Source organism: Ralstonia sp. R-29, assembly GCF_049913345.1.
In the GTDB taxonomy this organism is placed as follows: Bacteria; Pseudomonadota; Gammaproteobacteria; order Burkholderiales; family Burkholderiaceae; genus Ralstonia.
In genome coordinates this window covers 2788251-2843228 of record NZ_CP184377.1, presented here as the reverse complement: position 1 = coordinate 2843228, position 54978 = coordinate 2788251, and the positions used below count along the sequence as shown (strand labels likewise).

54 protein-coding genes and 1 pseudogene (2 of these 55 running past the window's edge) are annotated in these 54978 nt (G+C 64.9%); 26 read left to right on the top strand and 29 right to left on the bottom strand.

From position 1 onward, the window contains the following. Together ACN9M1_RS13390 and ACN9M1_RS13385 are read right to left on the bottom strand one after the other, a co-directional pair. Nucleotides 1-503, bottom strand: the 5' portion of a protein-coding gene (locus tag ACN9M1_RS13390; protein WP_426395089.1) for a CNP1-like family protein. The gene continues 130 nt to the left of window position 1, outside the view; the window shows 503 of its 633 coding nt (coding positions 1-503); the start codon lies at nt 501-503; its stop codon lies off the left edge, out of view. A 5-nt stretch (nt 504-508) separates the two neighbouring features. Then, nucleotides 509-1228, bottom strand: a complete 720-nt coding sequence (locus ACN9M1_RS13385) for an RNA pyrophosphohydrolase (RefSeq protein ID WP_426395087.1) — start codon at nt 1226-1228, stop codon at nt 509-511. A 220-nt stretch (nt 1229-1448) separates the two neighbouring features. Between ACN9M1_RS13385 and ACN9M1_RS13380 the strand changes: the two genes are divergently transcribed. The 3 genes from ACN9M1_RS13380 to ACN9M1_RS13370 all read left to right on the top strand — a co-directional run bounded on the left by ACN9M1_RS13380 (nt 1449) and on the right by ACN9M1_RS13370 (nt 4889). Then, a complete protein-coding gene (locus ACN9M1_RS13380; protein ID WP_426395086.1) occupies nt 1449-3173 on the top strand; it encodes a proline--tRNA ligase in 1725 nt (574 codons plus the stop codon). Between the two features lie 14 nt (nt 3174-3187). Next, nucleotides 3188-3949: a lytic transglycosylase domain-containing protein gene (locus ACN9M1_RS13375; RefSeq protein WP_426395084.1), complete on the top strand. Its 762-nt coding sequence runs from the start codon at nt 3188-3190 to the stop codon at nt 3947-3949. A 70-nt stretch (nt 3950-4019) separates the two neighbouring features. Further along, nucleotides 4020-4889 (top strand): 2OG-Fe(II) oxygenase, encoded by an 870-nt coding sequence (locus ACN9M1_RS13370; protein WP_426395082.1) that lies wholly within the window; start codon nt 4020-4022, stop codon nt 4887-4889. Nucleotides 4890-4942: 53 nt separating this feature from the next. Here ACN9M1_RS13370 and ACN9M1_RS13365 read toward each other — a convergent pair whose 3' ends face one another. Together ACN9M1_RS13365 and ffh are read right to left on the bottom strand one after the other, a co-directional pair. Continuing rightward, entirely contained in the window at nt 4943-5494 is a 552-nt protein-coding gene (locus ACN9M1_RS13365) for a hypoxanthine-guanine phosphoribosyltransferase (protein ID WP_426395081.1), read from the bottom strand. A 45-nt stretch (nt 5495-5539) separates the two neighbouring features. Then, on the bottom strand, nt 5540-6952 hold the full coding sequence (ffh, locus tag ACN9M1_RS13360; RefSeq protein ID WP_426395079.1) for a signal recognition particle protein: 1413 nt from the start codon (nt 6950-6952) through the stop codon (nt 5540-5542). Nucleotides 6953-7114: 162 nt separating this feature from the next. Between ffh and ACN9M1_RS13355 the strand changes: the two genes are divergently transcribed. The 7 genes from ACN9M1_RS13355 (at nt 7115) to ACN9M1_RS13325 (ending at nt 17426) form a co-directional block, all read left to right on the top strand. After that, a complete protein-coding gene (locus tag ACN9M1_RS13355) occupies nt 7115-8023 on the top strand; it encodes a cytochrome C assembly family protein (RefSeq protein ID WP_426395078.1) in 909 nt (302 codons plus the stop codon). Between the two features lie 51 nt (nt 8024-8074). Next, nucleotides 8075-8329, top strand: coding sequence for a hypothetical protein (locus tag ACN9M1_RS13350; protein WP_426395076.1), 255 nt, complete (start codon nt 8075-8077; stop codon nt 8327-8329). Further along, nucleotides 8326-10368: an ATP-binding protein gene (locus ACN9M1_RS13345; protein ID WP_426395075.1), complete on the top strand. Its 2043-nt coding sequence runs from the start codon at nt 8326-8328 to the stop codon at nt 10366-10368. Before ACN9M1_RS13350 ends, ACN9M1_RS13345 begins: the two co-directional genes overlap by 4 nt. A gap of 34 nt (nt 10369-10402) precedes the next feature. After that, nucleotides 10403-12043, top strand: a complete 1641-nt coding sequence (locus tag ACN9M1_RS13340) for a sigma 54-interacting transcriptional regulator (protein WP_426395073.1) — start codon at nt 10403-10405, stop codon at nt 12041-12043. Then, a complete protein-coding gene (gene ampD, locus ACN9M1_RS13335; RefSeq protein WP_426398863.1) occupies nt 12036-12641 on the top strand; it encodes a 1,6-anhydro-N-acetylmuramyl-L-alanine amidase AmpD in 606 nt (201 codons plus the stop codon). Before ACN9M1_RS13340 ends, ampD begins: the two co-directional genes overlap by 8 nt. A gap of 468 nt (nt 12642-13109) precedes the next feature. Continuing rightward, nucleotides 13110-16085 carry a ribonucleoside-diphosphate reductase subunit alpha gene (locus ACN9M1_RS13330; protein ID WP_426395071.1) on the top strand — a complete coding sequence of 992 codons (2976 nt, stop codon included), beginning with the start codon at nt 13110-13112 and terminating at the stop codon, nt 16083-16085. Nucleotides 16086-16220: 135 nt separating this feature from the next. Continuing rightward, the gene (locus ACN9M1_RS13325) at nt 16221-17426 is read left to right on the top strand and encodes a ribonucleotide-diphosphate reductase subunit beta (protein WP_426395069.1); all 1206 of its coding nucleotides are present in this window, start codon (nt 16221-16223) and stop codon (nt 17424-17426) included. Nucleotides 17427-17529: 103 nt separating this feature from the next. Here the strand turns inward: ACN9M1_RS13325 and ACN9M1_RS13320 are convergent, their stop codons facing one another. Continuing rightward, nucleotides 17530-18573 (bottom strand): alpha/beta fold hydrolase, encoded by a 1044-nt coding sequence (locus tag ACN9M1_RS13320; RefSeq protein WP_426395067.1) that lies wholly within the window; start codon nt 18571-18573, stop codon nt 17530-17532. 33 nt (nt 18574-18606) lie between these two features. Next, nucleotides 18607-19005, bottom strand: a complete 399-nt coding sequence (locus ACN9M1_RS13315; protein ID WP_426395066.1) for a cupin domain-containing protein — start codon at nt 19003-19005, stop codon at nt 18607-18609. Between the two features lie 323 nt (nt 19006-19328). Between ACN9M1_RS13315 and ACN9M1_RS13310 the strand changes: the two genes are divergently transcribed. From ACN9M1_RS13310 to ACN9M1_RS13300, 3 genes are all read left to right on the top strand, one after another. Next, nucleotides 19329-19550: a hypothetical protein gene (locus tag ACN9M1_RS13310; RefSeq protein ID WP_426395065.1), complete on the top strand. Its 222-nt coding sequence runs from the start codon at nt 19329-19331 to the stop codon at nt 19548-19550. 45 nt (nt 19551-19595) lie between these two features. Continuing rightward, the gene (locus ACN9M1_RS13305; protein ID WP_426395063.1) at nt 19596-20378 is read left to right on the top strand and encodes an alpha/beta fold hydrolase; all 783 of its coding nucleotides are present in this window, start codon (nt 19596-19598) and stop codon (nt 20376-20378) included. A 254-nt stretch (nt 20379-20632) separates the two neighbouring features. Then, nucleotides 20633-21439: an enoyl-CoA hydratase gene (locus tag ACN9M1_RS13300; protein ID WP_426395062.1), complete on the top strand. Its 807-nt coding sequence runs from the start codon at nt 20633-20635 to the stop codon at nt 21437-21439. Between the two features lie 30 nt (nt 21440-21469). Here ACN9M1_RS13300 and ACN9M1_RS13295 read toward each other — a convergent pair whose 3' ends face one another. The 3 genes and pseudogenes from ACN9M1_RS13295 to ACN9M1_RS13285 all read right to left on the bottom strand — a co-directional run. Continuing rightward, nucleotides 21470-22015 carry a thioredoxin family protein gene (locus ACN9M1_RS13295; protein WP_426395060.1) on the bottom strand — a complete coding sequence of 182 codons (546 nt, stop codon included), beginning with the start codon at nt 22013-22015 and terminating at the stop codon, nt 21470-21472. Between the two features lie 76 nt (nt 22016-22091). Then, nucleotides 22092-22508 carry an organic hydroperoxide resistance protein gene (locus ACN9M1_RS13290; RefSeq protein WP_426395058.1) on the bottom strand — a complete coding sequence of 139 codons (417 nt, stop codon included), beginning with the start codon at nt 22506-22508 and terminating at the stop codon, nt 22092-22094. Nucleotides 22509-22690: 182 nt separating this feature from the next. After that, nucleotides 22691-23434, bottom strand: a pseudogene (locus tag ACN9M1_RS13285) (cytochrome c biogenesis CcdA family protein); the annotation flags it as partial. Nucleotides 23435-23639: 205 nt separating this feature from the next. On the opposite strand from ACN9M1_RS13285, the gene ACN9M1_RS13280 reads away from it, so the two are divergent. From ACN9M1_RS13280 to ACN9M1_RS13265, 4 genes are all read left to right on the top strand, one after another. Then, a complete protein-coding gene (locus tag ACN9M1_RS13280; protein ID WP_426395056.1) occupies nt 23640-24383 on the top strand; it encodes a response regulator in 744 nt (247 codons plus the stop codon). Further along, on the top strand, nt 24380-25693 hold the full coding sequence (locus ACN9M1_RS13275) for a sensor histidine kinase (protein ID WP_426395054.1): 1314 nt from the start codon (nt 24380-24382) through the stop codon (nt 25691-25693). The genes ACN9M1_RS13280 and ACN9M1_RS13275 overlap by 4 nt, the downstream gene beginning before the upstream one ends. 213 nt (nt 25694-25906) lie before the next feature. Further along, entirely contained in the window at nt 25907-26338 is a 432-nt protein-coding gene (locus tag ACN9M1_RS13270) for a DUF1090 domain-containing protein (protein WP_426395053.1), read from the top strand. Between the two features lie 147 nt (nt 26339-26485). Then, nucleotides 26486-27568 carry a M14 family metallopeptidase gene (locus ACN9M1_RS13265; RefSeq protein ID WP_426395049.1) on the top strand — a complete coding sequence of 361 codons (1083 nt, stop codon included), beginning with the start codon at nt 26486-26488 and terminating at the stop codon, nt 27566-27568. 2 nt (nt 27569-27570) lie between these two features. On the opposite strand, the gene ACN9M1_RS13260 is transcribed toward ACN9M1_RS13265, so the two are convergent. From ACN9M1_RS13260 to ACN9M1_RS13240, 5 genes are all read right to left on the bottom strand, one after another. Then, complete coding sequence (locus tag ACN9M1_RS13260; RefSeq protein ID WP_426395047.1) at nt 27571-28407, bottom strand: EamA family transporter; 837 nt, start codon at nt 28405-28407, stop codon at nt 27571-27573. Between the two features lie 161 nt (nt 28408-28568). Then, on the bottom strand, nt 28569-29933 hold the full coding sequence (locus tag ACN9M1_RS13255) for a peroxidase (RefSeq protein WP_426395046.1): 1365 nt from the start codon (nt 29931-29933) through the stop codon (nt 28569-28571). 312 nt (nt 29934-30245) lie between these two features. After that, nucleotides 30246-30701 carry a DUF2147 domain-containing protein gene (locus ACN9M1_RS13250; RefSeq protein ID WP_426395044.1) on the bottom strand — a complete coding sequence of 152 codons (456 nt, stop codon included), beginning with the start codon at nt 30699-30701 and terminating at the stop codon, nt 30246-30248. Between the two features lie 68 nt (nt 30702-30769). Further along, entirely contained in the window at nt 30770-31810 is a 1041-nt protein-coding gene (locus ACN9M1_RS13245) for a collagen-like triple helix repeat-containing protein (RefSeq protein ID WP_426395042.1), read from the bottom strand. A gap of 138 nt (nt 31811-31948) precedes the next feature. Continuing rightward, nucleotides 31949-32722 carry a collagen-like triple helix repeat-containing protein gene (locus ACN9M1_RS13240; RefSeq protein ID WP_426395040.1) on the bottom strand — a complete coding sequence of 258 codons (774 nt, stop codon included), beginning with the start codon at nt 32720-32722 and terminating at the stop codon, nt 31949-31951. A gap of 1727 nt (nt 32723-34449) precedes the next feature. Between ACN9M1_RS13240 and ACN9M1_RS13235 the strand changes: the two genes are divergently transcribed. Beyond that, a complete protein-coding gene (locus ACN9M1_RS13235) occupies nt 34450-35052 on the top strand; it encodes a histone H1-like DNA-binding protein (RefSeq protein WP_426395038.1) in 603 nt (200 codons plus the stop codon). Between the two features lie 259 nt (nt 35053-35311). Here the strand turns inward: ACN9M1_RS13235 and ACN9M1_RS13230 are convergent, their stop codons facing one another. The 10 genes from ACN9M1_RS13230 to ACN9M1_RS13185 form a co-directional block, all read right to left on the bottom strand. Further along, complete coding sequence (locus ACN9M1_RS13230) at nt 35312-35779, bottom strand: hypothetical protein (protein WP_366172653.1); 468 nt, start codon at nt 35777-35779, stop codon at nt 35312-35314. Nucleotides 35780-35788: 9 nt separating this feature from the next. Further along, nucleotides 35789-36724 (bottom strand): carbohydrate kinase family protein, encoded by a 936-nt coding sequence (locus tag ACN9M1_RS13225; protein ID WP_426395037.1) that lies wholly within the window; start codon nt 36722-36724, stop codon nt 35789-35791. A 95-nt stretch (nt 36725-36819) separates the two neighbouring features. Then, nucleotides 36820-37320 carry a thiol peroxidase gene (gene tpx, locus ACN9M1_RS13220; RefSeq protein ID WP_426395035.1) on the bottom strand — a complete coding sequence of 167 codons (501 nt, stop codon included), beginning with the start codon at nt 37318-37320 and terminating at the stop codon, nt 36820-36822. Nucleotides 37321-37371: 51 nt separating this feature from the next. Then, nucleotides 37372-38814 (bottom strand): DUF3426 domain-containing protein, encoded by a 1443-nt coding sequence (locus ACN9M1_RS13215; protein ID WP_426395033.1) that lies wholly within the window; start codon nt 38812-38814, stop codon nt 37372-37374. A gap of 96 nt (nt 38815-38910) precedes the next feature. Continuing rightward, complete coding sequence (gene prmA / locus ACN9M1_RS13210; protein WP_426395031.1) at nt 38911-39807, bottom strand: 50S ribosomal protein L11 methyltransferase; 897 nt, start codon at nt 39805-39807, stop codon at nt 38911-38913. 1 nt (nt 39808) lies between these two features. After that, nucleotides 39809-41176 carry an acetyl-CoA carboxylase biotin carboxylase subunit gene (accC, locus tag ACN9M1_RS13205; RefSeq protein ID WP_366172645.1) on the bottom strand — a complete coding sequence of 456 codons (1368 nt, stop codon included), beginning with the start codon at nt 41174-41176 and terminating at the stop codon, nt 39809-39811. Between the two features lie 138 nt (nt 41177-41314). Beyond that, on the bottom strand, nt 41315-41782 hold the full coding sequence (accB, locus tag ACN9M1_RS13200) for an acetyl-CoA carboxylase biotin carboxyl carrier protein (protein ID WP_426395030.1): 468 nt from the start codon (nt 41780-41782) through the stop codon (nt 41315-41317). Nucleotides 41783-41948: 166 nt separating this feature from the next. After that, nucleotides 41949-42407, bottom strand: coding sequence for a type II 3-dehydroquinate dehydratase (gene aroQ, locus ACN9M1_RS13195; protein WP_426395028.1), 459 nt, complete (start codon nt 42405-42407; stop codon nt 41949-41951). A 182-nt stretch (nt 42408-42589) separates the two neighbouring features. Beyond that, entirely contained in the window at nt 42590-43114 is a 525-nt protein-coding gene (locus tag ACN9M1_RS13190; protein WP_426395027.1) for a TlpA family protein disulfide reductase, read from the bottom strand. 62 nt (nt 43115-43176) lie between these two features. After that, nucleotides 43177-43860: a UDP-N-acetylmuramate--alanine ligase gene (locus ACN9M1_RS13185; protein ID WP_426395025.1), complete on the bottom strand. Its 684-nt coding sequence runs from the start codon at nt 43858-43860 to the stop codon at nt 43177-43179. A gap of 78 nt (nt 43861-43938) precedes the next feature. Between ACN9M1_RS13185 and mpl the strand changes: the two genes are divergently transcribed. The 7 genes from mpl to mtgA all read left to right on the top strand — a co-directional run bounded on the left by mpl (nt 43939) and on the right by mtgA (nt 51419). Beyond that, nucleotides 43939-45312, top strand: a complete 1374-nt coding sequence (gene mpl / locus ACN9M1_RS13180) for a UDP-N-acetylmuramate:L-alanyl-gamma-D-glutamyl-meso-diaminopimelate ligase (RefSeq protein WP_426395024.1) — start codon at nt 43939-43941, stop codon at nt 45310-45312. A 7-nt stretch (nt 45313-45319) separates the two neighbouring features. After that, on the top strand, nt 45320-45946 hold the full coding sequence (locus ACN9M1_RS13175; RefSeq protein WP_426395022.1) for a YqiA/YcfP family alpha/beta fold hydrolase: 627 nt from the start codon (nt 45320-45322) through the stop codon (nt 45944-45946). Then, the gene (locus tag ACN9M1_RS13170) at nt 45943-46521 is read left to right on the top strand and encodes a chorismate--pyruvate lyase family protein (RefSeq protein ID WP_426395020.1); all 579 of its coding nucleotides are present in this window, start codon (nt 45943-45945) and stop codon (nt 46519-46521) included. The genes ACN9M1_RS13175 and ACN9M1_RS13170 overlap by 4 nt, the downstream gene beginning before the upstream one ends. Before the next feature lie 153 nt (nt 46522-46674). Next, complete coding sequence (locus ACN9M1_RS13165) at nt 46675-48798, top strand: ribonuclease catalytic domain-containing protein (RefSeq protein ID WP_426395019.1); 2124 nt, start codon at nt 46675-46677, stop codon at nt 48796-48798. A gap of 53 nt (nt 48799-48851) precedes the next feature. Further along, nucleotides 48852-49766, top strand: coding sequence for an energy transducer TonB family protein (locus ACN9M1_RS13160; RefSeq protein WP_426395017.1), 915 nt, complete (start codon nt 48852-48854; stop codon nt 49764-49766). Nucleotides 49767-49777: 11 nt separating this feature from the next. Then, nucleotides 49778-50695, top strand: a complete 918-nt coding sequence (aroE, locus tag ACN9M1_RS13155; protein ID WP_426395015.1) for a shikimate dehydrogenase — start codon at nt 49778-49780, stop codon at nt 50693-50695. Between the two features lie 19 nt (nt 50696-50714). Further along, nucleotides 50715-51419, top strand: a complete 705-nt coding sequence (gene mtgA, locus ACN9M1_RS13150) for a monofunctional biosynthetic peptidoglycan transglycosylase (protein ID WP_426395013.1) — start codon at nt 50715-50717, stop codon at nt 51417-51419. Between the two features lie 27 nt (nt 51420-51446). Here the strand turns inward: mtgA and corA are convergent, their stop codons facing one another. Continuing rightward, nucleotides 51447-52409: a magnesium/cobalt transporter CorA gene (corA, locus tag ACN9M1_RS13145; protein ID WP_426395011.1), complete on the bottom strand. Its 963-nt coding sequence runs from the start codon at nt 52407-52409 to the stop codon at nt 51447-51449. Between the two features lie 208 nt (nt 52410-52617). On the opposite strand from corA, the gene pyrF reads away from it, so the two are divergent. Then, a complete protein-coding gene (gene pyrF, locus ACN9M1_RS13140) occupies nt 52618-53433 on the top strand; it encodes an orotidine-5'-phosphate decarboxylase (RefSeq protein WP_426395010.1) in 816 nt (271 codons plus the stop codon). On the opposite strand, the gene ACN9M1_RS13135 is transcribed toward pyrF, so the two are convergent. The 4 genes in view from ACN9M1_RS13135 to thiL are tightly spaced (at most 32 nt apart) and all read right to left on the bottom strand, a layout consistent with a single transcriptional unit that may run on beyond the window. Beyond that, a complete protein-coding gene (locus ACN9M1_RS13135; RefSeq protein WP_426395008.1) occupies nt 53414-53677 on the bottom strand; it encodes a hypothetical protein in 264 nt (87 codons plus the stop codon). The genes pyrF and ACN9M1_RS13135 overlap by 20 nt on opposite strands. Nucleotides 53678-53693: 16 nt before the next feature. Next, entirely contained in the window at nt 53694-54194 is a 501-nt protein-coding gene (locus tag ACN9M1_RS13130; RefSeq protein ID WP_426395007.1) for a CinA family protein, read from the bottom strand. A 32-nt stretch (nt 54195-54226) separates the two neighbouring features. Further along, nucleotides 54227-54817 (bottom strand): phosphatidylglycerophosphatase A family protein, encoded by a 591-nt coding sequence (locus tag ACN9M1_RS13125; protein WP_426395005.1) that lies wholly within the window; start codon nt 54815-54817, stop codon nt 54227-54229. After that, nucleotides 54814-54978, bottom strand: partial view of a thiamine-phosphate kinase gene (gene thiL / locus ACN9M1_RS13120; protein WP_426395003.1) — the 3' portion only. It continues 843 nt past the right edge of the window; only the last 165 of its 1008 coding nucleotides appear in the window; its start codon lies off the right edge, out of view; its stop codon occupies nt 54814-54816. The genes ACN9M1_RS13125 and thiL overlap by 4 nt, the downstream gene beginning before the upstream one ends.

Below are 54978 nucleotides of genomic sequence, written 5' to 3'. Positions count from 1 at the left end.
CCACCGTTGCCAACACGCTGCCAGTCGCCTGCCGCCTTATAGGCGTTCATGCTGGCGGATTCCGCATTCGCGCTTTCGTTCATGTCGACGGCGCGGTTGCCGATCCACTGGTTGGTATCGTTGCGCAGGGTTGCATAGATGCGGCGCTCGGCGGTGTCGCAACGCAGGCCTTCGTAGTTGACGTTGCGCGCGCCGGTTTTGCTGGTGATCAGCACGGTGTAGCGCACCACGTTGTCCGTGCCGATCGACACCGATTTCGGATCGATGGCGAAGCGCAGCGGCGAATCATTGCGGCCGCCCACGTCGAACGGCACGGCATCACGATCGACCGGCGGGGCCGGGAAGGTGACGGCATCTTCCTTGAAGGGCTTGTCGTTGAACGGGTCCATCAACAGCTTGTCTTCGAGGTCGCCGGTGCGGTTGTGGCCACATGCCGTCAACGCCAGCGCAGCCGCCAGCGCGAGCGGCACGAGAGCGCGGCGCGCTCCACGTGTCGTCGTCATCAGAGTCACGAATTGTCCTTGGGACTTGTGTCGTCAGGGTTGGAAGAGGGGGCCGGCGCGGATACGCTCACCGTTTCGACGATGACCGTCGTAGTGGTGACGGTCAGGGCCGACTGAGCGTGCGGTTCGCGCGCATGCTGCTCGCTCCGACCGCCTTGGCCGCCGGAACGTTCACGGCCGTCGCGATTGTCGCGCCCATCGCGCTCGCGGTGTTGCCCGCCGCGACCATACGGCGAGAGCGGCGCGCGGGTCTGCCGCTGCACGAAGCGCGAAAGCTCCGACAGCGCCAGTTGATATACCTCGCGCTTGAACTCGATCACGGCCTCGAGCGGCACCCAGTACTGGCTCCACCGCCACGCATCGAACTCCGGATGCTCGGTGGCGCGCAGCTGGATGTCGCAATCGCGACCGACCATGCGCAGCAGGAACCAGATCTGTTTCTGGCCCCGGTAGTGACCGCGTATCTCACGGCGGATGAACTTGTCCGGCACCTCATACCGCAGCCAGTCGCGCGTGCGACCGACGATCCGGACGTGTTCTGGCAACAGGCCGACTTCTTCGTGCAGTTCGCGGAACATCGCTTGTTCGGGTGTCTCACCGTACTTGATGCCGCCTTGTGGAAACTGCCAGGAGTGCTCGCCAATGCGCTTGCCCCAGAACACCTCGTTTCTTGCGTTGATGAGGATGATGCCGACGTTCGGGCGGAAGCCTTCACGATCGAGCATGACTGCACCTCGAATACTTTAGAATTACGCCGATTATAGAGCGGCCCGTCGTCTGGCTGTCACAGAAGCCGAAATGTTGCCGCTCACTCGCGCCTCCTGGGGGAGGGGTGCCGACCGCGCGAATGTGCGTCTGGCGCCTCGTTCCATCTCCTGATTCCGGTGGCTTTTGCCCTTGTTCTCGCGGCTTTGCTAGGCCGCGCCATCCCTTATTGTCAGTCGCATGAAAGCGTCCCAGTTCTTCATTTCCACGCTCAAGGAAGCGCCCGCCGACGCGGAAATCGTGTCGCACAAGTTGATGATGCGTGCCGGCATGATCAAGAAACTTGGCGCGGGCCTCTATACGTACATGCCCGTGGGGCTGCGCGTGATCCGCAAGGTCGAACAGATCGTGCGTGAGGAAATGAACGCCAGCGGCGCAGTGGAGGTGCTGATGCCGGTGGTGCAGCCGGCTGAGCTGTGGCAGGAGACCGGCCGCTGGGACAAGATGGGCGACGAGATGATGCGCGTGAAAGACCGCCATGACCGCGACCTCGTCATCCAGCCGACCTCCGAAGAGGTGGTGACCGACATCGCCCGCACCGAGATCCGCTCGTACAAGCAGATGCCGGTGAATTTCTATCAGATTCAAACCAAGTTCCGTGACGAGCGCCGTCCGCGCTTCGGCATCATGCGCGGCCGCGAATTCACCATGAAGGACGCGTACTCCTTCGACCGTGACGCCGAAGGCCTGAAGGTCTCGTACCAGAAGATGTACGACGCCTACACGCGCATCTTCCAGCGCTTTGGCTTGGAGTTCCGCGCCGTGGCCGCTGATAACGGCGCCATCGGCGGATCGGGCTCGCACGAGTTCCACGTGATTGCCGAGACGGGCGAAGACGCCATCGTGTACTGCCCGGATTCGGACTACGCCGCCAACATGGAGGCCGCCGAGGCGCTGGCTCCGGCCACGCCGCGCGCTGCCCCAACGGAGGCATTCGCCAAGACGCACACGCCGGGCCGCACCAAATGCGAGGCGGTGGCCGAGCAGCTGGGCATTCCGCTCGAACGCAACGTCAAGTCGATCGTACTGGCAACGGACGTCGACGGTGGTGAGCCGCAAATCTGGATGTTGCTGATCCGTGCTGATCACGAGCTCAACGAGGTCAAGGCATCGAAGGTGCCGGGCCTGGCCGAATTCCGTTTCGCCACGGAGGGCGAAATCCTGCGCGCGTTCGGCACGCCGCCGGGCTATCTGGGCCCGATCGGTACGAAGCAGCCGATCAAGGTGGTGGCCGATCGCACCGTGGCGGCCATGAGCGATTTCGTCGTCGGCGCCAATGAAGAGGACTACCACTTCACCGGCGTGAACTGGGGCCGCGACCTGCCCGAGCCTGAGGTCTACGACCTGCGCAACGTGGTAGAGGGCGATCCGTCGCCGGACGGCAAGGGCACGCTGGCGATCTGCCGTGGCATCGAAGTCGGCCACGTCTTCATGCTCGGCACGCGCTATTCCGATGCGATGAACGCCACGTTCCTCGATGAAAACGGCAAGACCCAGCCGATGGTGATGGGCTGCTACGGCATCGGTATTACGCGGATTCTGGGCGCGGCCATCGAGCAGAACTACGATGCGCGCGGGATCATCTGGCCGGCGTCGATCGCGCCGTTCCAAGTGGTGATCTGCCCGGTGGGCTACGACCGCTCCGACGCCGTGCGCGCCGAAGCCGACCGCCTGCACGCTGAGCTGGTGGCCGCCGGCATCGACGTGATGCTGGACGACCGCGGCGAGCGCCCCGGCGCGATGTTCGCTGACTGGGAACTGATCGGCGTGCCGTTCCGTGTGGTGGTGGGCGACCGCGGCTTGAAGGAAGGCAAGCTGGAATTCCAGGGCCGCCGCGACGAGGCTGCCACTGCCGTGGCGCCGGCCGATGTGCTGGCGACGCTGAAGGCGCGTCTCGCGCAGTAATGGAGCCGAACTGCATGCGCCGCTTGCGCTTCCCCCGCCTGATCGCCACTGCGCTGTGCGCGGGGGCCTTGCTTGTGGGCATCGCGGGGGTACGGCCGGCGTGGGCGGGCGCGCAGAAAGAGGAGTACCTGGCGGACTCCGTGCGCAGTGCGTTGTCCGCCGCTGTGGCCGACAGCCGCCCGCTGCGTCCGGTGTTCGCCAGCAACGATGAGCAACTCGGCTATCTGCGCTGGTTGGCTGAGATGTCGGTGCGCATGTCGAGCAAGATCCCGGTGGCGTCGGTCCGCGTGGAGTTGATCGAAACCGCGTACTACGAAGCCAAGCGCGCCGGCCTCGATCCGGCCCTGGTGCTGGGTCTCATTCAGGTAGAAAGCGGCTTCCGCAAGTACGCCATGAGCAGCGCGGGCGCCATGGGTCTCATGCAGGTGATGCCCTTCTGGACGCGCAGCATCGGCGATAAGGACCCCCGCAAGCTGTTCCACCTGCAGAGCAACCTGCGCTATGGCTGCACGATCCTGCGTCACTACCTCGACATGGAAGGCGGCAATCTGTACCTGGCGCTCGGCCGCTACAACGGCAGCCGAGGTCAGCCGCAATATCCGAACGCGGTGCTGGCGGCGTGGAAGCGCTGGCAGTACCAGGAGTCGAGCACGATGACGGTGTCCGCCCCGGTGCCGGCGGAAAGCGCGCCGCGTGCCAAGGCGCTGCCCGAGGTGCCGGCACGCAATCCGTTTTCGCCGCTGCGTATTGCCGGCGGCCCGGCTGGCGGTTCCTGATCGTCGGCATCAGAGCGCTCGGCCTACAATAGGGCCATCCCTTTCGCTCGCCTGCATCTCCTCATTGCGCATGTCCACGACCCAACCGTACGCGACCATGTCCGAAGCGCTGCGCGACTGGCTGCAGCGTCACGTGACCGAAGGTTTCGAGGCTGACCCGCTGGTGGCTTCGATGGTGCAGTCCGGCTACGACCGTGCCTTCGCCCGCCGCGTTGTCGATGAGGCGCTCGCTGCCCGCGCGCCGGCGCCCGTTCCGGCTGCAGTGCAGACTCCCATGCCGGCCGCTCAGGAAGCCGTGGAGAACAGCAACGCCGTCCATACCGCGGACGGCGACATTCCCATTCTGTTTGCGCTGGAAACGCCGCGCATCGTGCTGTTCCAGCACTTCCTCTCCGACGAGGAGTGTGATCAGTTGATCGCGCTCGGGCGCAATCGCCTCAAGCGTTCGCCGGTCGTGAACCCGGAGACGGGTGAAGAGAACCTGATCTCGGCGCGCACGAGCCAAGGTGGGATGTTCCAGGTGGGCGAGCATCCGCTCATCGCCAAGATCGAGGCACGTATCGCGCAGGCGGTGGGTGTGCCGGTCGAGCACGGCGAGGGCTTTCAGGTGCTGCACTATCAGCCCGGCGGCGAATACCAGCCGCATTTCGATTTCTTCAACCCGGGCCGCACCGGTGAAGCGCGCCAATTGGAAGTCGGCGGCCAGCGTGTGGCCACCATGGTCATCTACCTGAACAGCGTGCAGGCCGGCGGCGCGACGGGCTTTCCCAAGCTCGGGCTGGAGGTGGCGCCGGTCAAGGGCAACGCTGTTTTCTTCGTCTACAAGCGGCCGGATGGCTCGCTCGATGAAGATACGCTGCACGCCGGCCTGCCGGTGGAGCGCGGCGAGAAGTGGATCGCCACCAAGTGGCTGCGTGAGCGGCCGTATCGGCGTCAATAAAAAAGGGCGACTTGGTGGTCGCCCTTTTCCTTTTTGTTTGCGCCTGCGCCGCGTCAGGTGTTCTTCAGTGCGCGGATGGTCGGCAGGTTGCGCCAGTAGCCCTTGGCATCCATGCCGCAGCCGAAGACGTAGCGGTCCGGCACGTTGAAGCCGCAGAAATCGGGGTACAGCGGCTTGTCCTTGGCGAGCGTTTTTTCGCACAGCACGGCGGAGTAGAACTCGGCGGCGCCCATGTCGATGATGCGCGAGCGGATGGCGGCCATCGTTTCGCCTTCGTCGAGGATGTCGTCGAGCACCAGCACCGTGCGGCCCTTGACCGACTCGCGCGGCGCCACGCGCCACTGCATCTCTTTGCTACCCACGGTCTGGTTGTTGTAGCGCGAGAGGTGGATGTAGTCGAACTCCAGCGGGAAGGCCAGCTTCGGCAGCAGCATGCCGGTGAACACGCACGCGCCGCCCATCACGGACAGCACCATCGGGAAGGTGTCGCCGATCTTCTCGGTGATCTCGGCGGCCATGCGATCCAGCGAGCCGCGTACAGCGTCTTCGCTGACGATTTCTTCGGAGTTGGCCCAGAGTTCGCGGGCCTGTTCTGCATTCAGCATCGTGTTGGTCTGGTGAAAACGGTTTGAGGGAAGGGCGTGGGTTGGTTATCCACCAAACAAACCTTTCATGCCACCTTTCATACCGCCCATGGCACGCATCATCTTCATCATGCCGCCGCCCTTGAGCTTCTTCATCATGGTCTGCATTTGCTCGAACTGATTGAGCAAGCGGTTGACCTCCTGCACCTGCACGCCGGCACCGGCGGCAATGCGGCGCTTGCGGCTGGCTTTGATCAGCTCAGGCTTGGCGCGCTCGGCGGCCGTCATGGAATTGATGATGCCTTCCATGCGGCGGACCTGCTTTTCGGCCTGGTCCATGTTGGCACCTTGCGCCTGCTGGGCCATCTGCGCGGGGAGCTTGTCGATCAGGCTACCCAGGCCACCCATCTTCTTCATCTGGCCGATCTGCGCCTTGAAGTCTTCCAGGTCGAAGCCGCCGGTCTTCTTGATCTTGGCGGCCAGCTTCTGCGCCTCTTCCATGTCGACACCGCGCTGGGCTTCTTCCACCAGCGCGAGGATGTCGCCCATGCCCAGAATGCGCTGGGCCATGCGGTCGGGGTAGAACGGCTCCAGCCCGTCGAGCTTTTCGGCCACACCGACAAACTTGATCGGCTTGCCCGTGATGTGACGCACCGACAGCGCCGCACCACCGCGCGCATCACCGTCGAGCTTAGTCAGCACCACGCCGGTCAGCGGCAGGGTGTCGTTGAAGGCCTTGGCGGTGTTGACGGCATCTTGGCCGAGCATCGCGTCGACCACGAACAGCGTTTCGGCTGGCTTGAGCGTGGCGTGCAGCGCGGCGATCTCCTGCATCATCGCCTCGTCGATACCGAGGCGGCCGGCTGTGTCGACGATCAGCACGTCGTGGTAATGCTTCTTGGCCCAGTCGACCGCCGCGACGGCGATATCCACCGGCTTCTGGTCAGGCTGTGATGGGAAGAAGTCTGCGCCGACCTGTTCGGAAACGGTCTTCAGCTGCGCGATAGCGGCGGGGCGATACACGTCGCACGACACCGTCAGCACTTTCTTCTTCTTGTTCTCTTTGAGCCACTTGGCCAGCTTGCCGACGGTGGTGGTCTTACCTGCGCCTTGCAGGCCGGCCATCAGGATGATCGCGGGCGGCGTGACGTTCAGGTTCAGCTCCGCCGCGCGGCCGCCCATGATGTTGTTGCCGACGCCTTCCAGCGCTTCCTGGCCGCCGATGATGGCGGTCAGCTCGCGCTGCACGATGCCGACCAGCGCTTGCCCGGGCGAGAGGCTGGTGATGACGTCTTCGCCGAGCGCCTTTTCCTTGACGCGGGCAATGAACTCGCGCACGACCGGCAACGCCACGTCGGCTTCGAGCAGTGCCAGGCGGACTTCGCGCAGCATCTCGGCGGTATTGGCTTCGGTCAGGCGCGCTTCGCCGCGCATGGTCTTGACCACGCGCGCGAGCCGTTGGGTCAGGTTATCCAGCATGACAGTGACAGGGATCCGGAATTGGGGACGGGATGAAGATGAGGCCGGTGCTCGCTTGGCGTGCGCCGGCTAGGAATGTGCGTTCCGCTTGGCCGCCCGCTGAGGCTTTCGGCGGGGACGGGCCCCAGCCAAAACCGGGGTGCGCTGCGGTAAACTGTGCAAATGGTCATTGTACTGTATGCGCTGACGGCGCTTCTCTATGGCACCCTCGCCTGGACGGCGTGGGTACGACGCGGTGGGCTCGAGGCCTCGGCCGCGGCTGGTGCCATGCTGGGCGGCCAGCCTTCCGGCGCAGCGGTGCTGGTGCCGCCGCCCCCGGCTTCTGCGGATTCCGCCCCTGGCTGGTGGCGGTGGGGCTTGCTGGCGGCGCTGGCCGCGCACGGCTTTCTGCTGCACGAGACTATTTTCCCAGCCAGTTCCATGGTGTTCGGCTTTGCCTATGCGCTGTCGGCCATGCTGTGGCTGGGTGTGGGCATCTTCTGGATCGAGAGCCTGTTCTTCTCGCTGGCGGGTCTGGGCCTGCTGGTGATGCCGGTGGCGCTGCTCGGCAGTCTGCTGCCGCTGGTGTTTCCGGGCGCGCAGATCCTCGGTTATGCGGCCAGCCCGCTGTTCAAGCTCCACTTCGCCATCGCTAACGTTGCGTATGGGCTGTTCACGCTGGCGGCTTTCCACGCCATCCTCATGCTCGCCGCCGAGCGCCGGCTGCACACCATCAATCGCCCGAATGAGTCCGGCTGGCTTGGCCGCTGGCTCGATTTGCTGCCGCCGTTGCTGACGCTGGAAAAACTGCTGTTTCGCCTGATCGGCGCGGGCTTCGTGCTGCTCACGCTGACCATCGCTTCGGGCGTGCTGTTCTCCGAGCACCTGTTCCACCGTGCCTTCCACTTTGATCACAAGAATGTGTTTGCGGTGCTGTCGTGGGCGATGTTCGGCGGCATCCTGCTGGGGCGCCGTTTCCGTGGCTGGCGTGGGCGCGTGGCGCTGCGCTGGGTGATGGCGGCGTTTGCGATTCTGCTGCTGGCCTATGTGGGCAGCCGCTTCGTGCTGGAAGTCATCCTTCACCGCGTGTAACGCGTTCTTGGCGTTTCTTTTGGCGATCACCGCCCCTCTGTCGGTTTTTTCATGACCCGTCCTGTTTTGCTGATCCTGATGCTGCTCGCCGGTTGGTGGTGGCTGAGCCGCCTGGGGTCGCGTTCGTCGCGCACCTCAGGGCCGTCCGCATCGCAGGGCGCGGCGCGGCGCGCGCCTGAGCCCGGGGCATCCCAGCCGATCGAGCAATGCGCCGTGTGCGGGGTGCACGCACCGCGCTCCGGCATGGTGGCACTGCCTGGCGGGCGCTATCGCTGCCCCGAGCACGCCGACCGGGGCGGCGCGTGATGCCGGATGCGTCCGGCACGTCGTCGACTGGGGCGCCCAAGAGGGCTGATGCCGGCCCGCGCCGACTGCTCTCCCGCCTGAATGCGTGGCACGCGCTGCGCTCGGTCTGGCAGGAACCCGATCCTCCCGAATTCCAATGGCGTCTGCTGCGCTATTTCGCTTTCAGCCGCGCGGCTGTGGCGCTGGTGCTGCTGCTGTTCGTGATGGTGCCGCGTGGCCACGATGAAGCCGGCGGCCTGCCCAATAGCGAGACGCTGCTGAGTCTGACGCTGCCGTACTTGGCGGTGGCGCTGCTGATCCTGGCGGCTGCCGGGTGGTGGCGCACGCGGTTCCAATTCCGCGTGCGGCTCGATGTCGTGCTTGATCTGCTCTTCCTTGGGATGGCGTATGCCGCCCTGTCGCGCTTGTCAGCCAGCGTGGCGATGGTGTTGTTGATGCCGGTGCTGGCGGCTGGCGCGCTCACCAGTCTGCTGTTTGCGCTGTTCACGGCGGCGGTGGCGTCGATGGTGGTGCTGGCCGATCCGTTCCTCCAGATGCTCGGCGACGGCGTGATTGCGCCGGGGCTGGCGTCGGCGGGGCTGTATGGGCTCGTCTACATGACGGCCGCGTCGATGATGTACGGCCTGTCGCACCGCCAGATTGCGCAAGAGCGCCTGACGATGGCGCGCGAGCGCGAGTTGCGCCTGCAGCAGCTCGTGAACCGCCTGATGGTCTACGACATGCAGGACGGCGTGATGCTGGTGCGCGCTGACGGCCGCGTCGTGGCGGCCAACCCGGCCGCAGCCATGCTGCTGGGCGTGCCGCAAAACGCCTTCGTGGGCAGCGGCGCGATGCTGTTCGACCTAAAGGACGTGCCGCACCTGCGCCCGCTGCTGGAGACGCTGCGCCAGTGGCTGCGCCGCAAGAGCCGGCCCGCAGACGGCACGGGCGACGACGATGCGCCGCGCATTCTCGACTTGCTTCCGATCGCGCAGGGCGGCAGGCGTGCGCCGCCAGCCCGCTTGCGTCTGCGCTTCATCCTGCCGAGTCTGGCGAACTTGCGCAGCGTCTATCTGGACAGCCTCGTCAGTTCGATCGGCCTGGGGTTGCCGGGGGAGGGCGGCGCAGTGTCACGCCCACGCCAGCTTTCGGCCGACATCACCGCGCAAGGCTGGTCGAGCGATGACGAAGCCTTTTTGCGCCACGAGCTGCACGACACGGTGCTGATCCACGTGGAAAGCTGGGAGCGTGTGGCGGAGCAGGCCCAGCAGGAAAAGCTCGCATCGATGGGCCGGCTGGTGGCGAGCATTGCGCACCAGATCCGCAACCCGCTGGCCGCGATCAGCCAAGCCGCCGAACTGCTGGATGATCCGGGCGATGGCACAGAGGGCAACGGACCCGCGCGCCCGGAAGGCTCCGGCGTGGAGACGCGCCTGCTCCGGATCATTCGCGACAACGTTCGCCGGCTGGACCAGGTGGTCGCCGATGTGCTGATGCTTTCGCGCCGCCCGCGTGGCGAGCGTGTGCGTGTGGAGCTCGCCCACGTGCTGCCCGAGGTGATCGACCGCTGGCGCGCCGAGGCCCTCCGCCGTGCCGGCACCGAGATCAATGCCAACCTCGTCCGCGTGGCGGTGGACCTCGACAAGCCCGTGCTATTCGACCCGGCGCAGTTGCAGCAGGTGGTGGGCAATATGCTCGACAACGCGCTGCGCTATTGCCGCCGCGTGCCGGGTTCGATCCTGTTGGCTGCCTATGCATTGGATGAGACCCACGCCGAACTCGTCATCTGGAACGACGGCCCCGAGGTCAGCGCCGAACAACAGCGCAGCCTGTTCGAGCCGTTCTTCACGAATGACGCCCAAGGCACTGGCCTGGGCCTCTACATGGCGCGCGAGTTGTGCGGCGCCAACGATGCGCAGATCCGCTATGGCGCCATCGCGCTGGAATCCTTGCTCGATCGCACCGGAGCGTTGACCATGGAGGCGCGCGACACCTTGCCGCGCCGCGCCTTCGTCATCACCCTGATGTTTGATCAACACGCCGTGCCGATTGCGGAATAAACCGCCGGCTGATCTTCTGCTGACCTGCTGATCCATGTCCAAAACCGCCATCGTTCGCGAACCCATTCTCGTTGTCGATGACGAAGCCGACCTGCGCGAGCTGCTGGAAATTTCCCTGCGCCGCATGGGCCACGACGTGGTGCTCGCCAGTGGGCTGGCCGAAGCGCGCGAGGCATTGTCCCGCCAGCGCTTTGCACTTGTGCTGACCGACATGCGCCTGGGGGATGGCCTCGGCATCGAACTCGTGCGCCAGCTCTCGGCCACGGCCGACCGCACGCCGGTGGCCGTCATCACCGCTTACGGCAGCGCCGAGAACGCGGTGGAAGCGCTCAAGGCGGGCGCGTTCGATTACATCGCCAAGCCGCTCTCGCTCGACCAGCTGCGCAGCCTCGTGCTCAATGCGCTGGGCCGCCAGCAGCGCGGTCTGGACGCTGGGGACCCCGGTAACTCTGACCTGGCCGAGCGCACCAATGAACTGCTGCCGGGCCACTCCGCCGCCATGCAGGAAGTGCGCCGCTCGCTGATGCGGCTGGCGCGCAGCATGGCGCCGGTGGTCATCAGCGGGGAATCCGGTAGCGGCAAGGAGCGTGCGGCGCGGGCCATCCATGCGTTGTCGGCGCGTGCATCGCGGCCGTTCGTGGCCGTGAACTGCGGCGCGATCCCCGAGAATTTGATGGAAGCCGAGTTCTTCGGCTACGTGAAGGGCTCCTTTACCGGTGCGGACAGCGATCGCCAGGGCTTCTTCCAGGCTGCCAACGGCGGCACGCTCATGCTCGACGAGGTGGCCGACCTGCCGCTGACGATGCAGGTGAAATTGCTGCGCGCACTGCAGGAGCGCCGCGTACGCAAGATCGGCGAAAGCCGTGAAGAGCCGGTCGACGTCCGCGTGGTGTGCGCGAGCCACCAGAATCTCGCGCGTCTGGTCGCCGCCGGCCGCTTCCGCGAAGACTTGTTCTACCGCCTGAACGTGCTGGAGCTGCGCATGCCCACGCTGCGCGAGCGTGCTGAAGACGTGCCCGTGCTGGCCGGCGTGCTGCTGGAGCAACTTGCCAACCGCTATGGCGATCCGCGGCCCAAGCGCCTGACGCGTCCGGCGCTGCAGCAACTGTGCGCCTACCCGTTCCCGGGCAACGTGCGCGAGCTGGAGAACCTGCTCGAGCGCGCCTACGCGTTTGCCGAGGGCGAATCGATCGACGTGGATGACCTGGGCGCCCTCGGCGCCGAGATCGAGCGTTCACCGCTGTTCCATCGCACGCGCGAGGCGCAGGCTGCGGCGGCCCATCACTCGACTGCGCCATCGCCGATGGCAGGCTGGGCCGACGCTGCTTACATGCCGGCCTCCGTGCCGAGCCCGATGGGCGCGTTGCAGCCGCTGCAGCCAATGCAGCCGCCGGTGGCACTGTCGGCCGAGCCAGCCCCGGCTGCGCAGCCCTCGGAGCCGCCGCTGCCAAGCGTCGCATTGCCGATCGATCTGCCCGCCTATCTGGAGTCCGTGGAGCGCAGTGTGATCCTTGTGGCGCTGGATCAGACCGGCTTCAACCGTACGGCGGCGGCCAAGCTGCTCGGCTTGTCGTTCCGGCAGTTGCGCTATCGCATGCAGCAGCTTGGCATCCGTGATCCGCGTGATATTGAGCCCGCCAACAACGGCCTGGACGGCCTGAATGGCGATGCCTAAGCCGGGCGCCTTGCACGTCGGTGCCGATGGCTGGGTGGACGGCATGCGGCGCCATCCGTCACCCAACATCGACGCGCGGCCCGACGGCATGCCGATCGACCTGATCGTGCTGCACAACATCAGCCTGCCGCCTGCGCAGTCCGCAGCCGACTTCGGCTCAGACGCTGTGCTCGATTTCTTCACCAACACGCTCGACTGCGACGCGCATCCGTACTTCGATCAGTTGCGGGGTGTGCGCGTGTCGGCGCATTTCTTCGTTCGTCGCACCGGTGAGTGCGTGCAGTTCGCGCCCTGCGATGCGCGCGCTTGGCATGCCGGCGCATCAGATTTCTTTGGCCGACCGCGCTGCAACGATTTTTCCGTCGGCATCGAGATCGAAGGCACGGACGACCTGTCCTTTACCCCCGAGCAATACGCCGCCACCGCATCTCTTGTGCGGGCCATCTGCGCGGCGTATCCGATTGCCGCGATTGCCGGGCACTCGGACATCGCCCCTGGGCGCAAGACCGATCCGGGGCCGTGCTTCGACTGGGCGCATCTGCGCAAGCTCGGCGGCTTCGACGCGGCACTGTTCCCCTATCTGCGCACTCTGAAATAACAGCGGCTGCACCAGTGCAGTGCGGGCCGCGAGGCCTTGTACTGCAGACGAGGTGACGTCTATCGATCTTGCGCCGTCGATTGAAAGAATTATTCTGAAAGGCACAGCGTTGCGACGCCGCAAGCCGGCCCCGCCGACCCGTTGTGCCGCTTGGGATGGCGGGCTTGCGGCGCTGCATTCCGATTGCAAAAGGACCAGTCGCCCGCATCTGTCAAGACTAGGCAAATGCGATCGATCCACTATACTTAGCGCCAATCCCGGGATGAAACACTAGATGTAGTGGTCGCTTTCCGGGATTCTTATTTCGGCGCCACGCGGGGGCGGGCGGTCGGCGGGTCAAGCCGACGCTTGGGGAGCTGAGAAAAGGCAAGGGTCTTTTCCGTCTCATTTCTCCGCGTAGCGCGCGGGTTCGCCAAGGGTATCCACCCGTCGGCGCGCCGATAAACGAACGGTTCAACAGGAGTCCACATGCAGACGGCCCAACCAGAAATCCACTCCGGCACCGCCAACCCCACTCAATTTGCGCAAGGCGCTGGCGGTACGGCCGTGGCCCCCAGCACCGCGTTCGGCGTCAACCTGGCGGACTACAAGATCATCCGTCGCAATGGCGCCGTGGTCGGTTTCGAGCCCTCCAAGATCGCCGTGGCCGTGACCAAGGCCTTCCTCGCCGTGAATGGCGGGCAGGGCGCCGCTTCTGCGCGTGTGCGCGAACTGGTCGAGGGCCTGACCCAGAACGTGGTGCGCGCACTGACGCGCAGCCGCCCCAACGGCGGCACGTTCCATATCGAAGACATTCAAGACCAGGTGGAACTGGCCCTGATGCGTTCGGGCGAGCACGACGTGGCCCGCGCCTACGTGCTGTACCGCGAGCGCCGCGCGCAAGAGCGCGCCCAAGCTGGTGAAACCCTGCAGCAACCGGCCGCCGGCGGCCTGAACGTGACCGACGGCGGCATCACCCGCCCGCTGGACATGGCCGCGCTGCGCAACCTCATCGTCTCGGCCTGCGAAGGCCTGGGCGAAGCGGTGGACCCGGAGCCGATCCTCAAGGAAACGGTCAAGAACCTGTATGACGGCGTGCCGATGACGCAGGTGTACGACTCGGCCATCCTGGCCGCCCGTACCCTGATCGAAAAGGACCCGGCCTACAGCCAAGCGACCGCACGCATTCTGCTGCACACGATCCGCCGCGAAATCCTCGGTCAAGAAGTCACGCAGGCCGAAATGAGCACGCGCTATGCGGAGTACTTCCCGAAGTTCATCCAGCGCGGTATCGAAGCCGAACTGCTGGACGAAAAGCTGGCCCAGTTCGACCTGGTCCGCCTGGGCGCCGCGCTGAATGCCGCGAACGACTTCCAGTTCAACTACCTCGGCCTGCAAACGCTGTACGACCGCTACTTCCTGCACGTGGACGAAGTCCGCATCGAGATGCCGCAGGCGTTCTTCATGCGCGTGGCCATGGGCCTGGCGCTGAACGAGGCCGACCGCGAAGCGCGCGCCATCGAGTTCTACAACCTGCTGTCGTCGTTCGACTTCATGTCGTCCACACCGACGCTGTTCAACTCGGGCACGCGCCGCTCGCAGCTGTCGTCGTGCTACCTGACCACCGTGTCGGATGACCTGGACGGCATTTATGAAGCGCTGAAGGAAAACGCGCTGCTCTCCAAGTTTGCCGGCGGCCTGGGTAACGACTGGACCAACGTGCGTGCACTCGGCTCGCACATCAAGGGCACGAACGGCAAGTCGCAAGGCGTGGTGCCGTTCCTGAAGGTCGTCAACGACACGGCTGTGGCCGTGAACCAGGGCGGCAAGCGCAAGGGCGCAGTGTGCGCGTACCTGGAAACGTGGCACCTGGATATCGAAGAATTCCTGGAGCTGCGCAAGAACACCGGCGACGACCGCCGCCGCACGCACGACATGAACACGGCCAACTGGATTCCGGACCTGTTCATGAAGCGCGTGATGGAAGGCGGCGAGTGGACGCTGTTCTCGCCGTCCACCTGCCCGGACCTGCACGACAAGGTTGGCAAGGCATTCGAGCAAGCCTATCTGGCCTACGAAGACAAGGTCGCGCGCGGCGAGATCAAGCTCTTCAAGAAGATGCCGGCGCTGCAACTGTGGCGCAAGATGCTGGGCATGCTGTTCGAAACCGGCCACCCGTGGATCACGTTCAAGGATCCGTGCAACATCCGCAGCCCGCAGCAGCACGTGGGCGTGGTGCACAGCTCCAACCTGTGCACGGAAATCACGCTGAACACCAACGACAGCGAAATCGCCGTGTGCAACCTGGGTTCGGTCAACCTGGTCGCCCACCTGGTCAAGCAAGCCGATGGCAGCGTCGTGCTGGATCACGAGAAGCTGAAGAAGACCGTGCGCACGGCCATGCGCATGCTCGACAACGTGATCGACATCAACTACTACGCCGTCCAGAAGGCGCGTGAATCGAACCTGCGCCACCGTCCGGTCGGCATGGGCATCATGGGTTTCCAGGACGCGCTGCACGTGCTGCGCATTCCGTACGCTAGCGAAGGCGCGGTGCAGTTTGCCGACACCTCGATGGAAGCCGTGTGCTACTACGCCTATTGGGCGTCGACCGAGCTGGCCGAAGAGCGTGGCCGCTACAGCACCTACGAGGGCTCGCTGTGGGATCGCGGCATCCTGCCGCAAGACTCGCTCAAGCTGCTGGCCGAAGAGCGCGGCGGTTATCTGGAAACGGATATGTCGTCGACGATGGACTGGGACAGCCTGCGCGGCCGCATCAAGCAGTACGGCATGCGCAACTCGAACTGCGTGGCAATCGCTCCGACGGCAACGATCTCCAACATCATCGGCGTGTCGGCCTGTATCGAGCCGACGTACCAGAACCTGTACGTCAAGTCGAACCTGTCGGGCGAGTTCACGGTGGTCAACGACTACCTGGTGCGCGACCTGAAGGCACGCGGCCTGTGGGACGAAGTGATGGTCGCCGACCTGAAGTACTTCGATGGCTCGCTGGCCCGCATCGACCGCATTCCGCAAGACCTGCGCGACCTGTACGCAACGGCCTTCGAAGTGGAGCCGACGTGGCTGGTGGAAGCTGCCTCGCGTCGCCAGAAGTGGATCGACCAGGCGCAGTCGCTGAACATCTACATGGCCGGTGCCTCGGGCAAGAAGCTGGACGACACCTACAAGCTGGCCTGGCTGCGTGGCCTGAAGACCACGTACTACCTGCGCACGATCGGCGCCACGCACGTCGAGAAGTCGACCGTGTCGCGCGGCACGCTGAATGCGGTGTCGTCGGGTAGCGATGTGGGTGGTGTGTCGGCTGCAGGTGCATCGCAAGCTGCACCGGCCAGCGCGCTGGATGCCGCTGCCGCCACCGCGCAGGCCATGCCGGAAGCTGAAGGCGCCGTGTGCACGATGCGCCCCGGCGACCCCGGTTTCGAGGAATGCGAAGCCTGCCAATAAGTCTAAACAGTGTCTGAGGTTGCTCCCGCGCAAGCGGGGGCAACGTGGTTTGAACGACACTAAGCAATACCAACCTCGCGCTCTCGTGTTTTCCGACAGCGGGAGCGACGAGCAAAGAATTCTGGAGAAACACACATGCTGAGCTGGGACGACGACGTCAAACCTGCCGCACATCCGCAAGCTGCACCGCAGCCCGCGTATCAACCGCAGCCGCAACTGCAAACCGCCACGGCTGACCAAGGTGGCGTGCTGCCCCCGTCGGCCACCGCCATCGGCACGGGCATCCTCGGCAACAACCCGAACGCTGTCGCCGCACAGAGCAACCGCCGCGTGAACGCCGCCGACAAGCGCGTCATCAACGGTGCGACCGACGTCAACCAGTTGGTGCCGTTCAAGTACAAGTGGGCCTGGGAAAAGTACCTGGCCGGCTGCGCGAACCACTGGATGCCGCAAGAAATCAACATGTCGCGCGACATCGCCCTGTGGAAAGACCCGAACGGTCTGACCGAAGACGAGCGCCGCATCATCAAGCGCAACCTGGGCTTCTTTGTGACGGCCGATTCGCTGGCCGCCAACAACATCGTGCTGGGCACGTACCGCCAGATCACCGCGCCGGAATGCCGCCAGTACCTGCTGCGCCAGGCGTTTGAAGAGGCGATCCACACGCACGCCTACCAGTACATCGTGGAATCGCTGGGCCTGAACGAGGCCGAAATCTTCAACGCGTACCACGAAGTGCAGTCGATCCGCGACAAGGACGAGTTCCTGATCCCGTTCATCGACACGCTGACCGATCCGTCCTTCAAGACCGGCACGCCGGAGAACGACCAGAAGCTGCTGAAGAGCCTGATCGTCTTCGCCTGCATCATGGAAGGCTTGTTCTTCTACGTCGGCTTCACGCAGATCCTGGCGATGGGCCGTCAGAACAAGATGACCGGTGCCGCCGAGCAGTACCAGTACATCCTGCGCGACGAGTCGCTGCACTGCAATTTCGGCATCGACCTGATCAACCAGATCAAGCTGGAGAACCCGCACCTGTGGACGGCCGAGTTCAAGGCCGAGATCACGGAGCTGTTCAAGAAGGCCGTCGACCTGGAATATCGCTACGCAGAAGACACCATGCCGCGAGGCGTGCTGGGCCTGAACGCACCGATGTTCAAGGGCTACCTGCGCTTCATCTGCAACCGTCGCTGCCAGCAGATCGGCCTCGATGCGCTGTTCCCGAACGAAGAAAACCCGTTCCCGTGGATGAGCGAGATGATCGACCTGAAGAAGGAACGCAACTTCTTCGAGACGCGCGTGATCGAGTATCAGACCGGTGGTGCGCTGTCGTGGGAATGATCTGAACGATCAGTCCGACCCGGCATCCACGCAAACAGGCGACGCATCATGCGTCGCCTGTTTGCATTTGGGGCCAGCCAATTCATGCCGCGTGGCGCGTGGTTCAGAGATGCGCCACATCCAGCATGGCCTGCACAAACGCCTGCGGCGCTTCCTGCGGCAGGTTGTGTCCGATGCCTCCGCCGATGTTCCGGTGCTGGTACTTGCCCACAAATTTCTTCGCATACGCAGACGGCTCCGGATGCGGCGCACCGTTGGCATCGCCTTCCATGGTGATGGTGGGCACGGTGATCGCGGGGCCGGCCGCCAAGCGCTGCTCCAGTGCGTCGTACTTCGATTCGCCCTGGGCCAGCCCCAGACGCCACCGGTAGTTGTGGATGACGATGGCCACGTGGTCCGGGTTGTCGAACGCGGTGGCGCTGCGGTCGTAGGTGGCGTCGTCAAACTTCCATGTCGGCGAGGCGAGCTTCCAGATCAGGCGGTTGAACGCCTTGCAATTGGCGGCATAGCCTTGTGCGCCGCGCTCGGTGGTGAAGTAGAACTGGTACCACCACGCTAACTCCGCCGCGGGCGGCAGCGGCTTGCGGTTGGCCTCCTGGCTGCCGATCAGGTAGCCGCTGACCGACACCAGCGCCTTGCAGCGCTCCGGCCACAGCGCCGCGATGATGTCTGCCGTGCGCGCCCCCCAGTCGTAGCCGCCGAAGGTGGCCTGCTTGATCTTGAGCGCGTCCATGAACGCGATGATGTCGGCGGCCAGGGCAGCTTGCTGCCCGTTGCGTGGTGTATCGGCTGAGCGGATGCGCGTCGTGCCATAGCCGCGCAGGTAAGGGACGAGCACGCGATAGCCCGCCGCCGCCAGCATCGGTGCCACCTCCGCATAGCTGTAGATGTCATACGGCCAGCCATGCAGCAGGATCATCACGGGGCCATTCTTCGGGCCCAGGTCGGCATAGCCGATGTTGAGCACGCCGGCATCGATCTGCTGCAGCGTGCCGAACGGATTGGCCAGGCTGGCTGGCGACGCACTAGCACTCGACGGCCCCGGCTGCGCATGCACGAGTTGAGCCAGCCCGAGATCGAGCACGCCAATGCTGGCGATGGTGGTTCCAAGCAGACGGCGACGGCGGAGGTTGATAGCGTTCGACATGACGGTTCTCTCTTCTTTGGGTGGGGGAGGTGGTTAGTGCACGAGCGTGACCAGCGGCTCGCCGGTCCGTACGACATACGTCGCCAGTTCCGACGCCTTGCCGCGGCCGACGTTTCTGGCCGAGTGCGCGACGCCCGCCGGAATGAACAACGACTGACCGGTTTGCAGGGTCACGGGTGCTTGTCCGTCCAGCCGGTACTCGATCGTGCCGCTCAGCACGTGGGCGATTTCCTCGCCGGGGTGCATATGCGCCGGGGCGAACGCGTGCGCCTCAAAATTCACGCGGACTTGCTGCGTTTCGTAGCCGTTCACGCTCAGGCTGTGATGGACGAGATCGGTCCGGGATACGCCGCCGTTCTGCGCAAATACGCTGTGTGTACCCAGGACGCCCGCGATTGCGAGCAAGGCTGTGGCCATTCGGTTCGGTTGCATGAGCACTCCTGTGAGCAAGGATGGATGACGAGGAACGGTGTTGCGCGCCTCGTTTCCAGCATTGAGCGCCTGCGATGTATCCCGACGGTTTCACGATGCGGCCGATTTGTATTGCTCTGTAGCAATGGGTCTCTGTGGACGGCGTTTTGTATGCACGTGTATCCGGCCGCCGCCCCGGTACATACCCAGACAAAACGGGCCGATCGCCGCTACGTGCGCGATACGTCAGACGTCTTCAATGCATTCCGTGGCAGCGGCGCCGCGTCAACACACAGTTCCGGCCCGCCGCGCACTCCCAACCCACTGTTCAAAGGAAGACGATCATGACCCACAATCTCGCCAAGACCCTTGCTGTTGTTGCACTTGCTGTGGCCGCTGCCGGCGCGCAAGCCGCCTCGTCCGTCGGTGCACGTGACCCGTACACGGAGGGCGCTCGCGCCGTGCAAAGCGCTGTCGATGCTTATACGGAAGGCGCTCGCGCTACTGACATCTACACCGATGGCGCCCGCAGTGCCGACCCGTACTACGACAGTGCTCACGCCTGAACCCACTCCGCACGACCCCAACCCGCCTGATCAGAAGGAGCCGACATGTTCCCCCGCAAATCCGTTTCCACCGCAGTGCTCGCACTTGGCATGGCTGCCAGTGCGCCGCTCTTTGCCACCACTACGGCTGACGCCGAGCCGCCTTCCGTGGTGATCGTGCACGGCGCGTTTGCCGATGGGTCCGACTGGGCCAAGGTCATTCCACTGCTGCAGGCCAAGGGCGTGAAGGTGCAGGCCGTGCAGAACGGGCTGAACTCACTGGCCGACGATGTGGCCGCGACACGCCGCGCCATCGGCAATCAGGCCGGCAAGGTGGTGCTGGTCGGGCACTCGTGGGGCGGCACCGTCATCACCGAGGCGGGCGCGGACAGCAAGGTTGCGGGGTTGGTCTACGTGGCCGCGTTTGCGCCGGATGCCGGGCAGTCGACGGAAGAGGTCGGCAAGGGCTATGCGCCGGCACCCGGCATCGGCAAGCTGGTGGCCGATGCCAACGGCTATCTCTCGCTACCCGCCGCCGCGCTGGCAAGCGACTTTGCGCAGGATGTGCCGGCAGCCCAGGCCCGCGTGATGGCCGCTACGCAAGGACCCATCAAAGCGACGGCTTTTGGTGAGCGGACCACGGTAGCGGCGTGGCAGAGCAAGCCTTCGTGGTTCATCGTCAGCGAGCACGACCGGATGATCCAGCCGGACCTGGAGCGCGCCATGGCGAAAAAGATCGGCGCCAAGGTGACGAGCCTGCCGACCAGCCATGTCCCGCAGCAGTCGCGGCCGCAGGATGTGGCAAAGGTGATCCTCGACGCGGTGCATGCGGTCGAGACGCGCCACTAAGGTTGTACAGATTGCCTGCGCGCCGGTCTGGGCCTTCGCCCATGGCGCGCAGGACCGTCGATCATCGAACAAAATGGCGCTCGCGAGCGCCTACTTCCTGCAAGACCCCAACCCTCTATTGCCCCACCGCCAAGGAAAGCGCCACGTTGCCAACCCTTGGCGGTCCCGGCCACCATCCACATGATGGCGTGTCGCGATGGGCCGCCATAGACTGGTGCTCCCCCGGTAGCTGCTGGACGATACAAGGAGCGCCCATGGATTCCAACCCCACCCACTTCGACACCACCATCGAGACCCCCGTGCTGCGCGATGACCGCGACGGTGTCGTCACACTGCGGCTGAACCGGCCGCTGCAGTTCAACGCGTTGTCTGAGGCGATGCTGGATGCGTTGCATCGTGCACTGAGCGACATTGCGGGCGATGCCGGTGTGCGCTGTGTGGTGCTCGGTGCAGAGGGCAGGGCCTTCTGCGCCGGGCATGATCTGCGTGAAATGCGCGGCACGCCGGAGCTGGCGTACTACCAGGCGCTGTTTGCGCGTTGCAGTGTGGTGATGCAGGCGATACAGGCGCTGCCGGTGCCGGTCATCGCGCGGGTGCATGGCGCGGCGACTGCGGCGGGGTGCCAACTGGTCGGGAGCTGCGATCTGGCCATCGCATCAGACGCAGCGCGGTTTGCGGTATCGGGCATCAATGTCGGACTGTTCTGCTCGACGCCGGCAGTAGCGCTGTCGCGCAACGTGTTACCGAAGCGCGCGTTCGACATGCTGGTGACGGGGCGTTTCATTGATGCAGCCACGGCGGCCGACTGGGGCCTCATCAACGAGGCCGTGCCCGAGGCCGAGCTGGATGATGCCGTGGCCCGCAAGGTGGCGGAGATTGTCTCGAAAAGCCCCACCGCTATCCGTTACGGCAAAGCGATGTTCTATCAGCAGCGGCAGATGCCACTCAGTGAGGCCTACGCCTATGCGGGCGATGTGATGGCCCGCAACATGATGGAAGAAGACGCCGGCGAGGGCATCGACGCCTTCCTGGAAAAGCGGCCCGCCCGCTGGCGGTCGTAAGGGCAGCGGGGGGCACGTCGATCCCGTGGGTTACTGCGGCTTGCGCGCTGCCAGCAGTTTCTGGATGGCGGCTTCCGTCTCGGCATAGCGGCCTTCGCCAAAGTGCTGGTAGACGATGCGGCCATCCGCGTCGATCAAATACAGCGCGGGCCAGAACTGGTTGTGGAAGGCCGACCACGTGGCATAGCTGTTGTCTTGCGCCACCGGGTAGCGCATGTCCAGGCGCTTGAGCGCGGCCTGCACGTTGGCGGTCGACTTCTCGAACGCGTATTCCGGCGTGTGCACGCCCACGACGACCAGGCCCTGGTCCTTGTACTTGTCGTACCACTGCTTCACGTGGGGCAGCGTGTTGAGGCAGTTGATGCAGGAGTACGTCCAGAAATCGACCAGCACGACCTTGCCGCGCAGGTTCTGCATGGACAGCGGCGGCGAGTTCAGCCATTGGTTGATGCCCGTGAATTCTGGGGCGGTGGCACCGGTGGCGGCGGTCTGGCTGAAGGCGGGCGCGCCCGTCCCGACAAAATAGACGGCGCCGATGGCAAGGGCCGCAAGCGCGGCGCGGAAGGTCGTGCGCATGATGAGAAATCCCTGAAAGGTTGGAAACGGCGGCCCACCAACTGCTGATGGCATGGTTGGCGGGCCGTGCGGTGCGTCAGACCAGGTTCAGCTCGACGTGGATGTTGCCGCGCGTGGCCTTGGAATACGGACAGAGTTGGTGTGCGGCTTCCACTACGGCTTGCGCCACTTCGCGGTCCAGGCCGGGCAGGCTCACGTTCAGGCGGGCTTGCAGGAAGAACGCGTCGTTGGTGGTGCCCAGGTCGACTTCGGTGTTCAGTGAAAGGTCCGCCGGCAGCTTGATCTTCATTTGGCTGGCCGCACGGCCCATGGCGCCGATGAAGCAGGCCGACCAGCCGGCAGCAAACAGCTGCTCCGGGTTGGTGCCGCGGCCGCTGCTGCCCGGCGGCGAGAGCTTCAGGTTCAGGCGGTCGTCATCGCTGTGGGCGTGGCCGTCGCGGCCGCCGGTGACGTTGACCTTGGCGGTGTACAGCACGTTCTCAATGCGGGTCATGGTGATGCTCCTGTTGATCGATTGAAGGGCGTTGGATTTGCGTCCCGAATACCGGGGCCACGAGACGCATTAAAGAAGGCCGACGTATCCCTGACGTAGCGCGGAAGGGCGTTTCTGTCAGGGCATGTATCTCTGTGGCGGCTGGATACAAACGCGTACAAGAAGGCCGCGCTGCCGGCTTACGGCGCAGGCCGATTCATGCCGAGCCCGTGGACCAGCGCTTGCTCAAGCTGCGTGGTGTTGCTGGAAGACAGCCGCGCCAGCAGGCCGGTATCTGCCCCGAACCCGATGAGCGCCACGCCGCTCAGCACGCTCGCGCCCATGACGCGACGCGCCCATTCGCCCAGGCCCATGGAGCGCTTCATGGCGGTGAACACGCGACCACCCAGCCCCAACGCGGCTGCCAGCGATGTGGCGGCTCCCGCCGCATAGGCTGTCAGCGCCAGCGCACTCGAAATGCTGGCCCCCTTCAGCACCACACCCGTCAATACCAAGCCGAGGATTGGGCCCGCGCATGGCGCCCACAGCATGCCCGTAGCCACGCCCAGCAGCAGGGAGCCCGCCACCGATGGCTCGGTCGAGGCGTCTCCCGTGGAGGCGTGGCCCGCCAGCCGGTTGCCCAGCGCCACCGCCGGCCGCGCCATCAGATCGGCCAGCCTGGGCCACAGCAGCGACAGCCCGAAGGCCGCCAGCAGCGCGAGCGCCGCCAACCGGCCAACTTCATTGGCACGCACCGCCCATGCGCCACCGGCCGAGAGCAGCGTGGCAAAACCGGCGAAGGTCAACGCCATGCCGGCGAGCATCGGCAGCTTGCCGTGCAGGAAGGGCTGCCCCGTGCGGCTCAGCACAAAGGGCAGGACAGGCAGGATGCACGGGCTCAGGATGGTCAGCGCGCCGCCCAGGTAGGCGAGTATCAGCAAGCTCATGATGGACTGTCCTCCGAAGGGATTGGGATGCCGTCCATCAAACGCCGCGCGTGTCGCTGGCATGTATCGCCATGAGGCCGATTTGTATCGGACTGTACAAACGCGCTGGCCAGACGCATTCCGATACAAGGTGGGCGCCCTGCGTCACACGCAGCGGTGCAAAATGGCGCCTACCTTTCATCTCTCATCGCGCCGAGGACACCCCATGGACGCCCACGTCGACCACATTCTGATCGTCGATGATGACCGCGAGATTCGCGAACTCGTTTCGACCTATCTCACCAAGAACGGCCTGCGTGTGACGGCATCGCCTGATGGGCGGCATATGCGCGCGTTCCTGGAGGCCAACGCCGTCGACCTGATCGTGCTCGACCTGATGTTGCCCGGCGACGACGGCCTCGTGCTGTGCCGCGAACTGCGCGCCGGCAAGCACAAGGCCACGCCGGTGCTGATGCTCACCGCGCGTGACGACGAGACCGACCGCATCATCGGCCTGGAAATGGGCGCCGACGATTACCTGGCCAAGCCGTTTGCCGCACGCGAGCTGCTCGCGCGCATCAAGGCCGTGCTGCGCCGTACGCGCATGCTGCCGCCCAATCTGCAGATCTCCGAAGCGGGCCAGATGCTGGCCTTTGGCGATTGGCAACTCGATACCACCGCGCGCCACCTGGTCGATACCGAGGGCACCATCGTTGCGCTGAGCGGTGCCGAATACCGGCTGCTACGTGTGTTTGTCGACCACCCGATGCGCGTGTTCAATCGGGACCAACTGCTCAACCTCACCCAGGGCCGCGAGGCGGAGATGTTCGAGCGCTCGGTGGATTTGCTGGTCAGCCGTTTGCGCCAGCGCCTGAATGACGATGCGCGCGACCCGGCCTACATCAAGACCGTGCGCAGCGAGGGCTACGTCTTCTCCAAGCCGGTGGAGATCAAGGAGTCACGCCAATGAGCGCACCAATGCCCGCACGTGCCTGTGCCTGGCCGCGCACGCTGGGCTCGCGGCTGTTCGTGATCTTGCTGGCGGGGCTGGTGGTGGCGTATGCGCTGTCGTTTGCCGTGCTGTTTTCCGAGCGCTACATGAGTGCGCGCGAAGTGATGCTCGGCACGCTGGAAACGGATGTGTCCACGGCCATTGCCATCCTCGACCGCCTGCCCGCAGCCGAGCGCCCCCAGTGGCTGCCGCGCCTGAACCGCGGCAACTATCAGTACATCCTGGGCCCTGGTTCGCCCGGCGTGCCGGAGATGACGCAGCGCGGCAAGGACATCGCTGCGCGCATCAGCGAGGCCAGTGGCGGGCGCTTTCCTGTGACGGTGGAATCGATTCCCGGCGATGGCAAGCAACTGCAGGCGCACCTGACGCTGAGCGACGGCAGCACGCTCACCATCGACGTGCACCCGCGCATGACCCCCATCGCGCAGTGGCTGCCGTATGTGCTGGTGGTGCAGTTGCTGCTGCTGATCGCGTGCTGCTGGTTTGCGGTGCGACTGTCGATCCGCCCGCTGGTGGCCTTGGCGGATGCCGCTGATGCACTCAACCCCAACGCGCAGACCCCGCCGCTGGACGAGACCGGCCCCACCGAACTGGCACGCGCGGCGCGCGCGTTCAATGCCATGCGCCAGCGCATTGCCCGCTTTGTGGAAGAGCGTGTGCAGATTCTGGCGGCCATCTCGCACGATCTGCAGACGCCTATCACGCGCATGAAGTTGCGCGCCGAGATGGCCGAAGACTCGGAAGAGAAGCGCAAGCTGGTGAGCGATCTAGCCGAGATCGAAACGCTGGTGCGCGAGGGCCTGGCCTATGCGCGCACCGCCCACGGCGACGGCGAAAAGCCGTCACGCATCGACGTCGGATCGTTTGTCGAAAGCCTGGCGTACGACTACCAAGACACCGGCAAGCCGGTCATGCTGGAGCAGAACGCCACCGGCGCCATCGTCACGCGCCCGCACGCGCTGCGTCGCGTGCTGACCAACCTGACCGACAACGCCATCAAGTTTGGTGGCGCGGCCGAACTGTGCGTGCGCCGCGATGGCGATGCCGTGGTGATCGAAGTGCGCGATCGCGGGCCCGGCATTCCGGAAGACAAACTCGAGGCGGTGTTGCAGCCGTTTGTGCGGCTGGAGAATTCACGCAGCCGGGAGACGGGCGGCACCGGGCTTGGGCTGGCGATTGCGCAGCAACTGGCGGTAGCGGCAGGTGGCGTGCTTACCTTGCGCAACCGTGAGGGCGGCGGCCTGGTGGCGGAGGTTCGGCTCGGATAACCCCGCTGTGCGGGCCGCCCATGTACGCCGGCGCAATGGTGTGATGTGTGGCTGACATGGCACGACACACGACACCACAGAAACCTGAAAACGGGTCCGTAAGGGCTTTTCTTATTGTTGCGACTGTTGAGAATGTGTTGAGCTTGGTGGATCGGCGCGGACGGTCGTCTTATGGTTGCGCTTCTCGCAAACTTGAAGACAAGGACATTCCTGATGAAAAAGACGCTGCTTGCCGCCATCGTCCCGGTTGCCCTGCTGGGTGCGTCGTCGGCGTTTGCCGGCAACGTAGACTGCGCTACCAAGATCCGCGCCATCGAAACGCAGATCGACCACGCCAAGCAACATGGCAACACCAGCCGCATCGCGGGCCTGCAGGATGCGCTGGCCAATACCAAAGCCAATTGCAGCAACGCCGGCCTGGCCCAGCGCGCCGATCGCAAAATGCGCGACGCCCAGCAAGATGTCGACAAGGCGCAAGCCGAAGTCCGCGAAGCCGAAGGCAAGCTGCGTGAAGCGCGCGATACCGGCAACGCCAAGAAGATCCGCAAGGCAGAGCGCCACCTCGCGGACAAGCAGCGCAAGCTGCGCGAGAAGACCGAAGACCTGCGCAGCGCACAAGCCGACCGTGCCGCAGTGAAGGGCTAAGTTCGGCCGGATTGGGTTGTGGATCGATCAGGGGCTTCGGCCCCTGTTTTCGTTTCCGCTTGCAAACATCTCGCTCGGATACACTGGCGGCCGCCCTCAGCAACCGAGCGGCGACGGTTTCCTGCTGCTCCCCACCGAGGTCGAGACATGGCGGTCGAACAGTGCTTCGCACACACCTACGAAGACGCGCGCGACAAGTTTCTGGCGGCAGCCGAGGCACGCGGGCTGCGCATCGAACGCCATGTTCATCCGCACGCCGTTGGCCCGGCTGGCGAGTCGCTCTCGATCGACACCGCCCTGTTTGCGCCGCAACGCGCGCAGACACTGCTGATCGTGACCTCCGGCGTGCACGGTGTGGAGGGCTTTTGCGGTTCCGGCTGCCAGGTCGGCTTGCTGCATGACGACGCACTCTTCACGCGCTTGGTGGCCGCCAACATGGCGCTGCTGTTCGTGCATGCCGTCAACCCGCACGGGTTTGCGCACCTGCGCCGCGTGAATGAAGACAACGTCGACCTGAACCGCAATAGCGTCGATTTTGCCGAGGTGGCATCGGCCAATCCGGCGTATCTCGAGGTCGATCCGCTCTTGCTGCCGCCCGACTGGCCGCCGACTGCCGCCAATCAGCTTGCGCTACAGCACTACATCGCCACGCACGGTGAAAAGGCGCTGCAAGACGCCGCAACCACCGGCCAGTACCGCGTGCCCGACGGCATGTTCTATGGTGGCGCCGAACCCTGCTGGAGCACACTGCAGATGCGCGAGATCGTGTCGCGCCATGCCGCTGACGTGTCCCGCTTGGTGTGGATCGATTTGCATACCGGGCTGGGCGCCTACGGCCACGGCGAGAAGCTCTTCGCCAGCCCAGATCCGGCTGAACTGGAGCGCGCCATCCGGACCTGGGGCGCGGACGTTCGCCCCATTTCGGCGCCGGGCTCCGTATCGTCGGTGGTGAAGGGGGACCTGATCGGGATTGCGTATGCGTTGCCGCCCGACATTGAGAAGACCTGCGTCACGCTGGAGTTCGGCACGCTCGCGCCCATGGCGGTGCTGCAGGCGCTGCGCGCTGACCACTGGCGATATCGACACCCCGAACGCGGCGCCACGCAAGCGTCGGCCATCCGGCAGGCGCTGCGCGATGCGTTTTACTGCGATGTACCCGAGTGGAAGGGCATGGTCTATGCGCAGACGCGCATGGCGGTGCTGCAGGTGGCGGCGAGTTTCTCCGCCTAGTCCTACGCGCGCTTGGGCGCCCGCACCGTCAGCGCACAGCCCGCCGAAGCGGCGATGATGGCCAGGATCGCCCCCCATTGCCGGCCCGTCAGTTGCTCGTGCAGCACGATCGCCCCAGCCAGCGCACCGATGGCGGGCTCCAGGCTCAGCAGCACGGAAAATGTCTTACCCGGCAGGTGCTTGAGCGCCACCATTTCCAGCGAGTACGGAATGGCGCTCGACAGCACACCAATGCCCAGCCCCGCCAGCATCAGCGACGGCGACAGCAGTGCCGAGCCGGCCTGCGCCACGCCAAACGGCAGCGCAAACAGCGCCCCCACCGTCATCCCGAGCGACGTGGCTTGGCCCGCGTGCAGGCCACCGAGGTTCTTGCCCGTCAGGATATACAGCGCCCAGCACACGCCGGCCGCCAACGCGTAAGCCGCGCCCAGCTGGTCGACCTGGCCGACGGACTTGTCGGCCACCGTCAGCATCAGCAAGCCCACCACCGCCAGTCCGATCCACACAAAGTCGAGCGCGCGGCGCGACAGCACCACCGCCAACACCAGCGGCCCGGTGAACTCAATGGCGATGGCAATGCCGATCGGCAGCCGCTGGATCGACAGATAGAACAGCAGGTTCATGGTCGCCAGCGTGACGCCGTACAGCGCGATACGGCCTGCATCTGCGCGGCGCAGATGCAAGCGCCACGGCCGCCAGAACGCCAACAGGATCACCGCGCCGATGGTGACGCGGTACGTCACGGTGCCCGCCGCGCCCAGCGCGGGAAACAGCGTTTTTGCAAACGAATTGCCGAGGCACACGGAAGCCATCGAGCCCATCAGCGCAAGAATGGGCATCCAAGGTGACGACGAAGACGAAGCAGGGGAGGAGGAAGCAGCGGAAGGCATGGGTGATGGCGAGGGGCGCCCGGGCGGCAGCGCAACGCCACAGCATAGCTGAGCACCGCCGGACGCGCCTTGCGGTCCGTTGTTTGGCGGTGCGGGCTATTTCGGGGGAACTACAGGGCGGCGGCGCTGGGGCGGATTACGTCGATCAGCAGCACGCGCTGACCTTCGCGTTCGCCATCCGGGCGGGGCGTCACACCGCGCTGCGGGCGTGGGGCGGCCAGTGGTGCCGGGTCTTCGGCGCTCATGCCGAACACCGCCAGCTTGGAGGCCGCAATGCGCTGCAGCGTGCCGCGCACACCGGGCACGTCCAGGTCTTCGGGGTCGAAGCCGGTGGTGGCCGTCCAGTCGTCGCGGGCAATGTCCTGCAGGCCGTTGGCCATTTCGAACTGCAGCGAGGCGCCAAAGCCCTTCTGCAGCGAATGCGTGCCGAGCAGGTATTCCGCCGTCAGAAAGCCGCGCAGCCGTGTCCAGAACGCCAGCGAGCTGATGTTGCCGCTCTTGAGCGCATGGCTTGGCGCCACTTCCCAGCTATGGTCGAGCAGCTTGTTGATGAGGCGGCCCCAGGTCGGCACGTCGGTGCCGGCGGAGCAGTCCTCACCGGGGCCTTCCGGGCGAGCGAGCTGGCGCAGCAAGCCCGTGAACGAGCCCGAACTCGGGCGCACGCCACCGGCTTGCGGGCCCGAGGGCCAGCGCCATTGCAGCGGCGAGGGTGGCCGGGCACCGGGCCATTGCGCGTACTGCTGCAGACCCATGCACGGCGTCAGGTAGCGCCACTGGCGCTGGTCCGGGCCGATGCGGCGTAGCGGCTCCAGATCGGTCGACAGTTCAAACTTGCCAAGGAAGGCGGCATTGCGCGACTTGATCGGCGAGCGGGCGTAGACGTTGAAGTCAGGCCAACCCTCGTAGAGATTCACCTGCGGCAGCGCGTGATGCTTGTCCAGCGCATCGTCCGGCTGATCGATGCGGCGGGCGGTGAGGAACAGCGCGCGGCAATCCAGCGTCGGGACTGCGCCGCGCAGGCGCAGCAGCACGAGCAGGTCGCCGAACTCCGCTGGGCGCGCTTCGGCGCGGGCGGGGTAGGCGTGCGGCTGCTCGTCGGGCCAGAAGGTCGTCAAGCGCAGGGCCGAGCCGGGAAATGCGCTGCGCAGTCCTTGCCGGAGCAAGCGCAGTCCGTCGGCGTGGCGCAGGATGCGCAGGACGGACAGATCGTCGTGCAGCGCGGCGTCGGGATGCGGGGCGCGGCCACCGTGTTCAGCAGCCAGCGCAAAGCGCCACAGCGCGGTGTCGCTCGCCACATCTTGGGCGGCCAGTTGCGCCGCGCTGGGGGCGGTTGCGGAGCGGGCACCGGACATCGGCTCACGGGCGTTGCCGCGGGGGGCTCCGGGGTGGTCTTCCGTCGCGGCCTCGGCGCGGATGGTCGACCCGGCAATCGCGCCCAAAAGGCCCTTGTATGGCGGCCGGTTGCGCTCGGGCATGGTTATTCCAACGTTTGTTTGTATTGATTCCTCTGGCGCGCAGCATAGCACCATGCCGCATGCCCGAGAATGCGCCGGCGCCCCTACCCTCGTTGGGATGCGGCGGCACACCCAGGCCATGCGGAATGCGGTTTCCCCCACAAAATCGGGGGCTTCCCCAGAAGTAACGGCGGCGAGGCACGTGTTCTTGAGTTGCGCAGGGGCGTGGGCAAAAAAAGAAGGCGCCGGCTTGCACCGGCGCCCTAAGAGACGGCACCCGCTCACAGGGAAGGGGTGCCGCCGCGCGTTGGAAGCTGCCTTATCGGCGGGCGGTCATTGCTCGCGGATCCACGTCTGCGTGCGACCCAGCAGGCTGATCCCCAGGAAGCCGCGTACGTTGAGCTTCTGGCCGTCATCCGACAGCGACATCTTGGCGCTGTAGACCTTGCCATTCTCCGGGTCCAGGATCTGGCCGCCATCCCAGTTGTTGTTGCCGTTCGGCTTCAGGCCCGTGAGGATGGTCAGCCCTTTGATGGGCTGGTCCTTGCGATCGTCCGTGCACTTGGTGCACGTCTTGTTCTCGTCGCCGGGCACCAGGATCTTGCTGACCTTGCCCGTGAATACGCCACCGTTATCGACGATGGTGACTTCGCCCTTTTGCTTGCCGGTGTTGTCGTCGATCGTCTTCCAGGTGCCGGCCGGGGTGGCCTGCGCGAAAGCGCTGCCAGCGGCCAGTGCAAAGGCTACGGCGCCGGCCACGCGCGCGAGAGAGAGGTGAGTCGGTTTCATTGTGTGGTCTCCTTGTCAGAGTAGAAATAGAAAACGGGGGTAGGGCAGGCCGGCGCAGGCCTCGCGGGTCAATGGGTGCCGAGCGCGCCGGTCACGGTGGACAGCGGATTGCTGCCCGAGCCGCCCGCGGTGTTCGTGACACCGCCGAGCGCATTCGTAATAGGAGCGAGCGGGTTGCCGCTGCCGGCGCCGCCACTCAACGCACCGGTGACGGGTGCGAGCGGATTGGCCGAGCCGCCGCTGCCACCGTTCACCAGGCCACCGGCGCTGGCGACCGTGGCGCCCACGGCGCCGACCACGCCACCCACGTCACGCGTGAGTGGGTTGCCACCCGCGGCACCCACCTGGGCGCCACCTGACTGAAGTCCGCCGCCCACGGTGTTCAATGCTCCGGCCAGCGGGCCGCCGAGCATGGTCGCGCCGCCCACCTGTTGCGTACCTTGGGCCACCTGCGACGACAGCGGCACGATCGCGTTGCTGGTCTGTTGCGTGATCTGCTGCACCGGTCCGCTGGACGTGCCGATGGTGACGAGCCCACCTGCACCCTGCATCACCTGGCCGAGTGCCGAGACACCGCTGCCCACCGGCGACGTCACCGGGTTCAACGGTGCGAGCGGGCTACCGGCCGCGCCGAGGTCCGACACCGTCTGCCCGGCGCTGCCGACCGTCACACCGGCCGAGCGCACCACATCACCCGAGCTCTGCACCGTGGTGCCGACCGGATCCGGCGTCGAGCCGATCTTGCCGAGCCCGCTGCTGATGCCATTGCCCAGCACCTGCACGGTGTTGCCCGCCGACGTCACGGTCGTGCCCAGATCCTTCTGCGCCGCCGTACCGCCGATGACGGGCACCGATGCCGTGCCGATCGTCGTGCCAAGGTCGCTGACTGTCTTGCCGGTCTGCGTGACGACGTTGCCGCCGTTGCTCGCCACGTTGCCGACCGGCACCGCGCCCGGGTCGTTGTTGGCGGTCGACGCGGGTGTGTCACCGTTTGGATTGCCACCCGACGCGCAACCGGCCAGCGTCAGCACGGCGAGTGCAGTTGCGGCCAGCAGCGCGCGCGGCGAAACAGAAACGGAAGAAGCATGGAGCGGGGTTCGAGTCTTCATAGTGTGTCTCCTTGTTAGCGCGGCCCGTACCGCGTAAAACCGCCGGGCTCAGAAGAACGCGCATCTGGCGTCCAGCGGGTAGCATCCGCCTGCGTTTGCCGTCGAATGCAAAGAAAGTTCTCTGGTGCGTCCGTGGTATCAGTGATGCGTCGTCGCTGTCACACCCGACAGCACGCCGCCCACCAACCCACTCACGGTGGAGCCGATGCTGCCCAGCCCACCCGATGACGCGCTCGCACCACCGGTGCTGCCCAGCGTGCCGACGCCGGGAATCCCCGCCGTCAACGTGCCCACCGCCGATGTCACAGGAGCCAGCGCGCCGCCAAGGGCGCCAGTCAACACCCCTCCCGGTGTGGTTCCCGCCGACGGCGCCGTGGGGGACACGAGCGTCGACAGCCCACTCGTCAGCGTGCCGACAGTGCTGACCGTGTTGCCCAACGTCGACACCAGTGCGTTGCCACCACCCGCCGACGTGATCGTGCGGCCCTCACTGCCGAGTGCACTGCCCAGCGTCGTCAATGCCGTGCTGACTGGTGCGCCGAGACCTGTCGCTGTGGCCAGCGTCTGCGTCGCGGAAGTCAGCGTGGAAGTGAGCGGCACGATGGCCGTGATGGTGGTGGTCGTCACCTGCTCGACCGGGCCCGTCAACGTTGCAACCGGCGTGCTGTCAGTCGAACCGCTGCTGCCCGACGATGTGTCGCTGCCGGTGCTCGACCACGTCGGTGAACTCGACGCCGTGATCGACGGCTTGGATTGCGAATCGCTGCCGCCGCCAAGCGATGTCCCCATGTCGCCGCTGCCGGAATTCGCGCACCCTGCCAGTACGGCAAGCGATGCCGCCGACAGTGCGCACTGCAAAAACATCCGTCGCCTCGGCGGGTTTGATTTCAACAAGAACGCCAGATCGCGCATCTTGTGCCTCCACTGCTCAGAACGCTTGTGTTGGACCCCTTCTGTCTTGCGCTCTTTGTTCGTCGGGTGGGTCATCGCAGTGCCGCTGGCGTAGCGAAGACCGCCCCTGTCTTGTCACGGACCACGCGCAGGCCCGTGCCACACCGCCCGATCAATGCCGTGCTGATGTGGTGAGCGGATCGTGAAGTGAAACCGAATGACGTGGCAATCAGCGGCAACCTGACACGCCGATATGCGTGTGCAGCATTTCGTTAGAGAGGATTGCGGTAAAACGCCATGGGGAGCCATTCTTTGCTGTTTTCGCATGCAGCAAAAACGGCCTCCGGAGTGCCGTAGAACAATCCTTCTATCGTCGCAAAACCGCCTCGTTTCAAACGCGGTGGTACGAACTTTTCAGTCGTTGCTGAACAGGGTTTTCCCGCAATGTGTGAGGTCGCATCGCACATTCGCATCACCGGGACGACGCAGCTGCATGCGCACGATTTCGATCCGCGTCAGCGACGCGTTCGCCCACACGCATCGCGATGGCGGCGTGACAGATCGGATCGCTATCGGCATGCAGGCACACTCGATCGATCCATCTCGATGAGCCTCCGCATTTTGTCGTTCACGCATCCGACGCGGCACGCGACTTGCGGCTCGTCTTGCGTATGTCGTCGGCCATGTCGAGCATCGCACGCGAGTGAGGCGCGCATCGGAAGCGTGCAACGCGCGTCGATCGACACGCGCGACCCGTCGATGCACACGCGTGCAACGCGTCGACTGCGCGCGAGCGCGTGAAAAATTCGCGCGCGTTGTCGCATCCACGCATCGTTTTTTTCGACGCGCATCATGTTGCTCACGCGTCAGCGCGCACGACGATGTGTTGCTCGCGCGTCGTTCACGCATGCGCGCACGATCTGCACGCGCATCACAACGCGTGCTGCTGTAAACCGGCATGAACACTGGGTTTGCGGGAGGTGTGTGTCTGCGCAGAGCAACGCGTTCACGTGATGTTACGACGCAAGAAAATGCGCATTCACGAAGGTGATCACCGTGCATGCGCGATCCAAATCGTGTCGATGCACAGAGGCAACGCAATCCTTCACCAAAACTCACCGCGCTTTTTGCATAAATCTCTTAACATCACCGCGCAAACGAATTATGATTCGCCTTGACAAGACGTTGACTTCGATGCAAGGGCGCTTCGCGCGATCAACGACGATGCAGTTCCAAGCGACAAGTGAAAGGTAGTCGAGGAGCGTAACCACTTTGATGCACGCCACGCCGACAGGGCTGTTTGAACTCGGTGCCGTCTCTACGATCCCCCCGTCGGGATGGGCGTACTACCCCCAAAAGAAAACGCGCGCTCTCCAGATTTCCGCTGTCCGCAAAGTCACGCTGCAAGCTGCTTTGCAGCCTACACAGCGCTTCGCGCAAGATCAGATTTCGACCGGTGTGGCCATGATGCCCCGGTCCTCTCAATTGATGAAGACTCGCCGGATGCGGTTCGTTCGGCCGGCTGCGGTTACGCACGTGTGTGCGGCCGAGGCGTGCAACTTGCTGCGTGTGTCTGCCGCGCACGTTGCAGGTCTTCCTACCGAATTCATTAGCGTGCGACTGCCGTTGGGTGGCGCGCCGATGAATCGCTCGCTCGGTTGGTCTGGCGATGCCAATGCATCGTGGGATCGGGCCGGTCGGGTTGCTCAATCTCGATAGTTCGATACCCAATCTCGAAGGAGTTTCCCATGGCAACTGCTGCTAAGAAGAAACCGGCCGCCAAGGCCCCGGCCAAGAAGGCCGCTGCAAAGAAGGCTCCGGCCGCTAAGAAGGCTGCTGCAAAGAAGGCTGCTCCGGCCGCCAAGAAGGCACCGGCCAAGAAGGTTGCTGCGAAGAAGGTTGCAGCTAAGAAGGTCGTTGCCAAGAAGGCACCGGCAGCCAAGAAGGCCGCAGTGAAGAAGGTTGCTGCCAAGAAGGCACCGGCCAAGAAGGCTGCAGTGAAGAAGGTTGCCGCCAAGAAGGCACCGGCCGCCAAGAAGGCCGCAGTGAAGAAGGTTGCTGCCAAGAAGGCACCGGCCAAGAAGGCCGCAGTGAAGAAGGTTGCCGCCAAGAAGGCACCGGCCGCCAAGAAGGCTGCTGCTAAGCCAGCTGCGAAGAAGGCTCCTGCTGCGAAGAAGGCACCGGCCGCCAAGAAGGCTGCTGCCAAGCCTGCTGCGAAGAAGGCTCCGGCGAAGAAGGCTGTCGCCAAGCCCGCCGCTGCTCCGGCCGCTGCACCTGCTGCTGCACCCGCTGCCAAGACCGCGCTGAACCCGGCTGCGGCATGGCCGTTCCCGACCGGCAACCGTCCGTAAGTCATTCTGACGACGGTGATCCTCCGGGACCACAGCGGCGCACGCGTTGCGCCCACCTGATCGGATACTGCGTATCCGATCCGCAAGACCTCAGCGTCTTGCACCGCCCGCCGATCGGCTCACGCCCCGGCGGGCTTTTTCTTGGCTGCGCGATTGCTCGTGTGCTTGTTCGTGCGACTCGTGCGGACAAAAAAAACCGCACCGGCGCGATGCCGATGCGGTGTTTCCAATACGGTCCGACCCGTTGGCCGGGCGCCGATCAGTGCGTCACGCGCGTCACGCCGCCGGACGACAACAGGCGCACACGTTCGCCCGGGCGGAAAGCCTCGTCGGCGTCTTGCGTGATGGCGCGGTACTCGCCGTTGTCGAGCCTGACGGTGATTTCGAGGCCGGGGCGCTTGTTCGCCTGACCTTCGATCGCGCTACCGGCGATGCCGCCGACGATGGCGCCCAGCACGCCCGCTGCCACCGAGCCGTTGCCGCGCCCGATGGCCGCTGCCGAACCGATGCCGCCGATGGCGCCACCGGCGATGGTGCCGACGCCGGTCTGCTCACGGTCGATCACGACGTTGCGCACGGAGTCGACCGTGCCGAAGCGTACCGTCTGCTCGCGCTGGGCCTGGCCCGACGTGTAGGCGCTGTTGGAGTTGGTGCCCATGGCGCAGCCTTGCAGGCCGAGCGCGGCGACCAGCAGGGTCGCGGCACCGATGCGATAGATGGGTTTCATGTGCGTTCCTTATTGATACCGGTACCCGAAAGCGGACTCAAAGCGCCGGGCAATCTCGTCGACGGGCAGGCCGTAATTCTGCGGGCCCTGGCAAGCGATTTTAAGCGAGCCCATCAGGCTGGCAAGCCGGCCGGTGGTTTCCCAGTCCAGACCGTTTTCGATGCCGTAGAGCAGACCGCCGCGGAAGGCGTCGCCGCAACCGGTCGGGTCGACCACACGCTCGGCGGGCACGACAGGAATCTTATATTGCTGGCCGCCGGCGTGAATCTCCGCCCCTTCTTCCCCGCGCGTGACGATGAAAGCTTCGACGCGCTGCGCAAGTTCTGTCGCACTGTAGCCCGTGCGTGACAGCATGACCTGCGCTTCGTAGTCATTGACCACCACGTAGCTGGCGAGTTCAACGAAGCGGCGCAGGTCGGCACCGTCAAACAGCGGCATCGCCTGGCCCAGGTCGAAGATGAACGGCACGCCCGATTCGGCAAATTGCGTGGCGTGATGCAGCATGCCGTCGCGGCTGTCGGGGCCGACCAGGCCCAGCTTTGCAGGCAGTGCATTCTTGACCGAATTCACGCTCGACTGGCTCATCGCGCCTGGGTGGAACGCCGTGATCTGGTTGTTGTCGCGGTCGGTCGTGATCATGGCTTGCGCCGTGAACGTGTCCGGAATCTCGGTGATGTGCTGGGTCGAAATGCCCAGGCCCTTCAGGTAGTCCAGATATGGCCCGGCGTCTTGCCCGACGGTGCCCATGATGATGGGCTCGCCGCCCAGCAGCTTGAGCGAGTACGCAATGTTGCCTGCGCAGCCGCCGAACTCCCGGCGCATGCTCGGCACCAGGAAGGAGACGTTCAGGATATGAATCTTGTCGGGCAGGATGTGTTCGCGGAAGTGTCCGTCGAACGTCATGATGGTGTCGTAGGCAACCGAGCCGCAGATCACGCTGGCCATATTGAGGGCACTCCAGATATGACGCGGCCGCCCCTATGGACGGCCATGTGGTGAATGAGAGACCCGACTATCTCACGGGCGGGTCTCGGTGCAGCTTACTTCAGCGCGGCCAGGGCGGCGTCGTAGTTCGGCTCTTCCTTGATCTCGGGCACGAGCTGGGAATACAGCACGTTGTCGTTGCCGTCGAGCACGACCACGGCACGCGCGGTCACGCCGGCCAGCGGGCCGCTGGTGATGTCCACACCGTAGGCTTGCTTGAAGCCCTTGTCACGGAAGGTCGACAGCGGCACGACGTTCTCGATGCCTTCGGTGGTGCAGAAGCGGCCGGCAGCGAACGGCAGGTCGGCGGAGATGGAGAACACGACCGTGTTTTCCAGCTTGGCGGCGGCTTCGTTGAACTTGCGCGTGGAGGTGGCGCACACCGGGGTGTCCAGGCTCGGCACGATGTTCAGGACCTTGCGCTTGCCGGCAAAGTCAGCCAGCGAGACGTCTTTCAAGTCCTTACCGACCAGCGTGAATGCCGGGGCCTTTGCGCCGGCGCTCGGGAATTGGCCGCCGACTTCGATTGGGTTGCCGCCAAGGGTCACGTTTGCCATGGTGTGCTGCTCCTTCGTTTTGATACGTGTTGGGGTGAGTTGGGGGTCCACTCAGGGGTAGAAAATCAGGACCCGATAGTTGGCTGTCGGGCGCTGGGACTGGAATCGTACCCGAATCGGCAACTCGCCGCGGGCGGGTAGGCCGGACTTGCTGTAGGCACGGTCGTTCGGGCTCAGGTAGTCGGCAGGCAGCAGGGCTCTGCGCGAAAGCAGTTGGTCCTGCAGGTCGGTGGTGATCAGTTCGATGGCGGGCAGCGCGACGGGGCTGGCGGCGCGGCTGCGCAGCGTGGCGGTCAGCACGTACTGGTCGGACGCATCACCTTCCTGACGTTGCAGTTGCGACGACTCGATCTGCAGCGCATCCAGGTCACGCGGCGGCGGGAGCTGGCAATGCAGCGGTTGGCAGAGCGACTCCCACAGCGGGCGGGTGGCCGGGACGCGGCGGGCGATTTCCGCACGGCCGAGAAACGCCACCTGTGCGACCGCCGTGATGATTAGCAAGCCGATCGCGATGCGTGCCAGCGCGCGACGTCCGCTGGACTTGCGGACTTGCTCGCGTGCCTGCGCAGCACGCAGGAAATCCAGCGTGGCAGCAGAGACACCGTGATTCGGCCCGCGCGCCTTGCGTGGACGCGGTGCGCCGGTCAGCGTGCGCTGCGGGGTCGGGCCGGCGTGTTCAGTAGGCTCGTCGTGCGTGCGGCGGACCTGGTTGCCGTGGCGGCGCGGCACCGGCGCAAACTGCGTGTGCGGATCGGGCTCGTAGCGCATCCACACCGAGTCATGTCTCTCGGTCTCGGGCTTGCGTGTTGTCGCGGGTGCTGGTGCCGGCACGATCGCGGGTTCGGCCGGCAAATCCGCCGACGGCTGCTTGGGGACGGCCCCCGCGAACGTCTCTTCGTCGTCTTCGAGATCGCGGATGGGCGGCAAGCCGTGGAACGGGTCGGCGGGCGGCGCGGGCGGCTCGGCTGCGGCAGGTGCGACCGGCTCGAGCGCAGGTGCGGGCGCCTCGGGTTCCTCTGGCGCGGCCTCGGGCAGCGGGCGTGTATCGGGCGCGGTCGAGTGCGTGTCAGGGATGGGCGTCGCGCCTTCCACCTCGCCCAGGTGAACCTCGGCGACACCATCTTCGGCGATGTTCTCTTCCCAGATCAGCGTCATGCCGAAGCCGTGGTCGTCTTCAGCGGAGGGTTCTGCTGCGGGCGGTTCCGCTTGCGGGGCGGGGGATTCGGCCTGCTGTGGCGGGGACGACTCGGGCGCGGATGCGGGTGCACTCGGTGCAGGCGTGTGCGGTGCCGGCACAGCGTGTGCGGTTTCGGTGGGCGCGGATGTGGCACCAAGTTCGATCAGATGCGCGCGGCCGTCGAAGACGTGGTTGCAGCGCCCGCAACGGACGAGCCCGCCGCGCAGCCGAAGCTGGTCGGCAACAACGCGAAATGCGGTTTGACAGTTGGGACAGCGGGCGGCCAAACGTGGCGCAGCTTGTGGCGCAGTTGCCATGCGGGACGAGGAGAAAAAAGCCGACCGCGCGAGTATTGCAGACAGTCACGCCAGCGTCGACCTTTGCAGGCAACGCTGGCGGGCAATACCGTGAAATTACGCGGGCTTCACACCATGCAGGCAGACCCAGCCGTCACGTGCACGCCACACCGTGAGCGGAATGGCCGATGCATATGCCGCAGCCACTTCTTTCGCCTGGCGTTCGAGCACGCCCGACAGGATCAGCCGACCGCCCGGACGCACGCGTGCGCACAGCATGGCCGCCATCAACTTGAGCGGGTTCGACAGGATGTTGGCGACAACGAGGTCGAACGTGCCTTCCGGCGCATCGTCGGGCAACGCGAACGTGGCTTCGACATGGTTGCGCTCGGCGTTGTAGCGCGAGGCTTCCACGGCGTTCGGGTCGATGTCGACGCCAACGGTTTCACCGGCGCCGAGCTTCTTGGCGACGATGGCCAGGATGCCCGAGCCGCAGCCGTAGTCGAGCGTCCGTTCACCGGGCTGGACGTGCTGCTCCAGCCATTCCATGCACAGGCGCGTGGTCGGGTGGCTGCCGGTGCCGAAGGCGAGGCCGGGGTCCAGCTCCAGCACCACGGCGTCGGGTTCCGGTGCGTCATGCCACGAGGGCACGACCCAGATGTGCTCGCCGATGTGGATGGGCTCGAACTGCGATTGCGTCACGCGCACCCAGTCCTGCTCTTCGACTTCGCGCACGGTGTACGCGGGGATGGGCGAGAGCTTGATCTCGTTGGCTGCGGCTGCCACCAGCAGTGCCGGATCGGCATCGTCAGCCAGCAGCGCGACCACGCGCGAGCGGTTCCACGCCAGACGCGTCGGCTCGTGGCCGGGCTCGCCGAAGAGCGGTTGTTCTTCCGGCGTGTCGGCATCGGCATCTTCCACCGACACCGACAGCGCACCTAGGTCGAACAGCGCCTCGGACAACGCTTCCGCGTCGTCACGAGACACTTCGAGTACGCATTCGCGGTACGTCATCTTATTTGCCGCCACCCTTGGCCACTTCCTGTTGCGCCAGACGGTGCTCCAGGTAGTGGATGTCGGTGCCGCCTTCAACGAAGTTGGCGTCGAGCATCAGGTCGCGGTGCAGCGGCACGTTGGTCGAGATGCCTTCCACCACCATTTCCGACAGGGCGATGCGCATGCGCGCGATGGCTTGCTCACGCGTGGCGCCGTACGTAATGACCTTGCCGATCATCGAGTCGTAGTTGGGCGGCACGAAGTAGCCGTTGTAGGCGTGCGAATCGACGCGGACACCTGGGCCACCCGGCACGTGCCACGACGTGATGCGGCCCGGCGACGGCGTGAACTTGAACGGATCTTCCGCGTTGATGCGGCACTCGATGGCGTGGCCCTTGAGCGTGATGTCCTTCTGGCGGAAGCGCAGCTTTTCGCCGGCCGCCACGCGGATCTGCTCTTGCACGATGTCGACGCCCGTGATCATTTCCGTGACCGGGTGTTCGACCTGCACGCGGGTGTTCATTTCAATGAAATAGAACTCGCCGTTTTCGTACAGAAACTCGAACGTGCCGGCGCCACGGTAGCCGATCTTCTTGCAGGCCTCGGCGCAACGGTCGCCAATGCGCTCGATCAGGCGGCGGGGGATGTGCGGTGCCGGCGCTTCCTCGATCACCTTCTGGTGGCGGCGCTGCATGGAGCAATCGCGCTCGCCCAGCCAGATGGCGTTGCGGTGCTGGTCGGCCAAGATCTGGATTTCCACGTGGCGCGGATGCTCCAGGAACTTCTCCATGTAGACCTCGGGGTTGCCAAAGGCACGCCCGGCTTCTTCGCGCGTCATGTTGACGGCATTGATCAGCGCAGCCTCGGTATGCACCACGCGCATGCCGCGACCGCCGCCGCCGCCGGCGGCCTTGATGATCACCGGATAGCCGACCTTCTTGGCCGTTGCCAGGATTTCCTTCGGATCATCGGGCAGGGCGCCGTCCGAGCCCGGCACGCACGGCACGCCGGACTTGATCATGGCCTGCTTGGCCGACACCTTGTCGCCCATCAGGCGGATCGATTCGGGCGTCGGGCCGATGAAGGTGAAGCCGGATTGCTCTACGCGCTCAGCAAAGTCGGCGTTTTCCGACAGGAAGCCGTAGCCGGGGTGGATCGCCTGGGCGTCGGTCACTTCAGCCGCCGAGATGATGGCCGGCATGTTCAGATACGACAGCGGCGACGGTGCCGGGCCGATACACACGGCTTCGTCGGCCAGCTTGACGTATTTGGCTTCCTTGTCCGCCTCGGAATAGACCACTACGGTCTTGATGCCGAGCTCGCGGCAGGCGCGCTGGATGCGAAGAGCGATCTCGCCGCGATTCGCGATCAGGATCTTGTCGAACATCGTGTTCTCGCTACAAAAAGGGGAGGCGAGGGCGCTGTGTCGGGGCCGCATTTAGCCGGCCTGGGCACTCGGTTGCGTCAACTCGCGCTCGGAGGCGGCACGCTGGGCGCCGCACGATGAGGGTCAGATGCCGGAAGATCAGCCGATCACGAACAGCGGTTGGCCGTATTCCACAGCCTGCCCGTTGTCGATCAGGATTTCCTTGATGACGCCAGCCTTGTCCGCTTCGATCTCGTTGAGCAGCTTCATCGCTTCGATGATGCAGATGGTCTGGCCTTCCTTGACGGTGTCGCCCACCTTGACGAACTCGGCGGCACCCGGCGACGGCGAGCGGTAGAACGTACCGACCATCGGCGAGGTCACGATGTGGCCAGCCGGCAAGGCCGGCGCAGCGGCTTCAGCGCTGACAGCAGCCGGAGCTGCAGCGGCGGGCACGCCCACAGCGGGCGCGGCCTGCATCGGCATCGGCGCGTATTGCATCGGGGCCACCACTTGCGGCGCCGACTTGACGATGCGGACCTTGCCTTCGCCTTCGGTCACTTCGAGTTCCGAAATGCCCGATTCGGCCACGAGGTCGATCAGCGTTTTCAGCTTGCGCAAATCCATGAAGGTTCTCCTGCAGCGTCGGCGGTCTGGGGCGAACGTTGCGCGCGCGAATGGCTCTTCGGCGGCGCATCGGTCAAAAGGGGCTCCAGGCGCTGGCGTCGTTGCGTTGGTTAGGGGTTGAAATAAAAGGGAAAGAGGGCGGCTGACGGGCCGCCGTGCGAATCGCTTATTGGTCGAGCAGGTAGTCCAGCGCGGCCAGATAGCCACGCCAGCCCAGCCCGCAGATCACGCCTACCGCTTGGTCCGCCAGATACGAATGGTGGCGGAACGGCTCCCGGCGGTGCACGTTGGACAGATGGACTTCAATGTACGGAATCGCCACCCCGGCCAGCGCATCGCGCAGGGCCACGCTTGTGTGCGTGTAGGCCGCCGGGTTGATGATGATGAATTCAACGCCTTCCCCCTTGGCCGCGTGGATGCGATCGACCAACGCGCCTTCGTGGTTGGACTGAAAGTGCGCCAGCGTGGCACCACGCGTTTGGGCACGTTCGACCAAGGCGGCATTGATGTCGGCCAACGTGGTCGCGCCGTAGACTTCCGGCTCTCGTGTGCCGAGCAGGTTGAGGTTCGGGCCGTGCAGGACGAGCACGTTGCGAGGCGCTTTGTCGTTCGGTTTGTCAGCCACGATTTGACGGGTTGAGCGAAGTTGGGCGCAATTTACAGCAACTTAGAATGCTTTGTCTAGTTTTTGCTAAAAAACTATCGAAGAACCGGTGTTTTCGCCGATGTTACCGTCGCCGCCCGGCCTTTTGCGCAAGAAGAAGGGGATTTACGCGCACATGGCCGACATATGACGTTTTTGAACCTTCACGTGCGTTGCAGCGCGTCCCGCAGTTCCTCAGCATGCACCCGGCCCATCTTTCGGAACGTGATCTCGCCGTGTGCATTGAGGATCACCGTAAACGGCAGACCGCCCACTTCGTTGCCAAACTGGCGCCCCAGTTCGGTGCCACCAAAGCCCGCCACGGCGATCGGGTACATGACCGGCACCTTGTTCAGGAACGTCTGAATATTGGCGGCGGTATCGATGCCGATGCCAACAAACTTTGCTTTGGCCTTTTGCTCCTGGGCTAAAGCAGACAGTTCCGGCATCTCTTCCACGCAAGGACCGCACCATGGCGCCCAAAAATTGATCACCACGGCTTGGCCCCGAAAGGCTGCCAGGTCCAGTGGCGTGCCGTTGGCATCGGGGAGCTTGCTGCCGTAAAACGCGGCGACCGCGTTGTCGGCAGGCGTTTTCGGCGCCGTGGTGCGATGCCCAGCGTAGACGCCCAGCGCCGCGGCAATCAGGCCGACGATCAGCAGGGCAATCAGGGTGGTGCGGCGGGACATGATGTGCGGTCTCTCTATATAGACAGAGGCGAAGCGTGCGGGATTGTACTCCTGTCGGCTGGCTACCCCGTCGAAAGCAGGGCGCGTACCGCCGTGGCATCCCCGCGCTGCGCTTTGCCGCTGGCATCGGCGCGTCGGGCGCCCCGCACGTCATTCATGTCATACAGGGCGATGTGGACGCCGACCGGTGTGCCGGTTTCCGCGCGCAACTCGCGGGCCAATTCCCGCGACTCGGGGCCCCCAGGCCATTGGCCGCGCCATAGAAAGCTCAGCGTTTCGACCTCTTCGCGACCCGTGCGGCCGGCAAAATGGGCGCTTTCGGTGGTGTCGAAATCCACGCCGGCATTGAGCAGGAAGATCGCCACATCCTTCGGGCTGTCGCAAAAGACTTGCAGGTGGATGTCGGAGTGCTCGCTGGCGGTGCCGTTGAACACGGCGCCGGCCAAGTACGGGTGATACGTCTCCAGCCCGTCCATCAGCACCAGGGCGATGCGGCGCAGCAGCGCCAGCACGCGCGGTTGCGATTCGGCCTGGAATAGCGCCTGATATTCGCGGACTTCCGTTTCGACCTGTTCGTTATCTGGCAGCCACTCGCCGGCGGTGCGCGATTCCGTGCCGAGGACCTGGCGCGCGGCCTTGCGCTTGGCGGTGGCGTAGTCGGCACCATCCTCCGCAATCATGCGTGCGGCGACGGCGGCGATTTCCTCCCGCACGCGGGCGGGATCGAGGGGGGAGCGTCTGGACATGGCTCTATTTTACTGAAGCGCGCAAGCCGGCCTGAAGCGGCAGGTACAATGCCGCGCAACGAAGTTGAGATGGCTCCCATGCATATCCACATCCTTGGAATCTGCGGCACCTTCATGGGCGGCATTGCCCTGATCGCCCGCCAGGCTGGTCACCGCGTCACCGGCAGCGACGCCAACGTCTATCCTCCGATGAGCACCCAGCTCGAAGCCCACGGCATCGAGCTGATTGAGGGTTTCGCCCCCGAACAGCTCTCGATCGGTGCGGATCTGTACGTGATCGGCAACGTGATCTCGCGCGGCAACCCGCTGATGGAAGCCATTCTGGATCGCAACCTGCCGTACATTTCCGGCCCGCAATGGCTGGGCGATAACGTCCTGCGCCAGAAGTGGGTGCTTGCCGTCGCAGGTACGCACGGCAAGACCACGACCACGTCGATGCTCGCGTGGATTCTGCAGGACGCCGGCTACAACCCCGGTTTTCTGGTGGGCGGCGTGCCGCGCAACTTCGGGCTGTCGGCACGGCTGACGGAATCCGACTTCTTCGTCATCGAGGCCGACGAGTACGACACCGCGTTCTTCGACAAGCGCAGCAAGTTTGTCCACTATCGCCCCCGTACCGCCATTCTCAACAATCTTGAATTCGATCACGCCGACATCTTCCCGGATCTCGCAGCGATCGAAACGCAATTCCATCATCTCGTGCGGACGGTGCCCGGCCAGGGCCGTCTCCTCGTCAATGGCCGCGAAGACAGCTTGAAACGGGTACTTGAGCGCGGATGCTGGTCCGAAGTCGAGTCGTTTGGCGCAGAAGGCGCCGCGGGCTGGAAGATCGCCAACCTAGGCGACGATGACAGCTTTGAGGTCGCCTTCAACGGCCAAACGCAGGGCCGAGTACGGTGGGCGCTCCAGGGCGACCACAACCGCATGAACGCGCTGGCTGCCATTGCCGCCGCCCGTCACGTGGGTGTGCCGGCCGCGCAGGCCATTGAAAGCCTCGCCCGTTTCGAAAATGTGAAACGCCGCATGGAAGTGCGCGGCACGGTCAACGGCATCACCGTCTACGACGACTTTGCCCACCACCCGACGGCCATTCGTACGACGATCGAAGGCTTGCGCCGCCGTGTTGGGTCGGGCCGCATCCTGGCCGTGCTGGAGCCGCGCTCCAATACGATGAAGCTGGGCGTGATGAAACAAGCACTTCCCGACAGCTTGTCGGGGGCCGATCAGGTCTTCGCTTACGGCGCCGCCAACGGGCGCGACGCCATCGGCTGGGATCTGGCCGGTGCGCTCGCTCCGCTGGGCGAACGCGCCACGGCGTTTTCGGACTTGGCGGCCTTGGTGGACGCGGTGACGGCTGCTGCGCGCCCGGGCGACCACGTGCTAGTCATGAGTAATGGCGGGTTCGGGGGCGTGCATCAAAAGTTGCTCGACGCGCTGGGCGCTGCCAACTGACTCCGATATGTCAGCTTCCATCGTCTATCTGCACGGATTTCGCTCCTCGCCGCGCTCGTTCAAGGCCCAGTTGTTGGGCAAGCGCATGGCCTCTATTGGGCTGGCGGACCGGTATGTGTGCCCGATGCTGCCAGTCTCGCCCCGCGAGGCAATGGTGGAAGTTGAGGCCTTGCTCGCTGAGCTAGGTACGCGGGACGGCGCCAAGCCGGTGCTGATCGGCTCGTCGTTGGGTGGCTATTACGCCACGTGGTTGGCGGAGCGCCACGGCTTGCGTGCCGCGATGCTGAACCCGGCCACGCGCCCGGAGCGCGATCTCGCCAAGTACGTGGGCGAACAACCGCTTTGGCACGGGGGCGGCACGATTCGCGTCGAGCCGCACCATCTGGACGAGTTGCGCGCCCTAGCCGTGCCCACCATCTCGCAACCCGAGCGCTATTATCTCCTTGCCACTACCGGCGACGAGGTGCTCGACTACCGCGAAATGCTCGCCCACTTCCCTGGCGCCACGACCCGGCTGATCGAGGGCAGCGACCACGGCATCAGCGATTTCGCCCAGTACATGGACGAAGTGCTCGTCTTCTGCGGCGTTCCTGCCGATTTGCTGGTCGCGCATCCATTCGATAGCGCGGCATGACGGAATTCCCGTCGTATCCGCGCAGCCTGTGGCGTAGTGCGTTGCCCCCTGCCGTCGTCTACGGACGGCATTGGGCGCGCTGGGCGGTCGGCGCCGATTCCCTGACCGCGCGCCTGCGGGCCGCATCGTCGAGTTTTCGCGTGCAACTGCTCGGTCAGCATCGGGCGATGCCGCTGCGCGATGAGTGGCGTTGCCTTGGCATGGTGGGCCCGGCGGAAACGCTGGTTCGCGAAGTTTTGCTGGTTTGCGACGACATTCCCGTGGTGTATGCGCACACCATCGTGCACCCGCGCAGCGTGGCACTGGACTGGCCGTTCCTGAAAGCGTTGGGGACCCAGCCGCTGGGGCATTCCCTCTTTGCCGATCCGCGTGTCGAGCGCGGAAGGTTCGAGTTTGCACTGTTGGATGCGCGCCACCCGCTGGTCCGCCGCGGGCACGCTGCACTGGGTGATGCGCCGATAACGGGCACAGGACGGCTGCCTGCTCGCCGCTCGGTGTTCCGGCGTGGCGCGAGTGCGATGCTGGTGACGGAAGTTTTCCTGCCGGCGCTGGCGGATTTCCACCCGCCCCAGTAAGCGTATTTCGCGGGCCGGGCGGCCGGCCAGTGCGGTATCATCGCCCCCAACTTTTTGTCGCCGCGCGCTGGGCCTTCGGTGCCCGAACAGGCGGCTTATTCACCTCATTCAAAGCGGCGCGCTGTCGTGTGGCGCCGCCATCCAGACAAATCCATGCAGTTGCTGTTTGAAGAAGGCGGCGAGATCCGCGCGGGCACCGTGTTGTCCCAGCAGGGCGAGGCCTATCAGGTTGAATTGCCGAGTGCCAAGCGCACCAAGGTCAAGTCGCGCGATGTGTTGCTGCAGTTCAACCAGCCCTCGGCCAGCGAGCTGTCGAAGGCAGCGCAGGTGCTGTCGGCGGACATCGACCTGGATTTCCTCTGGGAATGCGCACCCGCCGATGAGTTTGGCTTTACCGATCTTGCGGGCGAATACTTTGGCGCCGGTGCCGACGCCACCCAACAAGCCGCGCTCGCGATCGCGCTGCACGGCTCGCCTGTTTACTTCCGGCGCAAAGGACGCGGCCGCTACCAGCGCGCGCCGGAAGATCAGCTGAAGGCTGCGCTGGCCGGGCTGGAGCGCAAGAAGCAGCAGGCCGCCCTGCAAGCCGAATACGAAGCCGAGTTGAAGGCGATGCGCTTGCCCGAGGCATTCCGAGGCAAGACCCTGCAGCTGTTGTTCAAACCTGACAAGAACAGTCTGGAGTACAAGGCGCTCGATGCGGCATGCACGGTGCTCGGCCTGTCGCCGATGCGGCTGATGGTGGCGGTCGGCGGTGTCGCCAATGCGCGCGCGCTGCACGAGGCCCGCTTCCTGTCGGAGTGCTTCCCGAAGGGCACCGGCTTCCCCGATGTGACTGTGCCGGAACCCACGCTGGCGTTGCCGGCGGCGGATGTGCAGGCCTTCTCCATCGACGACGTCACCACCACGGAAATCGACGACGCCATCTCCGTCACGCCCATTGACGATGCCACGGTGCGCATCGGCATCCATATTGCGGCGCCAGGCTTTGGCATTCAGCGTGGCGATGCGTTGGACGCCATTGCCCGCCAGCGCCTGTCGACGGTGTACTTCCCCGGCGACAAGATCACGATGCTGCCGGAGTCGGTGGTCGATCGGTACACGCTGCAGGAAGGGCGTGCGTGCCCGGCGCTGTCGCTGTACGCGACGGTGGACCGCGCCACGTGGACGGTCACGGCCAGCGAGACGCGCTGCGAATCCGTAACGGTGGCGGCCAACCTGCGCCACAACTTGCTCGACGACGTGATCACTGCCGAGGCACTGGCCGACGGCTCGGGCGAGTACCCGTTCAAGGCCGAACTGGCGGTGCTGTGGCCGTTCGCGTGCGCGCTGTACGACGGCCGCCAGCAGGCACGCATTGCCAGCGGCCTCAAGCCCGAAGGCGCGCAGAAGGGCGATTATTCGTTCTATATCGACCCGATTCCCGAGGCCGAACGCGGCGAGGGTGACACAACTGAGCGTGTCCGGATTGAACAGCGCAAACGTGGCTCGCCGCTGGACAAGATCGTCGCCGAGATGATGATCCTGGCCAACAGCACGTGGGGCCGCATGCTGGCCGACGCCGGTGTGCCAGGCATCTACCGCACGCAGAAGGCGTGGGGCATGCACCGCACGCGCATGCAGACGTATCCGGCGCCGCACGAAGGGCTGGGCGTGGCGCAATACGCGTGGAGCACGTCGCCGCTGCGCCGCTATGTTGACTTGGTCAACCAGTGGCAGATTGCTGCCGTGGCACAGCATGGCGTGACCGCCAAGCTGGTCGCCCCGTTCAAGCCGAAAGACGCCGACCTGCTGGCTGCCGTGGCCGACTTTGAAGCCACCTACGCCGCCTATGCCGAGCACCAGTCGACCATGGAGCGCTACTGGTGCCTGCGCTGGCTGAAGCAGGAAAATCGCACGCGCATGCAGGCCGTGGTGCTCAAGGACGGCGCTGTGCGCTTCGCCGAGATTCCGTTGGTGACGAAGGTGCCGGAATTGGCGCAGACACCGCGTGGCACACACGTCGTGCTCGATATTCTGGACACGGACGAGATCGGTCTGGAAGTGTCGAGCCGCGTGGTGGAAATCCTCGCGCCCGCAGCCGATGCTCAGGCAGAAGCCGAGGCCATCGAAGAGGAACTGGCTGAGGCGGAAGCCGATGCGTCCGACGCGCCGGCCGAGCCGCAACCGGCGGCCGACGGGGAAGAGGCCCGCGCGGAAGCCGCCGCTGTTCCTGATTCTGCTGTGGCGCCGCCGCCGCAGGGCGACGAGAGCGGTGGAACGCCTGCCGCCGCCTAACTACAATCTCAGTCTGACCGTTATCTCGCGCATCACCCCAGGAACCGACCCCCATGGCCGCCCTCGCAAACCGTCCGGACTGGTCCGGCAGCAGCACGCTTACCAAGGCGCTAGTGGTGTCGCTGGCCGTGCATGTGCTGCTGCTGTTCGTGCGCGTGGTGGCGCCCGAGGCCTTCGACATCAAGCGCGATGATCCCGGACTGGACGTGGTGCTCGTCAATGCCAAGTCCTCCACGGCGCCGTCCAAGGCGACAGCCGTGGCGCAGGTCAACCTGAACGGCGGCGGCGAGTACGATCAACAGCGCGCCACCACACCGCTGCCGGCGGATACGAACGAGCAGACCGGCGATTCCATCAAGCTCACGCAGCGTCGCCTCGAGTATCTCGAACAGGAGCAGCGCCGCCTGCTCACGCAGTCGAAAGACCGTGCGCCGCTGGTCAATGATCGCCAGGTCAAGCCGGGTGAGCGCCCGCAACCGTCGCCCACCAATGGCACGGACGACCGCACCACCCAGGATGAAATCGCCCGCCTGCAGGCCGAGATCGACCGCAACCTCGAGAACTACGCCAAGCGCCCGCGCCGTAATGTGCTGACCGCCGCCAGCGCTCGCCAGGTGGACTACGCCCGTTATTACGACGCCGTGCGCCGCAAGATCGAAACGCGCGGCACGGCGAATTTCCCCAGCCAGAATGGCCACCCGCTGTACGGCGAGTTGATCCTCGTCATCAGCATCAACCGCGAGGGCCAGCTTGGTTACAACCAGGACGGCTACAAGATCGAAGGCATTGAAGTGGCCAAGAGCTCGGGCAATCCGGCGCTGGATCGCCAGGCCGTGGCCATCGTGCGGTCTTCCTCGCCGTTCGGCACCTTCCCTGCGGAGATGCGCAAGCGCGTCGACATTCAGGATGTCGTCGCAACGTTCAAGTTCACCCGAGCAGGGCTGGAAACTCACCTGCAGACCCGCTGAGGTCGTTGTTTATGCCGTCGTCGTTTCAAGAGGCCATCCTCGCTGCTGCGAGTGCGCCCCCCACAGATCGCTATGGCGTGATCGGCAACCCGATCTCGCATAGCAAGTCGCCCACCATCCATGCCGCGTTTGCCCAGCAGACCGAGCAGCTCATCCGCTACGACCGTATCTACGCCGAGCTGATCGCGTTTGAAGAAACCGTGCTGACCTTCGTGCGCGAAGGCGGGCGTGGGCTCAACGTGACGGTGCCGTTCAAGCTCGATGCGTATGCGATGTCGACCTCGCTGTCGCTGCGGGCCGAATCGGCCGGCGCGGTCAACACGCTCAAGTTCGACGGTGACGAAATCTTTGGCGACAACACCGACGGCGTTGGCCTGATGCGCGACATCACGCACAACATCGGCAATGCGCTGCAAGGCGAGCGCGTGCTCCTGCTGGGTGCCGGCGGTGCAGCCCGCGGTGTGTTGCTGCCGCTGCTGGAACACAAGCCGGCGCGCGTGTTCGTCGCCAACCGCACGGCCGATCGCGCGAACAAGCTGGTCGATCGCTTCGAGGTCTCCGCCAAACTGCACGAGGTCGAGTTGGTGGGCGGCGGCTACGATGAGCTTGCCGTGGATGACGTGTTTGATGTCATCATCAACGCCACGGCCGGCAGTCTGCAGGCCGTGGTGCCGCCGATTCCCTCCACGGCGTTCGGCCCCAATGCCTTGGCCTACGACATGATGTACGGCTCGCGGCCGACGGTGTTCATGGAGTTCGCCAAGCGCAATGGCGCACGTGCCTGGGACGGCCTCGGCATGCTGGTAGAGCAGGCGGCGGAATCGTTCTTCGTCTGGCGCGGCGTGCGTCCGAACACGGCGCCCGTGCTGCTCGCCATGCGCGAAGGGCTGCAGGGCGAGGCCGCGGTCGCCGCGCGCGCCCAGCGCTGAACAAGAGCAACATCCCGCGATGATGCGTTGGCTCGGCTATGTGATCGGCTGCTTCGTGGCAGGCGTGGTCGCGCTCAACCTGTACTTCTTTGCGACCATCGCCAGCTGGCAGGTGTTCGCGCCGTCATCCACGGCATTCATGCGCGCCGAGCGCATGCGCCTGTGCGGTGCCAACGTCTTCACCTGCAAGATCGATCATCGCTGGGTCAACTACGACCAGATCTCGCGCAACCTCAAACGCGCCGTCATCGCCAGTGAAGATGCCGACTTCGTCTCGCACAGCGGCTGGGAAGTCGATGCCATGCTTGATGCATGGGAGAAGAACAAAAAGCGCGGTCACGTGGTCGCCGGGGGTTCCACCATCACGCAGCAGTTGGCCAAGAATCTGTTCCTCTCGGGCGAGCGGCATTACCTGCGCAAGGGCGAAGAGCTCGTCATCACCTGGATGCTCGAATTCTGGCTCGACAAGGAGCGCATCCTCGAGATCTATCTGAATTCAGTGGAGTGGGGCGAAGGCGTGTTCGGTGCAGAAGCCGCCGCGCAGCATTACTTCAAGCGCCCGGCTTCGCAATTGACGGTGGGGCAAGCGGCGCGCCTAGCGGCAGCGCTGCCCGCGCCCAAGTGCTTCGACAAGAAGAGCTACTGCGCCAATGTGCACGTCAACTTCACGCGCAAGGCCACCGTCATCGCCAACCGCATGGGTTCCGCCACGCTGCCGGACTGATCCGGCTACGGCTACAGCGACAGGCGCTTACTTCAGCCAGCCCTTGCGCCGGAAATACAGTAGCGGAATCGCCGCCGACACGATCATCAGGCCAATCGCATACGGGTAGCCCTCGGCCCAGTCCAACTCCGGCATCACCTTGAAGTTCATGCCGTAGATCGACGCGATCAGCGTAGGCGGCATCAGCGCCACCGACACCACCGAGAACAGCTTGATGATCTTGTTCTGGTTGATGTTGATGAAGCCGACCGTGGCATCCATCAGGAAGTTGACCTTGTCCGACAGGAACGCCGTGTGATTTTCGATGGAGTCGATGTCGCGCAGCACCTGGCGTGCTTCGTCTTGCTGATCAGTCGAGAGCAACTGGCTGCGCAACAGGAAAGAGATGGCGCGGCGCGTGTCCATCACATTGCGGCGGATGCGGCCGTTCAGGTCTTCCACGCGCGCGATGATTTCCAGCACGTCGGCGGCGGCGGCATCTGTCACTTCATCGGCCAGCACGCGTTTGCTGGCGTCTTCCAGCCGTTCGTAGACTTCTTCGATGGAGTCCGCCGAGTACTCCGCGTCGGTGGCGTACAGGTCCATCAACACGTCTTTCGCATTGCGCACGGAGCCTGGGCGCAGCCGAGCACGCATGCGGACCAGGCGGAAGGCCGGCAGGTCTTCATCGTGGATGGAGAACAGCACATCCTTGGTCAGCACGAACGCCACGCGCACGTTGCGCGAGGTGGTCTCTTCGTCGAGCAGGAAATCGGTACGGATGTGGATGTGGCCGTCTTCGCCCTCGAAGTACCGCGCGGAGGCTTCCAGGTCCCCCAATTGCTCCAGCTCGGGCAGGACCACGCCGTAGGTTTCCTTGATCCAGGCCAGCTCTTCGTCGTCCGGGTCGATCACATCGATCCAGATCGGCTTGTGCTGCAGCAATTCGCAACGTTCTTCGACCTGTTCTTGCGCGAGACGGCCTTTGTGCAGAACGAACAGGTTGAGCATGGGGAAATTCCTAAAACGGTAGGGGGCGGGCGAAAAATCGCGCCGAGTGTAGCGTAAAGACGCGGCGGGTTCAGCCAGAAACCGTGACATGATGCGCACGCGTGGGGCTGATGCCACGCGCATGAAGCTGCCGCCCCTCGGCCGCCCGGCGAGTAAAATGCGAAGAAGTCATGCGGCAGCCCGGCCGCGTCCTCACATTCTCAACACCATGCGATTCACCGAACAACTGGCTGCCGCCTGGCAGCGCAACAACTCCCTGCTGTGCGTCGGGCTTGACCCAGACCCGGGGCGCCTGCCAGCGTCGTTGACCAGCACGGGTGGGGCGATCTTCTCGTTCTGCCGCGCCATTGTCGACGCGACTGCCGACTTGGTCTGCGCCTTCAAGCCGCAGATCGCCTACTTCGCCTCGCAGCGCGCCGAAGACCAGCTCGAGCAACTCATCAGCTACATCCACGAGGCGTATCCGGGCATCCCGGTCATCCTCGATGCCAAGCGCGGCGATATCGGCTCCACCGCCGAGCACTACGCCAAGGAAGCCTTCGAGCGCTATCAGGCGGATGCCATCACCGTCAGCCCGTACATGGGCTTCGACTCGATGCAACCGTACCTCGCGCATGCCGACAAGGGCGTGATCGTGCTGTGCCGCACCTCCAACGCCGGCGGCAGCGATGTGCAGTTCCTCGAAACGGGTGGCCGCCCTGTCTACCAGGTTGTGGCCGAGCGCGCGCGCGACGTATGGAACACCAGTGGCCAGATGGGCCTGGTGGTAGGGGCAACCTTCCCGGAAGAGATCGCCAAGGTGCGCGAGATTGTCGGCGATATGCCGTTGCTGATTCCGGGCGTCGGCGCCCAGGGCGGCGATGTGGAAGCGACCGTACGCGCTGGCCGCACCGCGAATGGCACCGGCATGATGATCAACTCATCGCGCGCCATCCTGTACGCCAGCAGCGACAGCGATTTCGCCGATGCTGCCCGCGAGGTCGCCCAAGCCACCCGCGACCAGATCAATCAGTTCCGCAACTGATCGACACTGTCGGTCCGGTTGCGGCGAGAGCGAGGACGCCATGACCACGCACCCGCATCATCCTGCCGCCGGGACCCACCGCGAGGAAACCGGCAAGGATCCGGACCGCAAGCTCGAGAAAGAGCGTGACGATACGCACGAGCACGAAAAGACGCGTCGCGATCATGACCGTGACCGTCGTCACGAGCACGACCACGAGCATCAGCCGGAACACGATCACGACGATCGCCGCCGGCCGGATCATCCCAGCGAAATCTAGGTCAGGACTCCGCCGAGGCCAGGAAATCGAGCAAGCCGCGCAGCGCATGCTCGGCGGCCTGCAGGCGAACCTGTTTGCGGTCGCCCTTGAAGTGGCGCGTTTCCACGCGGGTTTGCAGGCGGTTGCTCCAGCCGAAGCAGACCATGCCGACGGGCTTGTCGGGCGTGCCGCCCGTGGGGCCCGCCACGCCGGTAATCGCCACCGCCACCTGTGCGCGGCTGTTGAGCACCGCGCCTTCGGCCATCGCATGCGCCACCGGCTCGCTCACCGCGCCGTGCTCGCGGATCAGCGCCGCCGGCACGCCCAGCATCTGCGATTTGGCCTCGTTCGAATACACGACGAAGCCGCGCTCGAACCACGCAGATGAGCCCGATACGTCGGTGATGGCGGCAGATACCAGCCCGCCGGTACACGATTCGGCGGTCGCCGCCATCAGGCTACGCTTGTGCAGCGTGTCGCCAACCAGTTCGGCCAATTGAGCCAGGGCGCGGGTTTCAGCCATTGCAGTACCTTTCGGGCTTCAGACTTCGGACTTCAGAACGAGCGCCACAGCGCAAACACGAGCAGCGTGTAGAACGCCGCCAGGATGTCGTCGGCCATCACGCCATAGCCGCCGCGCAGGCCGAAGCCCTTGAGCTTGCGGTCGTAATACCGGATGGGTGCGGGTTTGACCATGTCGAAAAAGCGGAACCACAGGAAGGCCGCAAACTGCCCCCCCAGCGTGGTCGGCGTGACAAACGCCAGCACCAGCCAGAACGCGATGATCTCGTCCCACACCATGGCACCGTGGTCCGCGACACCCAAGTCGCGCGAGGTGCGCGCGCATGCCCAGATGCCAACCACAAAGCCGACGGCGGAGATGAGCAGCCACCCCGGCCCGGAAATCCACCGCGCCAGCACCGCGTAGATGAGCCATGCGTACAGCGTGCCCATCGTGCCCGGCATGATGGGCGACAGCCCCGACCCGAACCCCAGCGCCAGAATGCGCGCCGGATGGCCGAACATGAAGCGCGCCGTGGGGCGGCGCACTTGCGCCGTCTGGCCGGCTTCGAGCACGACGGATTCAGGCTGGCCCGGCGTGTTGGAAGGCGAGGGGGGCGGGGGGAACGGTGCAGAAGACATCATGATGCGGACGAAAAATGATCGAAGCTGCCGTGCGTGAACGTAATGGGCGCGCCTTGCCTGTCCACCAGGCGCAACCCCGCTTCGGCGTCGATATGGCCGATGCGGGTGACAGCAACGCCCGCTTGTTTGCCCGCGGCGAGCACAGCGTCGCGCGCCTCGGC

What these genes read in the sequence shown, in the direction of transcription:
- ACN9M1_RS13385 (WP_426395087.1), bottom strand. Translation starts at nt 1,228, where the DNA reads ATGCTCGATCGTGAAGGCTTCCGCCCGAACGTCGGCATCATCCTCATC.
- ACN9M1_RS13380 (WP_426395086.1), top strand. Translation starts at nt 1,449, where the DNA reads ATGAAAGCGTCCCAGTTCTTCATTTCCACGCTCAAGGAAGCGCCCGCC.
- ACN9M1_RS13375 (WP_426395084.1), top strand. Translation starts at nt 3,188, where the DNA reads ATGCGCCGCTTGCGCTTCCCCCGCCTGATCGCCACTGCGCTGTGCGCG.
- ACN9M1_RS13370 (WP_426395082.1), top strand. Translation starts at nt 4,020, where the DNA reads ATGTCCACGACCCAACCGTACGCGACCATGTCCGAAGCGCTGCGCGAC.
- ACN9M1_RS13365 (WP_426395081.1), bottom strand. Translation starts at nt 5,494, where the DNA reads ATGCTGAATGCAGAACAGGCCCGCGAACTCTGGGCCAACTCCGAAGAA.
- ffh (WP_426395079.1), bottom strand. Translation starts at nt 6,952, where the DNA reads ATGCTGGATAACCTGACCCAACGGCTCGCGCGCGTGGTCAAGACCATG.
- ACN9M1_RS13355 (WP_426395078.1), top strand. Translation starts at nt 7,115, where the DNA reads ATGGTCATTGTACTGTATGCGCTGACGGCGCTTCTCTATGGCACCCTC.
- ACN9M1_RS13350 (WP_426395076.1), top strand. Translation starts at nt 8,075, where the DNA reads ATGACCCGTCCTGTTTTGCTGATCCTGATGCTGCTCGCCGGTTGGTGG.
- ACN9M1_RS13340 (WP_426395073.1), top strand. Translation starts at nt 10,403, where the DNA reads ATGTCCAAAACCGCCATCGTTCGCGAACCCATTCTCGTTGTCGATGAC.
- ampD (WP_426398863.1), top strand. Translation starts at nt 12,036, where the DNA reads ATGCCTAAGCCGGGCGCCTTGCACGTCGGTGCCGATGGCTGGGTGGAC.
- ACN9M1_RS13330 (WP_426395071.1), top strand. Translation starts at nt 13,110, where the DNA reads ATGCAGACGGCCCAACCAGAAATCCACTCCGGCACCGCCAACCCCACT.
- ACN9M1_RS13325 (WP_426395069.1), top strand. Translation starts at nt 16,221, where the DNA reads ATGCTGAGCTGGGACGACGACGTCAAACCTGCCGCACATCCGCAAGCT.
- ACN9M1_RS13320 (WP_426395067.1), bottom strand. Translation starts at nt 18,573, where the DNA reads ATGTCGAACGCTATCAACCTCCGCCGTCGCCGTCTGCTTGGAACCACC.
- ACN9M1_RS13315 (WP_426395066.1), bottom strand. Translation starts at nt 19,005, where the DNA reads ATGCAACCGAACCGAATGGCCACAGCCTTGCTCGCAATCGCGGGCGTC.
- ACN9M1_RS13310 (WP_426395065.1), top strand. Translation starts at nt 19,329, where the DNA reads ATGACCCACAATCTCGCCAAGACCCTTGCTGTTGTTGCACTTGCTGTG.
- ACN9M1_RS13305 (WP_426395063.1), top strand. Translation starts at nt 19,596, where the DNA reads ATGTTCCCCCGCAAATCCGTTTCCACCGCAGTGCTCGCACTTGGCATG.
- ACN9M1_RS13300 (WP_426395062.1), top strand. Translation starts at nt 20,633, where the DNA reads ATGGATTCCAACCCCACCCACTTCGACACCACCATCGAGACCCCCGTG.
- ACN9M1_RS13295 (WP_426395060.1), bottom strand. Translation starts at nt 22,015, where the DNA reads ATGCGCACGACCTTCCGCGCCGCGCTTGCGGCCCTTGCCATCGGCGCC.
- ACN9M1_RS13290 (WP_426395058.1), bottom strand. Translation starts at nt 22,508, where the DNA reads ATGACCCGCATTGAGAACGTGCTGTACACCGCCAAGGTCAACGTCACC.
- ACN9M1_RS13280 (WP_426395056.1), top strand. Translation starts at nt 23,640, where the DNA reads ATGGACGCCCACGTCGACCACATTCTGATCGTCGATGATGACCGCGAG.
- ACN9M1_RS13275 (WP_426395054.1), top strand. Translation starts at nt 24,380, where the DNA reads ATGAGCGCACCAATGCCCGCACGTGCCTGTGCCTGGCCGCGCACGCTG.
- ACN9M1_RS13270 (WP_426395053.1), top strand. Translation starts at nt 25,907, where the DNA reads ATGAAAAAGACGCTGCTTGCCGCCATCGTCCCGGTTGCCCTGCTGGGT.
- ACN9M1_RS13265 (WP_426395049.1), top strand. Translation starts at nt 26,486, where the DNA reads ATGGCGGTCGAACAGTGCTTCGCACACACCTACGAAGACGCGCGCGAC.
- ACN9M1_RS13260 (WP_426395047.1), bottom strand. Translation starts at nt 28,407, where the DNA reads ATGCCCATTCTTGCGCTGATGGGCTCGATGGCTTCCGTGTGCCTCGGC.
- ACN9M1_RS13255 (WP_426395046.1), bottom strand. Translation starts at nt 29,933, where the DNA reads ATGCCCGAGCGCAACCGGCCGCCATACAAGGGCCTTTTGGGCGCGATT.
- ACN9M1_RS13250 (WP_426395044.1), bottom strand. Translation starts at nt 30,701, where the DNA reads ATGAAACCGACTCACCTCTCTCTCGCGCGCGTGGCCGGCGCCGTAGCC.
- ACN9M1_RS13245 (WP_426395042.1), bottom strand. Translation starts at nt 31,810, where the DNA reads ATGAAGACTCGAACCCCGCTCCATGCTTCTTCCGTTTCTGTTTCGCCG.
- ACN9M1_RS13240 (WP_426395040.1), bottom strand. Translation starts at nt 32,722, where the DNA reads ATGCGCGATCTGGCGTTCTTGTTGAAATCAAACCCGCCGAGGCGACGG.
- ACN9M1_RS13235 (WP_426395038.1), top strand. Translation starts at nt 34,450, where the DNA reads ATGGCAACTGCTGCTAAGAAGAAACCGGCCGCCAAGGCCCCGGCCAAG.
- ACN9M1_RS13230 (WP_366172653.1), bottom strand. Translation starts at nt 35,779, where the DNA reads ATGAAACCCATCTATCGCATCGGTGCCGCGACCCTGCTGGTCGCCGCG.
- ACN9M1_RS13225 (WP_426395037.1), bottom strand. Translation starts at nt 36,724, where the DNA reads ATGGCCAGCGTGATCTGCGGCTCGGTTGCCTACGACACCATCATGACG.
- tpx (WP_426395035.1), bottom strand. Translation starts at nt 37,320, where the DNA reads ATGGCAAACGTGACCCTTGGCGGCAACCCAATCGAAGTCGGCGGCCAA.
- ACN9M1_RS13215 (WP_426395033.1), bottom strand. Translation starts at nt 38,814, where the DNA reads ATGGCAACTGCGCCACAAGCTGCGCCACGTTTGGCCGCCCGCTGTCCC.
- prmA (WP_426395031.1), bottom strand. Translation starts at nt 39,807, where the DNA reads ATGACGTACCGCGAATGCGTACTCGAAGTGTCTCGTGACGACGCGGAA.
- accC (WP_366172645.1), bottom strand. Translation starts at nt 41,176, where the DNA reads ATGTTCGACAAGATCCTGATCGCGAATCGCGGCGAGATCGCTCTTCGC.
- accB (WP_426395030.1), bottom strand. Translation starts at nt 41,782, where the DNA reads ATGGATTTGCGCAAGCTGAAAACGCTGATCGACCTCGTGGCCGAATCG.
- ACN9M1_RS13190 (WP_426395027.1), bottom strand. Translation starts at nt 43,114, where the DNA reads ATGTCCCGCCGCACCACCCTGATTGCCCTGCTGATCGTCGGCCTGATT.
- ACN9M1_RS13185 (WP_426395025.1), bottom strand. Translation starts at nt 43,860, where the DNA reads ATGTCCAGACGCTCCCCCCTCGATCCCGCCCGCGTGCGGGAGGAAATC.
- mpl (WP_426395024.1), top strand. Translation starts at nt 43,939, where the DNA reads ATGCATATCCACATCCTTGGAATCTGCGGCACCTTCATGGGCGGCATT.
- ACN9M1_RS13175 (WP_426395022.1), top strand. Translation starts at nt 45,320, where the DNA reads ATGTCAGCTTCCATCGTCTATCTGCACGGATTTCGCTCCTCGCCGCGC.
- ACN9M1_RS13170 (WP_426395020.1), top strand. Translation starts at nt 45,943, where the DNA reads ATGACGGAATTCCCGTCGTATCCGCGCAGCCTGTGGCGTAGTGCGTTG.
- ACN9M1_RS13165 (WP_426395019.1), top strand. Translation starts at nt 46,675, where the DNA reads ATGCAGTTGCTGTTTGAAGAAGGCGGCGAGATCCGCGCGGGCACCGTG.
- ACN9M1_RS13160 (WP_426395017.1), top strand. Translation starts at nt 48,852, where the DNA reads ATGGCCGCCCTCGCAAACCGTCCGGACTGGTCCGGCAGCAGCACGCTT.
- aroE (WP_426395015.1), top strand. Translation starts at nt 49,778, where the DNA reads ATGCCGTCGTCGTTTCAAGAGGCCATCCTCGCTGCTGCGAGTGCGCCC.
- mtgA (WP_426395013.1), top strand. Translation starts at nt 50,715, where the DNA reads ATGATGCGTTGGCTCGGCTATGTGATCGGCTGCTTCGTGGCAGGCGTG.
- corA (WP_426395011.1), bottom strand. Translation starts at nt 52,409, where the DNA reads ATGCTCAACCTGTTCGTTCTGCACAAAGGCCGTCTCGCGCAAGAACAG.
- pyrF (WP_426395010.1), top strand. Translation starts at nt 52,618, where the DNA reads ATGCGATTCACCGAACAACTGGCTGCCGCCTGGCAGCGCAACAACTCC.
- ACN9M1_RS13135 (WP_426395008.1), bottom strand. Translation starts at nt 53,677, where the DNA reads ATGATCCGGCCGGCGGCGATCGTCGTGATCGTGTTCCGGCTGATGCTC.
- ACN9M1_RS13130 (WP_426395007.1), bottom strand. Translation starts at nt 54,194, where the DNA reads ATGGCTGAAACCCGCGCCCTGGCTCAATTGGCCGAACTGGTTGGCGAC.
- ACN9M1_RS13125 (WP_426395005.1), bottom strand. Translation starts at nt 54,817, where the DNA reads ATGATGTCTTCTGCACCGTTCCCCCCGCCCCCCTCGCCTTCCAACACG.